This is a genomic window from Aerococcus sp. UMB7834, assembly GCF_030215145.1.
Classification (GTDB): Bacteria; Bacillota; Bacilli; order Lactobacillales; family Aerococcaceae; genus Aerococcus.
In genome coordinates this window covers 1-57,671 of the sequence record NZ_JASOLI010000010.1, presented here as the reverse complement: position 1 = coordinate 57,671, position 57,671 = coordinate 1, and the positions used below count along the sequence as shown (strand labels likewise).

Genomic DNA, 57,671 nt, shown 5'->3' with positions numbered 1-57,671 from the left:
CTTCTATTCTATCATCTTTATGACAAGTTCAAAAGTAAACATCTTACTTCTTGTAAGAAAGGCTACAATAAGTCTGGCTTGCGGATCATCAAGCTAGCACGCCTCCGAGAGCTCATTGCGCCTCCAGTATAAGAAATCTCTTTCTTGTCTTCAAATACTCTTTGGCAGGCCTTGTAAAGATTGCTCAGTTTATCGCCCATACAGGCCATGCCAAAGCGTCGGATCTGGCATGGCCTTTGAAATAAAATCCATTATAAGCAGTTTGCCCCTTCTTTTATTGATATGTAAATCTTTTCATCACAAAAAGCGATAAGAAAAATCAACTTGCTCGCTTCTTGCACTTTTAAAAGAAATAGGACTTAAAAGTCCGCTAAAAAGACAAAAAACAGGCAAAAACGCCCGGCTTAGCTGGCAAGCCTTCACCTAAGATTTACAAATCGAAAGCTTGAAAATTAAAAACATCCCCTCTCACCTCTCCCCTTCAGAAAAAAACTGTGATAGACTAAGCTTGAACCCATCAAACAAAGAAAAATTAGGAGTTAAAGATATGAAGAATCAATTGAAATTAGGGCTCTGCCTCCTCTCCCTTCTCAGCCTAGTCGCTTGCAATAAGGTGAGCCGCGAAGAAGAGCCAGCAGCTAGCCAAGAGAGCCAAGAAGTCAAATCAGGCCAAACCCAACCCATCGTCGAAGACAATGCCGATGGGGCTTCAAGCCCCGAAGCAAACCCTGAAACATCTTCTAGTCAAACAGAAAGAACCAATCAAGAAGTCCCTATCGATAGCCAGAAGCCAACGATAAACAATTAAGGGTGTGAAGGCTAGCGGGAGAAATAGACCTCTGGAGCCAAAAGCCAGAGAAGGCTGAAGGCCTTCGACGGATTTTGGTGAAGAGGAGCTATTTCTGCTAGCCTGAATCCAACTATACAAGGGTGTGAAGGCTAGCGGGAGGAATAGACCTCTGGAGCCAAAAGCTAGAGAAGACTGGAAGTCTTCGATAGATTTTGGTGAAGAGGAGCCCTTTCTGCATCCTCGAACCCGACTAGAGTGTGAAAGCCACTTCTTCTCATCACCAAACCCTGCTAATCATCTTATTAACCGTTTTAATCTCTAAGCATTTAAACTTTAACCACAAAAATCCAGCTGCCGGTCTGCTTGCAGCTGGATTTTTTGAATAGATAATGATTCTTCTATTCTCGAGGGAGCGAGGGCAAGTCATCCCTCTCTAAAGGCCCTTCCTGACCACGGCTTGCCCCTGTCCGGTAGTCAATAGCAACTTGGGGTTGCCGGTTGGGCACGAAGACATTGAATTTAATCCCCGCTCCATTATCTTCAATGGAGAAAGCTTCCATATAGACCCCCGACGCTAGCATGTTCTCGCCTTCAAAGACCGGGGTCACCCGGTAGCGGACATGGTTGTTGGTCTCTTCAATATAATTGGCCACATAGTTCTCGAAGGGCAACATACCTTCCACATTGAAGTAGCGGGTCCCCGTCATGAGGTTGCGGATATTGGCATTCTCGCCGGTTAACTGGTAGCCAATCAGATGGCTACGGTTGTAGAGCCAGCCCCCATCAACTGTCGGGTACTTGGCCTGCTTCCATCCTGTCGGCCGAATCGACGAAATATCCCCTCGGTCCTCGTCTGGCATGAGCTCCTGACCGAGAACCGCATTGGCCGCTGTTACCCGGCCATAAGTATCCAATTGCCCGTAGTCCTCATAGGCCTGGGTGGAGGAGATATCTGCGTTGCTGAAGTGGGGGATATTGCTGTTGACAGCCACATAGGTCTGGTCAGCCGGAACCTGGGGCACCACACCCCCTGCTTCCGGCTCTGGATCATTAGGTGCTGGTGGCGCCGTCCGATCCTTGCCAGGCAGGTTACCACTTTCTTCCCCTGTTTGGGCAGGCAGTTCGGGATAGCGGAGCCGGTCATCCCCCGACCGGGAGGCGGAAGACGTCTGGTTAGTACGCTCTGCCTGATCCGAGCGCTGGGCTTGAGAAGAGGAACTTTGGGGCGAATCGCTGGGCAAGTTCTGGGGCGCTGGACTAGCCGACACCACCAGGAGGATTACTGTCGACACCACCGCCAGGATAACCGCCAAATTCCGCCAGCGCTTGTTTCGCCTAATATTCAAGGCCGAGAAGATCGCGCTCAGCACAGCAAAAGTCGCTAGAGCCGCCTTGAGGTCATTGGTCGCGATTAGGCCTAAAACCCCATTGAGCGCTGTGAAGGCCGTAATCCGCCGCTTGGTCAGGCTCCGCTGCCAGTAGTAGAACATGAAGCCTAAGCTCAGTAATAATATCAAAGAAAAAATAACTTGCATTCCGCTACCCCCATCCGAAAAAAAGTCTGCCTCTATTCTAGCAAAAAAGAAGCGAACTTGCATTCGCTTTTTTATTAAGCTTTCACTTGTTTTAGGTTAGCCTAATTGTCAACTGGACCTGTCTTTGTTAGAATAAGACTTGTAATCTAGCTTAATAAAGGAGCGATTCGAATGATTAACCAAGAATTGAGACAAGTTTTTAAAGAAAAATATGAAAAAGACCCGACTAACCGGGCCATCCAGCATGCCATTCACCAGGTCGGCATCCAAGAAGCCAGCCTGAATGCGGATATCCGCCGCCACCATCCCTTCGCCTTCTCCGAAGAAACCAAACGGGGAAAAATCACTGACCAAAAATCGAGCGGCCGCTGCTGGATGTTCTCTGCCCTCAACACGGCCCGGGTCCATGTGATGGAGAAACTTAACCTGGAAAGCTTCGAATTCTCACAAAACTATACCCTCTTCTGGGACAAGCTGGAGAAAGCCAATTACTTCCTCAACAGCATCATTGAAACTGCCGACCGCGAGCTCAATGACCGACTGATCTGGCACCTCCTCCAAGCTCCCCAAGAAGACGGCGGCCAATGGGAAATGTTCGCCGGTATCCTCAATAAATATGGGAGTGTTCCTAAAGAAATTATGCCGGAAAGCTTCCATTCTTCTAACACACGCCTCCTTAACGAAACACTTAACAATAAGCTCCGGGAATTCGCCTATGGGCTCCGCCAAGCTGCTCAAGCTGGCCAAAGCCAAGACGACCTAGCCAAGAAGCGGGACGAACAACTCTACTTCGTCTACCAATTGCTGGTCAAGGCATTGGGTCCGGTGCCTGAAGTCTTCGACTACAGCTACCGCGACAAGGACGGCGACTACCACAAGCTCCAAGGGCTCACACCACAAGATTTCTTCCAACAATATGGCGGCATCGAGACCGAAGACATGGTCAGCCTCATCAATGCCCCAACCCAAGACAAACCCTATGGCAAGACCTTCACCGTCGACTATCTGGGCACCATCGCCGAAGAAAAACCGATCAAATACCTCAATGCGCCGATCGATGTGCTCAAGGAAGCAGCCATTGCAGCCATCAAGGATGGAGTTCCTGTCTGGTTCGGTTGCGATGTGGGCAAGTCCAGCTACAGCAAGTGGGGAATCATGGACACCGAGCTCTTCGACTATGAAGCCACTCTCGGCGACAGCCTAAATCTCAGCAAAGAAGCCCGCCTCGACTACGGGGTCAGCGTCCTCACCCATGCCATGGTATTGGTCGGCGTGGACCTAGATGCAGACGGCCAAGCCCTCAACTGGAAGGTTGAAAATAGCTGGGGTAAGAAGGTCGGCGACGACGGTATCTTCAGCATGTCCGACAAGTGGTTCGACGAATACAACTACCAAATCACCCTACCTAGCCGCTACCTGCCAAGCGACTGGCAAGGCAAGTACGACCAAGAGCCGATCCACCTCGCCCCATGGGATCCAATGGGGTCACTAGCTAAGCACCAATAGAAACTATTGCTTTCTATTTTTTGGGGGCTAGTCGCCACAAAAGATAATCGCTTTAAAAGCCTCCCCTCGAGCCGAATTGGTCCGAGGGGAGGCTTATTTGATTTTTTAACAAATCGTGTTGGTGAGTAATATTCGCTCCTAGCTAGATACGATCTAGTCCTCTAGCTGGTCCAGGTAATCAGACTGGTAAAGCGATTCGAGGAAAGGGATCTTAGCCTTGTCTTGGCTGGATCCCGGTCCTTGCAAGCGGTCGCGGTAGCGCATGTCTTTTTGGACCATGAGGTAGAACATGGAAGCCAGTGGAACGCCCAGGATCATGCCAAGGACGCCGGCTACGCCCCCACCGATGGTCACAGCAACGAGAACCCAGAGGCCAGGTAAGCCGATGGAGTTCCCCACGACGAAGGGATAGATCAGGTTTCCCTCCAATTGTTGGATCACCACGATGAAGATCAAGAAGATGACCATCTGGGAGAAGGAATTGGTCAGGAGGAGCAAGGCACCGATCCCGGCAGACACATAGGCCCCCAGAATAGGGATGAAGGCCAGGACTGCGGTTAGGGCCCCAATCATTCCGGCATAGGGCAATTGAAGGACCCACATCCCGGCTGCCACCAGGGAACCCAGGATCGCTGCTTCAACGGTTTCCCCTGCAATAAAGTTAGAGAAACTGTGGTGGGCCAAGCCAACCACATTCAGAATAAAGTTACTGTGGCGGGGAGTACAATAGTTGGTCACCAGGTGGCGGAATTGCTTACCCAACTTCTCCTTGGATGAGAGCAAGTAGACCGAGAACATCAAACCTAGGACCCAGTTCATCACGGCTGAAGCAGAAGTCGCCGCCATGGAAAGTAGGGACTGGAGAGTAGACTGGGCAAAGCTGGTCGCTGCCTGGCCTAAGCGTTGGGTAATGTTTTGAATATCGAAATCAATCCGGTTGATCATGGTAAGGACTTGGGGGAAGCGGTCTGCCAGGTCAAAGAAAAACCGTTCGATGTCGCGAATCAAGGCTGGTACGGCATAGATAAAAGTCGTTACCGCATTCACCGCCTGAGGCACAACCAACATCAATACAGAGATCACTACTAAGATAATCGTTAAGAAGGCTAAGACCATGGCCAGTCCCCGGCGCAAACCATCCAACCAGGCTTTCTCCGTATTGGGGAAGAGCCACTTCTCATACTTATTCATTAGGATGTTAACCACATAAGCAATAGCACAGCCCAAGATCAAGGGGTAGGCCACGCCACGCAAGGTGGCAAAGATCGATAGGGTACTCTGCCAGTTGACAATAATTAAAACGAGCAAGGCCGTCAAGAGTAAAAATTTGAGAACCATCCGCTCGATTGCTTTGATTTTCATTTCATATCCTCCAAATTAGTCGGGTTCGCAAGAGCAGACTTGAAGTGATTTCAGCTCACCGAAACGACTGACTACCGTCAGCCTTTTTCGATGCGCCTCCAATCATTCAAGTCTAAGCGCTCTTGCTCACACCCTTTCTTAGTTGGGTTCGACTTGGCAGCTTTCGTGTCACTTCACAAGTCTCCGCCGCAGTCTTGCAGACTGCTCTGGTGACTTGCTCCAGTGAACGAAAGCTAAACGCCAAGTCTCACACCCTGTGTAGTTGGGTTCGACTTGGCAGAAAGGGTGTGACTTCAGAAAAGCGTAACGACCGGCTAAAGCCGTTCTTATCCGCTTTTCTTCCAGCCAACCCTTTCTAAGCGCCAAGTCTCACACCCTGTATAAACAATTGCATTGCTTTCATTTTATCACCTCCCCAAGCGCCTAGCAAGTCAAGAAAGCGCTCGCAATCACTTCCTGCTTCTGTCATAATATAGATAAAAATAAATAAAGGAGCGATTGTAAATGACACGTGTCACATTGATTCCTGGCGATGGCATCGGCCCTGAGATTGCCGATGCCACCGTCCAAGTCCTAGAAGCAGCCGGTGCCGATATCGAATGGGAAATCCGCCAAGCTGGTCAAGCCGTCTATGAGATGACGGGCGAGCTTATCCCTGAAGCGGTCTTCCAAAGCATTGAAGCCAATGGTCTAGCCCTCAAAGGCCCCATGACAACGCCTATTGGAACTGGCTTCCGCAGTGCCAACGTGGCCTTGCGCAAGAAGTATGACCTCTACGCCAACCTCCGTCCGGTCCGCTCGCTCGGCCAAGTCCCCTCTCTCTTCGATGATCTGGACCTGGTCCTCTTCCGGGAGAATACAGAGGACCTCTATGCTGGTGTCGAAGAGAAGGTTTCTGATGACGTCATGCACAGCATCAAGATCATCAGCCGCCATGCCTCCGAACGCATTATCCGCCAGGCCTTCGACTATGCCCAAAAGCACCAGCGCCAACATGTCACAGTAGTCACTAAGGCCAACATCATGAAACTCAGCGATGGCCTCTTCCTGGATACCGCACGCCAAGTCGCTAAAGACTATCCCGATATCCCACTCAAGGAAGTCTTGGTCGATAACATGGCCATGCAGTTGGTCATCAATCCCAAGCAATTCGATGTCATCGTCACGGAAAACCTCTACGGCGATATCCTCTCCGACCTCATGGCAGGCTTGATCGGTGGCTTGGGTCTGGTTCCCGGTGCCAATATCGGTGACAACTTAGCCATCTTCGAAGCTGTCCACGGCTCTGCCCCAGACATTGCGGGCCAAGGCAAGGCCAATCCCACCGCCATGATTTTGAGCGCCTGCCTCCTCCTCGACCACATCGGCCAAGACGACTGCGCCCAAAGCATCCGCCAGAGCCTGGACCGAGTCCTCAGCCGCAAAGAGAACCTAACCGCAGACCTCGGCGGCCCAGCCAGCACTGCCGACTTCTACCAAGCCCTCCGCCAAGATCTAAGGGTGTGAGCAAGAGCGTTTAGCTTTGGATGCTTGGAGTAAGTTGGGATAAGTACAAGCCACGCTTGCACGTTCCCAACTTGCGAAAGCACTCCAAAGCTGCTCTTGCGAACCCGACTAAGGGTGTGAGCAGAGGCGCTAAGAAAGGGATGACTGGAGGCAAATAGGATAAGAGCGGCTGCAAGCCGATCGTTCCACTTTGCTGAAGTCACTCCCTTTCTGCCTCTGCGAACCCGACTAAGGGTGTGAGAGGGCGCGCGGGTAACTTCCTTTCACTGGAGCAAGTCACCAGAGCAGGCTATAAGACTGCGGCGGAGACTTGTGAAGTGACAAGGAAGCTGCGCGACCGAACCCGACTAAGGGTGTGAGGGCTGGTGACTCGGTTACAACTACTAGCTAACATACAATCAGAACTTGCGAGTGTGGCTTGGCAATGACCGACACCCAAACAATGCCCTCAAGTGTGGATTCACTCTGCTCGACACTCAATCAAATGCTCCGAGTGTGGGTTGACGGCGACCGACACACAAACAACATCCTCAAGTGTGGATTCACTCTGTTCAACATTCAATCAGGGCTTGCGAGTGTGGATTGATAGACCGAACCCGACTAAGGGTGTGAGGAAGAGCGGTAGAAGAGGAGCCACTTCTGCCAGACCGAACCCAACTAGAGGATGCGGGAGAAAGAAATAATTTTTTTACGGGCATGCTATAGAGAGGCTGGATCTTTTGTTCTAGCCTCTTAGTTTTTTTACTTCTCTATCCTTTCGTGCTAGCGACTAGTCATTAAAGAAGCTTTCTATTAGCAGCTCACTTTGAGCAGGAGCCAATAATCCCGTCCACTTCAGCCAAGCGCTCTGATGATTTATATCACCCCCAACTCTCATAATCTTAGAAATAATTAATGAAAACGATTAACACCTCTTCAAAGATTTATTGTATAATAGTGTGTAAGCGTCACCAGCTTCTGGCTAGGTGGCTCTATTTATTATGAAGGAGTGTGATTAGACATGAGAAAGCGGCGTTTACTGAGTCAATTTGCTATTATTGTGAGTATTTTAAGCGTCCTTGTCATGCTTGTTTTGCCTGAGCAAGTGCAGGCCGAACAAAAACAGCGGATTATCCGCATCGCCCATAACCAATCATCCAACCACCCCACCCATATCGGGATGGAAGCTTTCGAGAAATATATCGAGCAGGAATTGGGCGACAAGTATGATGTTCAGATCTACCCCAGTGAGCTCTTAGGAACCCAAACCAATATGGTCCAGCTCACCCAAACCGGGGCGATTGAGATAACAGTGGCATCCAACTCGATCCTGGAAACCTTCAACCAACAGTTCCAGATCTTCAACCTGCCCTATCTCTTCGAAACCCCAGAGATTTACCATGCCGTGATGAATGACCCTGAAATTGTCGGGCCCATCTTCAACGGGACAGAAGAATCAGGCTTTATCACCAAGGCCTGGCTAGATGCTGGTACCCGGAACTTCTATGTGACCAAGGGACCGATTGAGAAACCATCTGACCTCTCAGGGCTCAAGATCCGGGTCCAACAATCCCCTACCAATGTCCGCATGATGGAACTCCTCGGTGGCTCTGCTACACCAATGGGCTTCGGAGATGTTTACACCGCCATCCAATCGGGCGTTATCGATGGAGCGGAGAACAATGAGCTCGCGCTAACCGAGAACGGCCACGGAGATATTGTGAAGAATTATTCCTATACCCTCCACCAAATGATTCCAGACGAAGTGATCGTTAACAGCCGCTTCCTCGACGAATTACCAGCTGAAGACAAAAAAATCTTCGACCATGGCTTCCAGATCATGCAGGATACCCAACACCAGGCTTGGCAAGAAAAAGTAGAAGAAGCCAAGGAAAAAGCTGAAAAGGACATGGGGGTTAAGTTCAACTATCCCGATACAGCACCTTTCCGTGAAGCGGTCATGCCTCTTCACAAAGAAGTCCTTGAGGCCAATCCTTCCTTAGAAAAAATCTACAAACAAATCGAAGAAAAGGCTAAGACCGTCAAGGCTGAAGACAAGGAGGCGCAGGCAGATGCAAAAAATTAGACATATTCTAGACCAGATCATGCGTGTCTTCAACGCCCTAACTTTAGGCTTGATGACACTCTTAACCGTCTGGCAAGTCTTCACCCGCTACCTCCTCCATGCCCCATCGACCTGGTCAGAAGAGCTCGCCTCTTATATGTTCGCATGGGTGACCATGTTCGGGGCTGCCTATGTCTTCGGCAAGCGGGAACACATGAATATCCCTGTTATCCTAGAACGTTTCTCAGCCAAGACACAAAAAGCCCTCAACCTCTTCAGCGAAGCCTTGATTTTTGTCTTTGCTGTTGTGGTCTTAATCTATGGCGGAATTGAAATCACTTCCCTTACGATGGGGCAGATGTCATCCTCCCTGCCGCTGCCGATGGGTTACTTCTATGCAGTGATCCCTTTGAGTGGTCTCTTCATTGCCCTCTACAGTGTGCTTAACATTTATGACATCTACCAAAAACCCCTCGCTGCTTTTGATTCTGCTAAGAAGGAGGAAGACATCTAATGGCTATTCAATCTTTAATTATTATGATCGCCCTCTTGGCCATCCTCTTGGTCTTGGGAATTCCGATTGCCATTGCGATTGGGATTTCAGCGATTGGCGCGATCCTACCTACCATGTCCTTAGAAACTACTGTCATTACGGCGGCCCAGCGGATCTTCTCAGGAACTTCAACCTTTACCCTAGTCGCGATCCCCTTCTTCGTTCTGGCAGGAAACATCATGAACCAGGGAGGGATCGCCAAGCGCCTGGTGAACTTCGTGGAAGCCATCGTAGGTAAGATCCCTGGCTCGCTCCTGCTCACCAACGTGGGGGCCAATGCCCTCTTCGGCGCCATCTCAGGTTCAGCCGCAGCAGCCGCGGCAGCAGTTGGCGGCATGGTTCAGGATGGCGAACGCGAGCAAGGCTACGACATGAACCTAGCCGCCGCTACCAACGGGGCCTCAGCTCCTAGTGGGCTCCTAATTCCTCCATCCAATGCCCTCATCACCTACTCCCTCGTCTCTGGAGGAACTTCGGTGGCTGCCCTCTTCATGGCCGGCTACCTACCTGGTTTGATTTGGACTCTAGCCTGTATGGTCGTCGCCTTCATTATGGCCCGCAAAAAAGGCTATCTGGGCGACCAACGCCCCTTTGACTGGAAGCGTCTCGGCAAGGCAACCTTAGATGCCCTCCTCCCCCTCTCCCTCATTATCGTGGTGATTGGCGGGATCATCGCTGGCGTCTTCACTGCCACAGAAGGCTCTGCCATTGCCGTCATCTATGCCCTCTTTATTTCCGTGGTGGTTTACCGGTCCATCGGCTTGAAAGACCTCTACAAGATCTTAGTCGACAGTGCTGAAACCAGCGGGATGGTTGTTTTCCTGATTGGAGTTTCAAATATTCTCAGCTGGGTTATGGCCTTCACCGGGATTCCCCAAGCCATCGCTGGAGCCCTCCTCAGCATCACTGAGAACCCCCTTGCGATCATGTTGATCATTAATATTATCCTCTTGATCTCAGGGACCTTTATGGACGTGACCCCAGCTATCCTAATCTTCACGCCCATCTTCTTACCCATTGCCACTTCCTTTGGCATGTCCCCTGTTCATTTTGGGATTATTATGGTCTATAACCTCTGTATCGGGAATATCACCCCACCCGTTGGCAACACCCTCTTCGTCGCCATCCGCGTCGGCAAGTCGACCCTGGCAGATGTTATGCCTTACATGCTCAGCTACTATGGAGCAATCCTCACTGGTTTACTCCTCGTCACCTACATCCCAGCCATCTCACTCTGGTTACCCGGATTGGCTGGACTCCTATAAGTTTAAGACAAACGAAGTCTCGCATTGCAGACTTCGTTTTTTTAAATGTTTTTTCTAATGTATGCGTTGTCATTGCTATAAGACTAAGTTATACTTGAAGAGAAAAGATTTTTTAGCTCAGGCTTAAATAAAAAGGAGAGACCCAATATGCCAACACAATTCAAAGCCAAAATCGCCAATGTCGGCCAAGCTGTCGACCGCTTCCTCGGAGAAAAACTCCTCCTCGTATTCTCCAACGCTGATGTCATGTCCGAAGTCAAAAACTACAGTGTCCTCATCACAGACATCGACTTCCCAGGCCACATCGAAGCCGGCCAATGTCTCTGCATCTCCGGCCAGTGCTTCGAAATTACCGCAGTCGGTGACATCGCTGAGAAAAACCTCCGCACCATCAACCACGTCACCTTCAAAGCCAACGGTGCAACAGAAGCCGAAATCCCCGGCACCATCTACCTCGAAGACAAGCCCTTCCCCGAAATCAAACAAAACACCTGGATCGAAATAAAATAAGGGTGTGAGACTTGGCGTTTAGACTCAGATGATTGGAGCAAGTAAGGATAAGAGCGAAGCATTCGCTCGTTCCTTACTTGTGAAATCACTCCGAGTCTGCCAAGTCGAACCCAACTATAAGGGTGTGAGGGTGCGCGGTAGGAGTGGACCTCTGGAGCAAAGCACCAGAGAAGACTGAAAGAATTCGCAGGGATTTTGTGAAGAAGAGCCACTTCTACGCGATCGAACCCGACTATAAGGGTGTGAGCAAGAGCGTTTAGCTTTGGATGCTTGGAGTAAGTTGGAATAAGGGCAAGCCCCGCTTGCACCTTTCCAACTTGCGAAAGCGCTCCAAAGCTGCTCTTGCGAACCCGACTACAGGGTGCGGAGGATGGTGCTCAAGCCAACTCCAAGAGAAACATAGCACAATCAATGTATAAAAACATAATATAAGGATCAACAAGCTAGCAAACCCTCGCTAGCTTGTTTTCCTTATGGTGAGGCCAAGCAGCTTGCCTAGCGGGAGACCAACTTGCTAAGCAAGGGGCCATTCGCGAGTTGGTGCGAGTCTACTTGCTAATCAGAGCTCCGTTTGCGAGTTGACGCGACTCTATTTGCTAATCGAAGCCTCGTTTGCAAGTTGGAGCGATCCTACTCGCAAACGGAGGTCCCATTCGCAACTTGCCAAGATCCTACTCGCAAACAAGATCATCATTCGCAACTTGCCAACCCCTACTCACAAACAAACATCTCATTAAAAAGTTCGCGATCAACTCCCCGCTAACAACCAGAAAAAGCCAACAAAACAACCCCATTAGGGGTGTTTTGCTGGCTTTCAGCTTTTCTAGATTCTAATTAATAAGCACGAGCATACCAAACTGTATACTTGGCAGGTTTACCTGAATAGATGTCGACGGTTTTTTCAACAGGAGCATGGAAAGGAATGTTCCGGGTGGTAAAACCTGTAGCTTCCTTAACCGCAGCTTCGGATTCTTCCGTACCGTCCCAACCAGCTAGCACCCAGCCTGGGTATTGGCCTTCTTCATGGCACTTATCGAGGTGGGCTTGGAGGTCTTCCATGGTGTCGATATCATAGTGCTCGTTGGCCTTGCGGAATTGGTCAGCTTTTTCGTAAAGGCGCGTCTGCATAGCGTCTAGCTTGTCTTGGACCGTTGCGACAAGGTCGTCTAAAGCCACAGCTTCCTTGTCATCTTGGTCGCGCATCTTGATCATGCAGCTATTATTTTCCATATCACGAGGGCCGAAGTCCAGACGGAGAGGAACCCCCTTCACTTCCACTTCATTGTACTTGTAGCCAGGTGAGTTATTGGAATCATCTAAGCTCACGCGGAAGCCCGCTGCCTTCAATTCTGCTTCTATTTCGCGCAATTTTTCAAGGACTTGAGGGTTCTTCTTCAGGTTGCCGACGGGTAGGAGGGCCACTTGGACAGGAGCCATCTTAGGTGGGAAGACAACTCCTTTTTCGTCGCCGTGGGTCATGATCATGGCCCCAATCAAGCGAGTCGAAGCGCCCCAAGAGGAGGTATAAGCGTGAACGTGTTCGTTATCCTCATTTAAGAACTTGATGTCGAAAGCTTCAGCAAAGTTGGTGCCTAAAAAGTGGGAAGTTGCAGCTTGAACAGCCTTAGTATCTTTCATCATGGCTTCAAGAGAATAGGTATTATCCCCGCCAGCAAAACGTTCAGAAGGCGTCTTCTCCCCTGTATAAACCGGCATAGCCAGAAGGTTCTCCACAACATCTTGGTAGATTTTCAAGAAGTGGAGGACCCGCTCATGGGCTTCTTCAGCTGTCGCATAAGCACAGTGGCCTTCTTGCCAGAGAAATTCAGAAGTTCTCAGGAAGGGGAAGGTCCGTTTCTCCCAGCGGAAGACATTGGCCCACTGGTTAAGTTCCATCGGTAGGTCGCGGTAAGAATTAATCCAGTCGCTCATGGCATTGCCGAAGAGGGTCTCTGAGGTTGGGCGAAGGGCGAGGGGTTCTTCTAGTTCTTCGTCACCCGCCTTAGTCACCCAAGGCAGTTCAGGGGCGAAGCCTTCCACGTGGTCGGCTTCCTTCTCAAAGAAGCTTTGGGGGATCAGCATAGGGAAGTAAACCTCTTCTACCCCACTCGCTTCATATTGGTCATTCAGGGCTTTTTTAATTTGTTTCCATAAGAAATAACCATTGGGCTTGAAAATCATGGTCCCCCGAGCAGGCCCATAGGCAAATAGGTCGGCCTTCTGAATACTTTGTAAGTACCACTTGGAAAAATCAGTTTGTTGTAAGTTTGTTTCTTCTTGACTCATTTGTCTCTCCTTTTCTCTCTCCATAAAAAAACGCAGATTCCCACATCCTAAAAGGACGGAAAATCCGCGGTACCACCTTCGTTAAGTTTATCACTTCACTCATTGCGCCGTAACGGGGCGCCCCGTAGCTTGTTTCCAAGCCAGTAATATGCAGGAGGTTCATCTTGCCAGCGGGGGTGTTTTCCCAGCACCAAACACTCTCTTCACCCATAGCAACACTACTGGTCTGCAGCTTGCTTCTATTGTGACCGAATTTCGAAAGAAAGTCAACTCTAATTTCCGGACTTATAGTAGTCTTCATCCAACCAGAAGACTTGCTTGGTCAACTTCTCGTGGAGGGCTTGGTCGGCTTGGCGCTGGTTGAGTCGTTCTTGCCGGCGCTGGTCATAGCCCGAGCAAATCATTACTTCTTCCTCACTATCTGCCACGATCTCCGGCATATGGAAGTCGGGGTCATCCGTAATCGCGACAAAGGTCATAAAAGAAGTCGCCGCAATATAACGTTCACCCGTGGCTAAGTGTTCCCCGAGGACTTTGACAAACACCTCGCAGCTCTTTTTGCCCACTCCGGAGACAAAACTCTCCACGCAGACGGAATCATTTTCGGGGAGGGGCGCAAGAAAGTTCATCTTATCCATAGCTGCCGTCATGACAACTGTCCGCGACATCCTCGACGCCGAGACGGAGGCACTATTGTCAACGAGGGACAAGAGCTGGCCCCCAAACATATTGCCGAAGCTGTTGGTTTCTTGGGGCATAATTCGGTGGGTTTGGACAACACGCGTTTCCTTGCAGTGTTTCATTACAATCGCTTCCTTTTCTGAGTAAAATTTTATTTGAGTACTTTTTGAAGGGCTTGGGCGAGCAGGGGCAAGACCAGGGCAGAGGCCAGCATCTCAGCTAAGCCGTTAGTCAGGACCACTCCTAAGATGATCGATACAATGGCCGATTCGCTCACTCCCAAGGCCTGAGCATAAGCCGCCCGGGCAAAGAGGTAGATAGCCCCCATCACGAGCCCCGTATTACAAAGGGCGCCCACAGCTCCAATCAGGGCATAAACCCAGCGTCCAGAGAACTTTTTCCTCAAGTAGCTGGCTAAAACCGCCGTCAAAAAACCGGTCAAAAGCCGGGGCAGGACCGAAACTAGGGGGTTAATAAAGACCGGCGAAACCACGGTCGGTTGAACCAAATGGCGCAACCAAGCCAGGACACCCCAAATCCCCCCCAGCATGGTCCCCACCTGCTTATCAAAGAGGCTGGCACCGAGCATGACGGTAATTTGAACAATGGTAATACTAATGGGCCCTAAAGGAATATAGCCCAGCCAAGGGATAAAGGTTTGCAGCAACAAGACAGCCGTTAGGAGGCTGACAATAGCTAGGCGGTAGACTTTTTTTTCGTGCATTAGTGTCTCCTCAGTCTAATCAAAGCTTTCCAGAAAAAATATCGGCCTCGCCCGTTCGGACAATGTCCATCAAGCGTTCGGTGAGCCGGGCAGTTAAACCCCAGAGGACTTCATCATCCACATCATAGAAGGGCACCTGGTCCGTTACTTGACGGTTACGGAAGGGGTAGGCCTTGCCCCCAGGAATCTTCTCATAGGGAAAGTCCGCGTCGATCTGGAGCTCATGGCTAAAGGTATAGGTCTTGGTTTCTTGGCGGAAGAGCTTCATGAAGGGCACCAGGAAAGGATAGGCCACTTCATCCGGGTTGACCGCTAAGTCTTCCAAGCTATCAATGTTCAATTGGGCCACGAAGCAAGCAATCACTCGGTCGCGCTCCACAACATAATCCATCTCACCCAAAAGCGCAATTTTATCGGGAGTTAAGCCTAATTCTTCCACTGTTTCACGAACCGCGGCCTCCTTAAAGCTCTCACCCTCCTCGACCCGGCCACCAGGAAAAGACGTATCCCCTCCTTGGGAAATATCGGCCGCCCGACTCTCATAAAGAATATAAAGCTCTTCGTCAATGACAACTAAGGGAATTAAGACTGCGTAATACTTGTCAATCCCCAGAGGTTGGGCTTCATAAGACTGAAAAATATGATAAATTTTCTCGAGCAAGCTAAACTTCCTCCTTTATCTGCATCGTTAAGCGATTTCCTGGCATCTTGACCCCTACTGGACAGTTTCGAGGCTCCTGTTTGGGTATAGAAGGCTGCTAAGCCACACTCCTGGACCTCGTTTGTGGGTTAGAATGGGTAAACACACACTCAAAGGTCTCATTTGTGGATTGGAGCGCGCCAACACACACTCCTAGGCCTCGTTTGTGGGTTGAAACTGACCAACCCACACTCAAAAACTTCAATTGTGGATTAAAGACTGGCAATGGGCATGAATGAGCTGACCGCTAGCCCGCGCGCCCTCACACCCTTTTAGTCGGGTTCGCAAAGGCAGAAAGGAAGTGACTTCAGCAAAAGGGAACGACCGGCTAAAGACGTTCTTATCCCTTTTGCCTCCATTCATTCCTTTCTAACCGCCTTTGCTCACACCCTTTTTAGTCGGGTTCGAGGATGCAGAAAGGGCTCCTCTTCATAAAAGTCCATCGAAGGCTTTCAGCCTTCTCTGGCTTTTTACTCCAGAGGTCCCTTTCTCCCGCATCCTCTCACGCCCTTTGTAGTCGGGTTCGCAAGAGCAGCTTTGGCGTGCTTTCGCAAGTTAGAAACGTGCAAGCGGACTTGCACTTATTCCAACTTACTCCAAGCATCCAAAGCTAAGCGCTCTTGCTCACACCCTTTACTTCATCAATGTTTTGGCGGCGTGTTCGATGCCGTCGGTGTTGTTGTCGTGGGTGACGTAGTTGGCGATGTCTTTGAGGGCGGGGATGGCGTTGCCCATGGCGATGCCGCAGCCTGCCCATTCGATCATGGAGAGGTCGTTTTCTTGGTCTCCGAAGGCCATGCTTTGGGACTGGTCAACGTCTAGGATGCCGCAGAGGTGTTTGAGGGCCAGGCCCTTGCTGGATTCTTTAGGGTTGAATTCGAGATAGTAGGGTTCGCTCTTGACGATGTTGTAGCGTTGGTACCAGTCGCTCGGAATTGCTCCTTCGATTTCAAGAACGCGTTCGGCTGCTCCGGTAATCATCAACTTAGGGAAGTGGACATCATCGGCTAGGAAGTCTATCTGAGCGATCGGCATATCGAGGATACCCGATTCAACACCCACATATTGATCAACAGGGTCGCGGTGTACCAAGACCTGACTGTCGCTGTGACCGTGGACATCCATCCCGTGGTCCAAGGCAAAGCGGGTAATTTCATGGACTTGACTAACTTCTAAATAGCTCTCAAAAATAATGCGGTTTTCTTTAAGGTTGTAGATCACACTGCCATTAAAGCAGGAAGCATAGTCTACCAAGTCCTGGTCGATCTGGTCAAGGACCTTGTGGACACCTTTGAGGGGACGGCCGGTAGAAATCGCCACATGAACGCCCTGGTCTTGGAGGTGGGCTAAGCCTCTGAGGGTTGATTCGGTAACTTTTTTCTCATCATTTACCAGGGTGCCATCGATATCAAAAGCAGCAAGTTTATACATTAAGCATCTCCTTCTCTATTAGCGCGGTACTCGAATATCCCCATCATAGGAGATAATAATTGGTCCTTCTGTCACATGAATTCGTCCTTCTTTGGCTTCATAGTGCCCCTCCCCTAAGAGATTAGCATATTTACCTTCAGGAATCCCTAGTTCAACTTCAATCTCATCGTTCGTATCCCCTCTCAACTTAAAGAGGCCAAAAACGTGCTGGTTATAAAAGTGATAGCTCACCAAGAGCCAGTCATCACTCGCTGCCTGGTGGAAACAGTAGCCCGACTTGAAGACTTCCCGCTTCTTCAATTGCATGAGCTGGCGGATCATCGCTGTCAGATCATAGGGCTTATCCCAAGTAATAGCTTTCTTTTCGTGGATCGGGATCCGCTCTTTGGTCCCGTACTCTTGACCCATCATCAGCTGGGCGATGCCCTTACGGAAGAAGGAAAAGGCTGTCCAGTTCCTTAACTCGCAATAATTCTTCACTTTGGCTGCGATACGTTGGCCCACCTCTAATTCAAGTCCTCGGTTTAAGACACTGGTTGACGCAGTAACTAGAGTGCGCATATTCAACAGGAAGGCAACATTAGCTAAGTCCATCAAGCCGTCATAGTAACGTTCCAGAAGGCCAGCATGAGGGCGGATGTCTAGGACATCGAAGTTGCTGTACATCTCTCCTTCTGTTTCAAAGTCAATATTCTGCAGGCGCAGGTCAAGGAGTTCCGAACCCGACATCTGGCCGCCTAGCCAGTAGAAATAAGGGTGGACATCCCCTACCTCTGCCCGAGCTGAAGAGAAGAATTCGGAGCGAATCAATTGGGAATGAGGAATATAGAAACCATCCACATAATGGGCCCAATACTTCATTCGCTCAATCAAAGCATCCCACATCTTAGGATTGGAGAAGTTCAAGTCATAAACAGGGGCTGCTTCTGGAAGCCGGCTGTACAGGTTCCCATCCAGTCCCTGCAAGAAAAAGTCAGGGCGTTCTTGAACCAAGGGAGCATCCATAGCCAGGGCCACAATCTCCATGGTCAAAAGCAGTTTCATACCCTTGTGTCGGACAGCTTGGACCAAATCCTCAAAGTCGGCCATGCTGCCATACTCTGTCCCGATTTCATCAAAACTTTGGACGAAGAGGCTATCTCCCTCTCCTTCCGTTTCTTGCTGGCTTGGAAAAATGCTCGACAGTAAAATTAAATCGACGCCTAAGTCCTTCAAACGGTCCAAATCAGCTTCTAAAGCTTTAAAGCTAGCTTCTGGGCTGTAATTTCTTAAATAGACTTGGTAAATGAGTTGGTGTCTCAACGTCAAGTTCGTTACCTTCGCCATACCGTCCTCCTATCTCAGTAGCAGCCGCTTAAACAGCTCGTATTCATTCTATTTTATATTTTAGCATATTTTTGTCTTAAGTTAAGTGCGAGACCCAGTCTCCCAAATGCTTTGCGACCTCCTCCTGGCCCCGCCCCTTGAGGTGGATCCCATCCGGCATAAAATCTTCCGGTGTCAACCATCGATTGGGATCTACAAAGGTCAAGTGCCTGGAGGAGGCCAGCTCTCGGACAGCCTGGACCAAATCGAGCTGACGCGGCTCAGTTCGGACAGCAACAGGGGCTAAAAGTAAGATAGGAAGATCCCAACCAAGCTGTGCCCGTAATAAAGTGACCAGGCGGCCATACTGGTCTTGCCAAGATAATACAAAATTGTTCCATTCGCCGTCTGAAGTCCCCAGCTGGCGCCCCAGGTCATTGATCCCAAGCCAAAGAATGACTCCCGCCAAATTCTGGCAGCCTGCCAGTGTCTCCAACAGATAAAAGTTCACATCAGCCAAACGAGCCCCATTGTAGCCACCATTTAAAAAACGATAACTTGCCTGGTCTTTAGCCAGTGCACCTACAAAACCGTGGCCCAGGCTAGTCAAATCATCGGGATTGCGGCCACAAGCGACCAAACTATCCCCCAAAGATAAGATTTCTTTCATTGTAACCCTCCTAATGACGAACATTAATAAGTTTTATAAATGTAAATATTCGCAATTACCTTTATTTTTTCTCCTTTGTCCGCTATAATAAGGACGTTCATTAGTAAATTCGTAATAAGGAGAATCATTGTGACTAATAAAATTGCAGAATTCTTTCAACTAGAAGCCAACCACACGAGCTTGTCAACCGAGATCATGGCAGGTATTTCCACCTTCTTCGCCATGAGCTATATTATTTTCGTGAACCCGGCTATCCTGTCACAAACGGGGATGCCCTACCAAGGGGTTTTTCTGGCAACCCTTTTTGCTTCCGGTATCGCTACCCTCTTCATCGGCCTCTACGCCAATGTGCCCTACGCCCTAGCCCCCGGTATGGGACTGAATGCCTTCTTCACCTTCACCGTGGTCATGGGCCTGGGCTTCACCTGGCAGGAAGCTCTAGCTATGGTCTTCATCTGCGGCTTGGTCAACATTGCCATCACTGTGACCAATATCCGTCGGGTGATTATTAGCGCCATCCCGGAATCTATCCAACATGCTATTTCTGGAGGGATTGGGGTCTTCATCGCTTATATCGGAGTGAAGTCAGCCAACCTGATCCACTTCCAAGCCGATGCGGCTGCCATCACGCAGGTTAACGGCGCTCCTTATGATGCTGGCCAGCAAGTCTATGAGGCTGGGGTCCAAGCGGTCTCAAGCAATGGGTCAACCTTACCACAAATCGCAACTTTTACCGAGCCCTCAACCCTTCTAGCTCTCTTCGGCCTGGTACTGACCGTTATCTTGATGGCTAAGAATATCCAAGGGGCTATCCTAATCGGGATTGTGGCGACCACTGCCCTCCAACTGATTATTGACCCTTCGCTCCTCCAGCAGGTAGACTTTGCCCAAGCGGGTTTGGCCAACTCCTTTAAGGAACTCGGTATCACTTTTGGGGCTGCTTTTGGTTCAGAAGGGCTCCTCTCCCTCTTCTCTGACCCCAGTCGCCTGCCCTTGGTCCTAGTGACCATCTTCGCCTTCAGCCTATCCGATATTTTCGATACCATTGGGACCTTTATCGGCACCGGGCGGGCTACAGGCATCTTCTCCAAAGAAGATATCGATAACCTAGACACCCGATCCAATACAAAATTGGACAAGGCCCTCTTCGGTGACGTAGTAGGGACTTCCATGGGAGCCATCTTCGGGACCTCTAACACCACCGTCTTCGCAGAAAGTTCGGTCGGCATCGCAGCAGGTGGGCGGACCGGCTTAACCAGCCTAGCCACCGGTATCTGCTTCTTCCTCTGCATCTTCATCGCCCCCTTTATCGGCCTGGTGCCAGCTTCCGCTACGGCCCCTGCCCTGATCCTGGTCGGCGTCCTCATGATGTCATCCTTCCGTGAAGTCGAGTGGGGCGACTTCTCCATCGCCGTCCCAGCCTTCTTCGCCTCAGTCTTCATGGGCTACTCCTATTCCATCTCAAACGGGATTGCAGCCGGCTTTATCTTCTACTGCCTGACCATGACCGTAACCAAACGCGCTAAAGAAGTCCACCCCGTCATCTGGGGCGCCAGCCTCCTCTTTATCCTTAACTATATCATCATGTCTTATTTATAATAAGGGTGTAAGAGGATGCGGGAGAAAGGGAGCTCTGGAGTAAAAGGGATAAGAACGGCTGTAGCCGGTCGTTCCCTTTTGCGAAGAGGAGCCCTTTCTGCATCCTCGAACCCGACTAATAAGGGTGAGAGACTTGGCAGTTAAACCACCCCATCCTAGCTAATAAAGTACCCAAACAAATAAGCGCCTCCTCGATCGATTGAAGTCAATCGAGGAAGGCGCTTTGTTTTATTTTTGCTCGAGCAAGCGGTCAGCTAGGAAAAGGTAGAGGCCTAGGCAGGTCAGGGCAGCTAGGACGCGTGTAAGGAAGTCAGGCAGGCCCAGTTTCTGGCAGAGGACATAGAGGATACCCGCCAGGATCAGGGCCAGAGCTAGTATGCCCATACGTTTGATATTAATCATCTTGGTCCCTCCTTAAGTCTGACTGTCGGCTTGGTCATAGTCAATAAATTCGTCGATCTGCCACTGGCTAACAATCCAGCTGGCAACAAGTACCGCAAGGATATCCAGGGCAATCCGGATCAAAATCCCCACCGCATCCAGGTCATAACTCAAGACCAAGAAGAGATGGTAGCTAATCACTAGGGGACTAAAGAAGTTAAAGCTAAACTGGAAGGTCTTGCCCTTCTTGTCCTGCTTACTGAGATACCTCTGTAGGAAACAAAAGACGAGCCCCAGCGCAAAACCCATCAAAGAGGCCCATAGGATGGAGAAGGCCATCAGGTTGCGGGGCAATTGGTAGAGGTCGAAGGCGAGATTACCCAGGGTTCGAAAGACCGCAAAACTCGCCGTAAAGACTGCGATCCCCCGCCAATACAGGAAGGCCTTACGCTGGTAATGGTAGCGCTCGGTGGCCAAGTAGCGACGAATTAACTGATACTGGACCAAGAAAATAATAAAGCCCTTCAAGAGATTAATAGTCAGGCTGGTCAGATCCAAATGAGGCAGGGGCTCCGCTGTATACAAGAGCCAGAGCAAGAGCTCGCAGGCCACATAGACCACCGTTTTGTAGAAGGCATTCCCTGGCAGGCGGAGATCGATTAAATCATAGGCCTTGGTCATTAAGGTGAAGGCCAGTCCCATAATCAAGACAAAGTAAAGCCAATAGGGCCAACCGGTCGCAAAAGGTGCTGGCCGTCCAAAGATCAAGGCCAAAGCTGAATCCGGAAAGAGTAGCTCCAGTAGCAAGGCGACCAGAGCCATCAAACCCCCAATGCCTAAACTATAATAATTTCGTTTCATGCTTTAGTCTCCCTCCAAGTCTGTCCGGATGCCCTTAAGTAACGAAGCGAGATAGGCTTCAAGGACAAGGACATGGTTCTCCTCTTCATTCTTACTGGCATAGAGGAGGGTCACCCGGTGGTCGCGCGCACGGCGGGCCAGGTCCAAGCAGGCTTCCTGGATCTCTTCATTCGCCTCTAATTCCCCTTCATAAGCCTGGCTAAAGGTATCAAAGTCCAAGTCGCCCTGGTGGTAGACCTGGCGCAGGTCCGCAGACGGAGCGATTTCTTTGAGCCAAGCATCTAGTTGGGCCTCTTCTTTCTTAACGCCACGTGGCCAGAGTCGGTCGACCAAGACCCGGTAACCATCCGACTCTTCCATAGCTTCATAGATTCGTTTTCTTCTAAACATGAGACACCTTCTTATTTATGATAAGATAGCTCTAAAGAGGCTGGCACAAAAATCTGACCTCTTTTTAAATAACACACTTTTTGCAAAAAGCTGTTCCAAAAGTCAGGCCTAAGCGACTTTTGTCACAGTCTCACATGATTAATATTAAAGGAAAGGTCCCTATTATGCAAAGTAAAAAGCAACGCGCCCAAGCAAAAATCCAAGCTTGGCAGGGACGACTCACTTGTCCCCTCTGCCAAGAAAGCCTGAATCCAGACCTCCAGTGTTCCAACCGCCACCAGTTCAACCTAGCTAAGCAGGGCTATATCAACCTAGCCCCCAACCACCAAGAGAAGCACTATACCGCTGACCTCTTCCAAGCCCGCCAAGTCGTTATGGGCGAAAACCAGCTCTACGGGCAAGCCCTTAGTCAGGCCTACCAAAGTATCGCTGCCCAACTGCCCCAAGGCCCTATCTTCCTAGCCGACCTGGGAACAGGCGAAGGCAGCCACCTGCTAGACTTCTTGACCCAGTTCGGAGACAAGGAAGTCCACAGTCTGGGTCTGGACCTGGCCAAGGCTGGCATCCAAAGCGCAGCCAAGCAATCCAGCCAGGCACTCTGGGCTGTGGCTGACCTGGCCCAGATTCCGCTCGCCGACAAGACTTTGGACCTAGCCCTGACCATCCTCTCCCCTTCTAACTACCAAGAAGTAAAACGGGTCTTAAAGGCCGGCGCCCCCTTTATCAAGATCATCCCGGGGCCAAGATATCTCATCGAGCTCCGCCGCTTGGTTCTCGACCAAGAAGACGTTGCCCAAGATCCCAGCCAGAGCCGCCAACGTTTCCAAGACAGCTTCTCAGAGATGGAGAGCTTCCACTACCATGACCAAGTCGCCATGACACCTGATCTCATAGCTGAGCTCATCCAGATGACCCCGCTCATGTGGCACGCCTCAGACCAAGAGCGGCAGGCAGCCCTTGAGCTCACAGAAATGACTATTGATTTAGAGATTTTGATTGGCTACAAAGCCTAGCTAGTCCCGATTTTTCCTAAGATAAAAACAGAAAGGAGCCCTCAGATGTCACATCATATCCTGCCTTCATTCGACCCCAGTCAAGGCCTGGAATTCGGTCTCTACAGCCTAGGTGAACATATGCCCAACCCCTTCACCGGCCAGCAGACCAGCGTCCAGGAACGGATCAAAGAAATTATCGAGATGGCGGTCCTAGCTGAAGAAGCTGGTTTGGACTGCTTTATGTTGGGCGAGTCCCACCAGGATTATTTCATCTCCCAGGCCCACTTCGTTATTCTCAGCGCTATTGCGGCTAAAACGCAAAAGATAAAACTTGGATCAGCCGCCAGCATCTTATCAACGGCAGATCCTGTCCGTGTCTTTGAAGAAGCAGCGACGATCGACTTAATTTCCGATGGTCGGATGGAAATCGTTGGCGGTCGGGCATCACGCCTGGGAATTTTTGACCTTTTTGGCTACGATTTCGCCGATTACGAGGACCTCTTCGATGAAAAATTCGACCTCCTACTAGCAATCAACGAAAATAACCCCATCACTTGGCAAGGCCGTTTCCGCCCTGAATTGAAGGAACAAAAGATCATCCCCCGGCCCCAAAATCCTGACCAGGGCCTTCCCATCTGGCAAGCTGTCGGTGGGAGTTTAGGATCTGCTGAACGCGCTGGACAACGCGGCGTCCCCCTTCAACTAGCTCACCTGGCGGGCACTATCGATTCCTATGAAATCCATATCGACGTCTACCGCCGCCAAGCTAAGGAAGCGGGCTACCGAGCAGAAAACCTGCCCGTCTCAACCGGCGGCTTCTTCTTCCCCCGCGAAGATATGAAGGAAGCCTACCGCCTCTACTACCCCTGCGTCGACCAGGGTCTGCGCCTAGCTAACGGACGCGGCATCTCCAAACGCCTCTTCGCCCAAGGCCAAGACCAACGCAGCGTCATCAACGTCGGCGAACCCAACTTCATCATCGATAAAGTCCTAGCCCAACACGAAGCCTACCAAAACCAACGCTACATTGCCCAAATCGACAACGGCGGCATGCCCTTCGACGAAATCAAAAAAACCATCATCCTCATTGGCGAAAAAATCCTCCCCAAAATCAAACAGTATACCAGGGTGTGAGACTTAGCGCTTAAACTTGGATGATTGGAGCAAATAAGAAAAAGAGCGAAGCATTCGCTCGTTTCTTATTTGTGAAATCACTCCAAGTTTGCCAAGTCGAACCCGACTACAGGGTGTGAGCAGTTGCGCTCAGACTGGAATGACTGGAGCCCAAACGGAAAAGAGCGGCTTTAGCCGATCGTTCCGATTGGGTGAAGTCACTTCAAGTCTGCAACTGCGAACCCGACTATACCAGGGTGCGAGGGAGCGCGGTTAGAAGAGGAGGCCTTTCTGCATCCTCGAACCCGACTAGGGTGTGAGGAAGCTTGCAGTTTTCCAATTTGCACTGAGCAGCTCTATATGCAAATAGCAGCATTCTTTGGCACTCGATGGCTCTGTATACAGATAGCCGAATTCTATTTGCCTTCACCTGCTCTATATACAAATAACAAGTCTCTATTTACACCCGGAAGCCCTGTGTACAAATAAGAGTGCTCTATTAGCGCTCAAGTACTTTGCATGCAAATAGAATCGGCAACAGTCCCACAAGACAAAATATTTTAAAGCTCAGTATTTTTTCTAGCGCCATTCTTTGTTATGATTAAACTATAGAAAGCACTTACAAATAGAAAAGGAGATGGCCTCATGATTAGCACAACCACTGCCCAAATTGAAGGCAAAAACATCCAAGCCTACCACGGCATTGTCTTTGGTGAAGTGATTACTGGGATTAACATGTTTAGAGATATCGGTGCCGGCTTACGCAATATCTTCGGCGGTCGGTCACAAGGCTACGAGGAGGAGCTCAATCAAGCCCGCGAAGAAGCCCTTAACGAAATGAAGGGGCGGGCCGAGGAATTAGGTGCCAATGCTGTTGTTGGCGTTAAGATGGACTATGAGGTTCTTGGCGCAGATAACGGCATGCTCATGGTAACCTGTAGCGGGACCGCTGTTTCTATTGATTAGGCCAAAAGCATGTGACAAAAATCCTTTCGTTTCGAATCATTGAGGCAAATCAGTAAAGCTGCTCTTGTAAGCTAGCATATGATAGACTTCCCCACGGACTAACAATCTAGCAAGGCCCCTTTGGCCTTGCTAGATTGTTTTCATTATTGAGAATAAATCGTTTGGTTAGCGGACTAGTGACTAACATCGGGCTCACTTGAAAGTTCCTCCACTTCTACCCGCGCGCCCTCACACCCTTATAGTCGGGTTCGGTCGCGCAGCTTTCTTGTCACTTCACAAGTCTCCGCCGCAGTCTTGCAGACTGCTCTGGTGACTTGCTCCAGTGAAAGGAGGCTAACCGCGCGCCCTCACACCCTTCTTTTTTAATTTTTTCTTAACCTTCTCTTGAATAAGGGATTTTTATGCGGTATAATTTCAAAAGTTTGGCCAGTTTTAGGCTGGCTCTTAATCAATGATTGGATATTGACTTATGGAGGGATGAAGTCATGGAAATGAACACCAAACAGTTACGCATGAATTTTGATATTGAGGACACCCCGCCCTTTGCGGAGGGTTTACTGCTCAGCTTCCAGCACGTCTTCGCCATGTTTGGAGCAACGATTCTGGTGCCGCTCATCTTGGGTTTACCCGTCTCAGTGGCCCTCTTCTGTAGTGGTTTAGGCACCTTGATTTACCACTTCGCAACCAAGCACCAAGTTCCTGTTTACTTGGGATCGTCTTTCGCCTTTATCGGGGCCATGTCCTATGCCATTAAACAACTAGGCGGCGACATTTCAGCTGCCCAGACCGGGGTTATTCTGACTGGTGTGATCTATGTGTTGGTCGCCCTCCTTGTCAAAGCTCTGGGCACCGGCTGGATCGACCGGCTCTTGCCCCCTATCGTGATTGGGCCAATGATTATTGTGATTGGTCTAAGCCTGTCTTCTTCCGCCGTCAGCAATGCGGGTTTTACTGCAGATGGGACCTGGCAGCAGATGTTGGTCGCTGTCGTAACTTTCCTAATCTGTGCCTTCGTTAACGTCTACGGACGTGGCTTTATCCGGGTCATTCCTTTTCTAATTGGCCTGATTGGCGGTTACATTACTGCTGCTTGCCTGGGCCTCGTGGATTTCACTCCTGTCCATGAAGCGGCCTGGTTCCAATTCCCCGAATTCCAACTCCCTTTCCAGACCCCCTTCTTCGATAACTATCACTTCTACTTCGGTCCTGAAGCCATTGCCATCCTGCCCGTCGCCCTAGTTACCATCTCTGAGCATATCGGCGACCACACTGTCCTTAGCGAAATTTGTGGCCGTGAATTCTTGAAAAAACCCGGCCTCCACCGTACGCTGATCGGGGACGGGGTGGCAACGGCCGTCTCTGCTTTTCTAGGTGGGCCTGCTAACACCACTTACGGGGAAAATACAGGCGTTATCGGTCTGACCCGGGTATCTTCTGTTAGCGTCATCCGCAATGCCGCTATCATCGCCATTATCCTGAGCTGCCTGGGCAAGTTTACTGCCCTCATCTCAACCATCCCCGCCTCCGTACTAGGTGGGATGTCCATCCTCCTCTATGGGGTCATCGCCAGCAACGGCTTGAAGGTTCTCATCGAAGCCCGGGTGAACTTCAACCAAGTCCGCAACTTAGTTATTGCCAGCGCCATGCTCGTCCTAGGTCTGGGCGGCGCCATCCTCCAAGTCGGCGTCTTCTCCCTCTCTGGGACCGCCCTAGCCGCCATCGTCGGTGTCTGCCTTAACCTGGCCCTGCCTGAATTCAAGGACCTCAAGATTAATTCGGACCGGTAAAAAATTACATAAATTAAGAGAAGCTACAAAGCCAAGACTGGAATTGTAGCTTCTCTTTTATTTACTTCTAAACCAATTCGCATGAGTGAGCATCCGTTCCGTTTTGGATGTGATCGTTAAATTTTAAGGGATCGAGAACGGCTAATGCCGTCTCGTACTTTATCCGTACGTCGCTTTGCTCCTACAGCTAAAGCAGCACCGGCTCGAGCCAAGGTCTCTCGCCTAGCGAGCTTCAAACGGCTAGTAACGGCTTACGCCGACTATCCGTAATTCACATCTAGTCGGGTTCAGGCTAGCAGAAATAGCTCCTCTTCACAAAGAGCCGTCGAAGACTTTTAGTCTTCTCTGTCTCTTTGCTCCAGAGGTCTATTTCTCCCGCTATCCTTTACACCCTGGCCTTGCTTTTTCATGGCTAACGATCACATCCAAAACTCCACTACTGCTCAAAATTAACCAGCTATTAATACCGACAACCTAAATTAAAAACACTGTTTAAACGACTTCATCTTATAATTCAAAAATCTAATTTTATTCAACTAAATAGCAATTAAGCTAAATTTTATCACCAAATACTATCAATGACCCCATCACGCTTCATTTTGATTAAACAAAACAGATAGGTCGCTAGACCCAGTAAATACATGAAATTTTCAAAGGACCAGACTACTTCACTTAATGATTGCCCCAAAGCGAAATCCAAGAGGCGTCCTAGGAAGTAAATCATACACACTAGAATAACAACATAGCCATTCATAATTTTTTCGATCCGCTTCATTACCGATCTCCCTCGCTTTCACTTTCAAACTAACAAAAAGACAAAGTGAGATCAAATCATCACACCCCATATAAGGCAATGGCCGTGATAGGGATCAGGATGGCCCAGGCTGTGGTTAAGAGAAGAAGGATACAGAAAATGGTCAAAAACCAACTGAAGCTAAATCGTCTCTCCTTGTTTTGAAACAAATTTTTCACCATCTGCCAGACAAAGACTAGTTGAGGGATAAAGACAATTAGATAGGTAGTCCCCGCGACATAGAGGTCTTCTAAAGTCCGGGAGTAGCTTTTAAGAAATTGAGAAAGGACACAGCAGAAGAAAGCAAGCGGCAAGACATAGACTTCCAGGATGATCAGTCCAAGCATACTAACTAAAAAAATCAGATAAATTTTCAGACAGCGTTTATTTGCTTGGGCATCCAGGAAAGCCTTCCCAAAAGATAAACGGAGCCCGGTAAGATTTATCAGTAGCTGAATCCCCCATAAAAGGGCTAAGATCATTAGGATTCTCATAGGAGCTTCCCCTTCCCTTTTTTATTCAATTATAAAGCTTTTTGTGCTAGTAAAGAAGGGGATATCATTTTTAAATTTAGTAAAAACTCACACCCGGCTCCCCTCTAAACTCTGACGAAGAACTTCCATCGCCTGGGGCAGGTCAGCTAGGGGAACGCCGCCCAGGCCGAGGAGATAGTCTGCCCAGGGCCAGATCAGCTGGCGGCAATAGCTAGCCACACTGTCGATCTTCAACCCCTCTGTTTGCCAGGTCTGGGTCAGCTGGTTCAGATTATAGCAGTCAGGGTCTAAGCGAAAGACCAGGTAGAGGCCGGTATCCGCCTGGGTGAAAGATAGCCCCGGCAGCTCTTGGAGGGCGTCGATGATCAGCCCCTGCTTCTTCCGGTAATGGGTATTCATCCGGTTGACATGTTTGGTGAAGGCTCCTTCCGCCATCCACTGGCTGAGGGTCAACTGGCTAGCAATCGAGGGGGTCAAGCCGAGATCTGCACAAGTTGCGTAAGTGTCCAAGAGAGCGTCTGGCAGGACCATATAGGCTAAGCCCATAAAAGGCCCAATCGACTTGGAGAAGGATCCCGATAAGATGACCCGGTCGTCCCGGTCGATAGCCTTCATGGCAGGAATCCGCCGCCCCGCATATTTGAAGACGGAGTCATAGTCATCCTCAATAATATAGCGGTCGGGTCGCTCAGACGCCCAGTTCAACAAGCGCTGGCGACGGCGGACCCCCATCACTTGCCCGGTGGGAAACTGGTGGTTGGGAGAGACCACCGCAATATTGGCTGGGGTCTGCTCCAGGTCCTTAACCGAGAAACCATAGCGGTCAATGGGGATCTTCTCCCTCTGCTCAAAATTCGCGTGCAGGCTAGCTAGGTTCAGCGCATAGCCAGGATCTTCCAGGCCATAACAAGCATGGCCGAAGACCTGGTTTAAGGCCAGTAAGTTATGGGAAAAGCCCCGGGTGATCACGATATTTTCAGCCGAAGTGGCCAGGCCCCGGAATTCATAGAGATAGTGGGCTAAGGCATTGCGGAGGGGCACTTCGCCCAAGGGATTGGCCTGCTGGTAGCGACTAGCCTGGGCCATTCCCAGACTGGCCGCTTGTTGGAGACCGGTCCGAGCCAGGCCTTCTAGGTCAACCGCTGAGGGCGAGAAGTCATAACGCCAAGCAGACGCCTCTTTTACCTCCGCAAGATACTGGGGATAGACCGCCTCTCTCGGTCCCAGATGATCCAGTTCGATCTTATCCACGAAGAAACCACAGCGTTCTTTAGAAATAATATAACCCTCTTCCAAGAGCTGGAAGTAGGCCGTCTTGACCGTGTTCAAGCTAACGCCCAAGTGGTCGGCATAGGCCCGGAAGGAAGGCAGCTTGTCCCCACTCTGATAGTAGCCAGCCAAAATAGCCGCCTTCAAACGGTCATAAATCTGTTCATAAAGTTTCTCGCCTGGCTTAAAGTCAATCGATAACATCACATCTGTACCCCTTTTTTTAATAGCTTTTGTACCTTTAGAAGGTTACAGACTTATTTTATAATAAATGCATTAGAAAAAGGAGGCCCAATCATGACAAAATTCCAAGAAGTTAACGATCAATTACTGGGTGGGGTCATCATGGATGTGATCAACCCTGAACAAGCCAAAATTGCCGAAGCAGCAGGTGCCGTAGCAGTCATGGCGCTCGAACGCGTACCCGCCGATATCCGCAAGGCAGGCGGGGTGAGTCGGATGAGCGATCCAGCCATTATCCAAAAGATCCAAGAAGCGGTGAGCATCCCTGTAATGGCTAAGGCGCGGATTGGCCACTTCGTTGAAGCCCAAGTTCTCGAAGCCCTAAAGATCGACTATATCGATGAATCGGAAGTGCTCTCTCCCGCCGACAATGCCAACCATATCAACAAGCACGACTTCAAGACGCCCTTCGTTTGCGGTTGCCGCAACCTAGGAGAAGCCCTCCGTCGCATCAGCGAAGGGGCAGCCATGATCCGAACCAAGGGGGAAGCCGGGACGGGTGACGTGGTCCAAGCCGTCCAACACCTCCGCACCCTCAACCAAGAAATCGCCAGTGTCCGCGCCATCCAGGAAGACGAGCTCTACACCAAGGCCAAAGAGCTCCAGGTGCCAATCGAGCTTCTGCGCTTCGTCCACCAAGAAGGTCGGCTCCCTGTTCCTAACTTCTCTGCCGGTGGCGTAGCAACGCCAGCAGACGCAGCCCTCATGCGCCAACTCGGAGCAGAAGGCGTCTTCGTCGGCAGCGGGATCTTCAAGAGCGGCAACCCTGAAAAACGGGCCCAGGCCATCGTCAAGGCCGTTGCTCACTACGACCAGCCCGAGGTCATCGCTGAAGTCTCCTATGACCTAGGCGAAGCCATGGTCGGCCTCAACGAAGACGAAATTGACGTTCTCATGTCCCTCCGCTAAATATCAAGCTATACCTCATTAAGATAAAAAGCGACCTCCTTGACAGGGTCGCTTTTTCTTATGCATTCAAATCAATCAAGAGCTCCTGGACCAGGATGTCACCCATAAAACTGGTAAAATGCTGGATCCCCTGAGCCTCACTCAGGCGCTGAACATTAACCAAGCCATAGCCCCGGTCTTGGCCCGGACTAGCCTTGGTCGACTGGCCCGTCTTCTGGAGAACCGCCCTCACTTGGTCGGGATCCTGGCAGCGGTTGGCCACACTAATGGAGAGATAGCCTTCCACCGCTTCCACCGCAAAGGTCAGGTCTGCCTGGTCAAAGCCTTCAGACTCCTCAATGGCATTGTCCAGGAGAATACCAACGATCCGAACCAGGCCCGCCACGCCATCCTGGATCTGGGGCAGGTCCTCGGCCACTTCGACATGGACCGGGATATCGTAGGCCAAGGCTAAGCTCAGCTTGGTTTGGACCAGTTCCCTCAAGGCATCATTCGGCAAGTCTACCAAATCAAAGATGGGGTGGTCTTCCGCTAGGTCCAAACTGGTCCCGCTTGCTTTCAGCGCCTGGTAATAGCTCGCCAAGCCCTCCCAATTCCGGGACTCAATATAACCTCCGAAGCCCACTAAGAGGTTCTTCAGGTCATGGCGAAAGCGTCGCATCTCCTTGTATTGTTGGCGGATTAAGCGCCCATACTCCGCATCCAAGCGTTGCTCAGCTTGTTGGCGCTCCGCCTGGCGGATCCTCTCCGTGCCCTGATAGAAGAGGGCCGCCGCAAAAATCAGGAAAATCAATAAGAGAAGGTTGGTCAGGGCCAAATAAATCCAGGTCGCCGAATTAATGTCTGAAACCTTCTGGAAGTCGCGGACAAAAGCAGGAAAATAAATCAGGAAGGCCAGGCCCACCGTCAGGAGCAGGAAAGTAATGTGGCGGCGGATTGAACCCGAGAAATATGTCCGCCAAAGCCAATCTTCCAAGCGACTGAGCCCCCAGATCAAGGGAATCGATCCCAGGAGCCAAAGTATAAAATGTCCCAGTGTGCCGTATGGGAGGCTTTCGTAAACAATATTAAAGTAATAAAAATCCTGGCAAGAAATATTAACAAAGATCAAGGCCGTCATCGCCATCACCTGGGTCAGCTCTCGCCACTGCCAGTAGAGCCAGGCTGCTACTAGGAGGAAGTTAAAGGTCATATAGAAATTTAAGCTCACAATTAGCGGATTCAGAGCTGTTGATAATAAGAGCCCGTACAAGACCAGGTAGCTGGTCAGAGACCGCTTCCCCTTAGCCCAGAACTGACAGCTGTAGACCACCAGGGCCTGAAAAACAAAATCATAGAGGGTCAAGTGGCTCATTAGATAAGCAAACATGGCCCACCTCCTTAGTTCAAACTAGTTAAAAATTTAATAAAATGTTATATTAATATCACTAAGATATTACCATTATAAGGAGAAACCATATGCAAAGACAATTAAAACAAGACATTCTTAAAATTCTTGCCTGCAGCGCCAGCCTCTGCTTCTTCCTTAGCCAAGAGGTCCAAGCTGCTCCCATTGAAACGACTCCAGACGTCCAGGCCAAGGAAAGTCAACCGGAAGCCTCTAGCCCAGCTGAGCTGTCAACCGATCGCCCGACAGAAGCAGAGACCCCAGCTGCCGAAAAGAAAGGCGAAAGACCAGCGGCAACTATTAACACAAGTGTCAGCCTGGAAAAGCAAACTGACACGAAGACTGAAGCTCAAGAGGGGAATCCAAGCACGGAAGCACCTAAGCCAAGTTCTGTCCAAGACACCCCTAAGGCAAGCGAGGAAAGCAAGGCAAGTGCTCCTCAAGAAAGCAAAGCAGATTCAAAGTCAGCGCCTAAGCCCGCTTCAAAGCACCGTCAAGCCTACAAACCAGTCATCAGCCGGTCTCACTACTCCCCGCTAATCGACCCCTCCTCAACACCAACCGACCAGCTTCCCTTCCCCTTCCAAGCCCTGATCAAAAAAGGCTTGCCCAATGATAAACTCATCAACTACCCTTATGCTTGGACTAATCACAATAATGATAAGCCCGGCACCTTCCCCGCAAACCTAGCCAGCCAACAGCGGCTCGCCAACATCACACCACCCAGCGAGTGGTTGCGCAAAATCGAACTCTCAGCTGACCAAAAACAGCTCCTAGTCAGCTACAGCAACCCCAATTTCCAGCAAGACCACAAGTGGATCATCTCTTACGAAGTCAATGACCAACCACAAGATCCTGAGCAGGCGTCAAGCCTCATCTTCCACTATAATTTGGACCGCCAGCTGGAACGAATCGTTGACCACAGCCAAGACCAGGGCCAGGCTGACCTGCCTCCCTACCAAAAGTTTAGCCAGGAGGGCCTAAGCGGCCAAGAGGCGGAGAAGCAAGTCGTTACTCACTGGGATCTCATGGGCTTACCTAGAGAGTCCTGGGACCGCTACTTTAGCTTCCCCGTGCGTTCTCTCTCTAAATCGCCCAAAGGCAAGCACCAGATTATCCCCGAAAAGGCCAACTCGGATAACCACTACCGCTTCACCATCCTGGGCCCCCTCCCCAGTGCCAATGACCGCGACCTCCTCTACGGGATCCAGAACTGGACCCCCAATCCCCAGGACTTCGGTAAGTTACGGGTCTGGCGGCGGATCGACAAGGAGACCGTTCAAGAGCCCCTCTCCCCTCGTCCTGGCATCTTAGAAGATGACCGCTACTACTTCATCGTTGAAGACAAGGAGAATCCTTTCTCTGAATTCATCTACCAAGACCTCCCCCATAGTCCTGAAGGGCCCTCAGATGAAGAGCTGCTCAGCTTCAATCCCTACTGGCTGGGGGTCAATTGGAAGCAAATTGAAAATGGCTAGGACCCGATCCTCAACCTCCCTTCTAAACAACTGACCTATCATAGGCTAGATAGTCAAGGCAGACTTACCAATCAAATTAAATGGTCGAAGTTTGTCATCCCCCAAGAGAACAAGGACCAAGTCGACCTCATCTACCAATATACGGACCGACCCATGTTGGATACGAAGACTTTCAAAGTCCACTGGCGGGTGTCCAAAGAAGCACTCGATGACAAGCAAACCCGCTACCACTACCAACAGCTCCTCAACTTTACTGACGAATGGGTCCAAAAGCAAAGCCAGCCCGCATCACAAGCTAATGTGCTAAGCGACCTCGACCTCATCCTGACCAAGGACACGGACGACCCTGCCCACTACTATGCCAAAGAAACCCAGCGGGAAAAGATTGATGATAAGACAGAGCTCATCCATCTCACCCACTACCGGTATGGCGATAAGTTGGTCGGTAAGCTCTACCTGCCTCGGGTGACCTTCCGGAAAGAAGTTTGGCGCAAGGAGATTCTCACTGAAGACGATAGTTCCTACCAGGTCAAATTCAGCCTGGTCAACTCAGATCCAGAGAGCAACAGCGAAAGCGTGGAAAAAGTCTTTAGCCTACCGAAATCCGACCAGGCAAGCGGAGCCCGGCCCTTCTTCACTCAGGCGGAGAAAATTCGTAGCCAGGAGGAAGGCAAAGGCCCTGTCGATATCTCCAACATCTTCAATATCCTGCCAACTTCCAGCACATTTGAAGGGTCCTATGCTTATCCCATTCTTTTTGCGGATAATTTTTACATCTTCAAATCCCCTAGCCAGCCATCCGGCTTCGAGGCTTTCTACTATCAGACTGAGCCTGTCGAAGGGACTTCCGACTATATCCTAACCTTGACCAATATCAGTGGGGCAGACAATCCCTATAATAGGAGCCAACGCCGCTACCGGGTCCAACAATTCGGCCTCGAAAGCCCTGTCCCATTCATAAGCTATACCATGAAGTTCTATACCGATTTAGACCATCCAGACCGGGTCTACCGCTATATCGGCGATGACTTCGGCCAGGGTGGCCAGGGAACAGGCGGCCGCCAAGTCCTCACCAAGGAAAAACCTTATGAAGGCAACCAGGTCAAGCTGCCTGATCAAGACCACAAGCCGGACCCATCAGAAGAAGCATCGGAAGCTGGAGCGAGTCAAGGAATAGAGGACCATGATGACATCACTAAGGACAAGCCTTATGAAGAAAGTCAGGTAACCCTACCTGCTAATAAAGAAGAAACTGCCCGACCAGGAAACGAAGCAGGAGGTCAAGCTAAAGAAGCTGACCAGCCTGAAGCGACAAGCCCAGCCCCTTCTAACCCAAGTTCCACTTCTCCAGACCAGCCAGCAGAAGAGAAGCCAGCTAGCCAAACTTCGCCAGACATCTCTTGGCTTGAACGACTCAGCCAAAGTCTTAAAGATTGGATCAACCGTCCGAGCCAGCGTATCGTCAGACGGCAGACCCAGCTGGCTAAGCAAGATGACCGGCCTGAAGCAGGCGGATTAGCCCAGCTCATCCAAAACTTCCAGGATCGCTTCCTCCGTCCAAATCCTAACCAGGAGGCAGATACCGCGCGTGACCTATCGCCAGAAGATCGTCCCCTGCGCACCAGACAAGGTCTCAACTTTAAGGAAGCCATCGCCCAGATCTTCCAAAGCCCTGTCCAAGCAGCCGTAGATGATGATAGGCTTGACCCTAACCGCCCAGCTGGCCAAGACCAGAAAGAAGTGGCGAAAGCAGCTCCCGCTGAAGCTAGCCAAGAGTCCGAAAGCCTTCATTCCAGCAAAGAAAAAGAAGACAAGGAAAACCAGCAAGCGAGCAAGTGGCCATTTGCAGGCCTCCTTGCCCTCTTACTCCTCCCCCTCGCCTATTGGTTGAAGAAACGCCAATAAGCGATCCCTCAGCCTAAGAAAAAACGACCAGCCCAATTTAGTCTAGCAGACTAAGTGGGACGGTCGTTTTTTTGCTTTAACGCGGACACTGGTTGGAATAATTGGCCATGGCTTCCACCAGCTGGTCGTAACGTTCCCTAGAGAAGGGGATGGCACTGCCATCGATAAAGGTCAGCTGGCGCTCCTTGCTGTCTAACTCCTGAATATTCTCAACATTAGCTAGGTAGGACCGGTGGCAGCGAACGAATTGCGGATAGTCCGCTTCGATATTTTTGAGGGAATCATAGAATTCAACGAGAGCATCCGGACCCACGAGGCGGATACGGTGGGCAGGCAGGGTCTCAAAGAAATTAATCGCTGCGCTCCGGATCACCTGGGTTTGAGCCCCCTTGCGGATGACAAAAGGGGGAAAGCTCTGCGCTTGAACCAGGCTCCGCTCATAAGCTGTCTGGATACAGGCAATTATTTTGTCCCGCATCTTGTGCGAATCATCCTTCAAGATATAATCCAAGGCCTCTAGATGATAGGTCATGGTGAAGGGCAGGTATTCTTCATAAGCTGTGACAAAGACCAGCTTGGCCTGGGGCTGGTAGCGACGAAGCTTACGAGCCAAGTCTAGGCCGCTCATTTGCTCACCCAAGCGCACATCAATAAAGTAAAGGCTGTCCTGCCTAGCGCTCGTCTGCCTAGCATAAGCGACTACTTCTGCAGCCTCCGGCGTCGCAAGAGCCAGGCGAATGGGAAGATCTTCTTCCATTACAAGATAGTTCTTCACATAAGTCACCATTGCTTCCAAATGCGCCGGATTATCTTCACAAATAATAATTTCAAACATTCGCAAGCCTCCTAACTTCCCTTAATTATAACATGTTGGCCTCTAAGATTCCCAGTCTCAAGCGTTTAGGAGCGATATTTAACGGTTCAGGAGTGATTGTGGGAAGGAATCGAACTTTGCCTCTTCTTACAACTTTCATTGGACAGCCTCCTTTGAAACTAGAGGCATTCAACTTGCGCTCAGAGCCCTTAGTTCAAAGTTAGAAGGATGTTACTTGCTTTGGAATCCCTCGTTCTCAAGTTGCTCCCCACTTGTTTTTAAAGATTATCATAAAGAAAATCGTCTTAAACAATGAAAAAAGCTAGCACGGTGCAGTTTTGCCGTGCTAGCTTTTCATTGTTATATTCAATAGTTTTGAGTGGTGTTTAACGTACAAGGAAACGCATTCTGGATTGCGCCCGAGTTCGATCGGTCTGTCTATCCACACTTGCTGGCTCTGTCTGTGGGTTGAATGGTAACAAGCCACACTCGAACCTTCTGTCTGTGGATTGAACAGCATCAACCCACACTCGGATCTTCTGTTTGTGGATTGAACAGCATCAACCCACATTCGGACCTTCTGTTTGTGGATTGAACAGCATCAACCCACATTCGGACCTTCTGTTTGTGGATTGAACAGCATCAACCCACACTCGATAGCTCTGTATGAATGTTAGAGGATTGTTTGAACCTAACCGTGCGCCCTCACGTCCTAGTTGGGTTCGACTTGGCAGACTCGGAGTGATTTCACAAGTCAGAAATGAGCGAATGCTTCGCTCTTATTCTGACTTGCTCCAATCATCCGAGTCTAAGCGCCAAGTCTCACACCCTTTTTTTAATACCAGCCGTTGTTGTTCCAGAAGGCTAGGGCGTTGTCCCATGAGCCGTAGCGGTTGGCTACGTATTGGTCAGCGACGCGTTCTTGATTGGCTGGGGAGTGGTCGCCACCGAGGTAGCTAGCTGATAATTGGTAACGTCCGATGTATTGGCCGTTAGTTGCTGTGTAAGAACCGCCTGATTCGCGTTGGGCGATGATTTCTTTAGCGGATGAAGATGAGCCGGTGTAGTTTGAAGCGGCTGGTGCTGCTTGAGCAGGTGCTTCGTAGCTGTATGCTTGTTGTGAAGGTTGGGCAGCTGGTGCGTTAGCGTATGAACTTGCTTGGGCTTGTGGTTGAGCTGCAACTTGGTCATTGTTTTCAGCTTTTTGGCCTTCAGCTTTGACATTGTGGGCCTTACCGTCTTTGTCCACTTCGAAGGTTAATTTTTGGCCGGGTTCGATGAGGTTAGCGTTTTCGATGTCGTTGAGGTCAGCGATCGCATCAACATCAGCGTTTACGGCTGCTGCGATTACGTTTAAGGTGTCACCCCATTGAACAGTGTATTCTTTAGCATCGCCGTCAACAGCTTTAACGTCTGCTTGAACTTGTTCAACTGTACGGGCTACCCATTCAGCCGCTTGAACGTCTTGACCTTGAACCGCTTGGAAAGCGAAACCTGCGATTGCAACACTTGCTCCGAAAAGTACCTTGTTAAATTTCATTTGAATAAATTCTCCTTTTTCATCTCTTTTTTATCTATATTCTTTCACTTCAGGCGAAGGCGTCAGGGCCTTGCCTCGTCGACAAGAAATATCTTAGCACGGCCCCCAAAACAAAAAAAGCCCTCCGACCGACTTGTTAATCAGCCTTAACGCCTCTGTTAACAAGTCTGGAGCTTTTGAAATTTAGCTGAAAAAATGTAAAAATCCTGTAATAAAAAGCGACTTGAATTGCCTTTTATCAAAAATTACATACCACATTATGACAAAAAATCCTAAGAATCCTTAAAAGAAAAGCCAAGTTAGAGAAAATTTCCCATCAGAACAGGCTTCCCTTGACTTGGCTGCTTGTAAGAATTGTTATATTTCACCACTAAAGAGCCTTGTTAAAACAATAAACTGGCCGTTCCATGAAGTCGACCAGGTCTTCCTTGAACTGATAACCCACCTTACTATAAAGGTTTTTGTGTTGAGAGATCACATAGAGCTGGCTCTGACCTTGGCTCTTGGCTTCGAGTTCGATCAAGGAGACGAGATGATAGAAGATCCCTTGGCCACGGTAGTTCGGGTCAACATAGACGGCCGCTAGGAAGGGGCCATAGTCGAGGTCTGGCACAATATCCTCCCCTAAGAGCGAAGCAAAGGCCATCAAGCCTCCACTGACATCCGTCACCACTAAGACCATTTCATCCGCCTGGAGCTTCTGGTCCTCTAATTTCTCCGCCAGATAGCCTCCTCCTGGAAAGTCCACACCCTCCATGGCCTCCAGTAAAGACTCCGGCACCTGGTCGCCTGAACGATAGATCGCTAACATGGTGATAACCCCTCTCTACATATTATAGTTTGACTCTAACACGCCTGGAAGCAAAAACAAAGCCTGCCAGCTTGGCGAAGAAATCATCCAAACTAACAGGCTGAAACAAAGACGGGGAATAAGGACTAAACCGCGCCCTGGTCCGCCAACTTCTTATAGGTATAGAAACAAATGCCGAAAAGAATCAGGTTTAAGACAATCACAATCGCGGCACCAATCCATCCCGCCATAGCGGAGAAGGCACCCAGACCCGCTAAGTGGGTCAGTAAGGCATTGACCAAGGGGATGGCCAGGCTAATAACACAGGCAATGATGAAATTGGTCTTAGTCTGAGGGTCAATCTGGAAGTCGCGTAACTTCTGCCATTCCTTATAGAAGAGATAAACCAAAACCACATATAATAGAAGATAGACCACATTCATGAGCCGGACAGGCATGGAATGAGAATAAGCGAAGGTCTGCCGCATCTGGTCCACCATCTCAGGGCCCAACATTTCAAATTGGCTGGCATCGAAAGCCTTAGACTGGAAGGATGAAATCGTGGTAATCAATTGAGAAATTGCATTAAAAATATTAATGACTAAGAAAAAGATAGCAAAACGTTTCAAGCGCCGGATCAGCACTTGGTCTTGGGATAATTCCATAAGGGACCACTCCTTTCTCGAGCTAACCTAAGTATAACAATTCTATTTAATAGAAACAATATTCTTTAAGACAAAAAAAGACCAGCTCAGAGCTGGTCATCTCAACTGGGGTAGCTGGATTCGAACCAACGCATAACAGAGTCAAAGTCTGTTGCCTTACCACTTGGCGATACCCCAATAATAATTGAAATGGTGGGAATAGGATTCGAACCTATGAACCCGAAGGAGCGGATTTACAGTCCGCCGCGTTTAGCCACTTCGCTATCCCACCCGACGAATCAATTTGATTTATCGTACTCAATTATAATAACATCTTAGCCTGGGCTTGGCAAGAGCTTTTTGATATTTTTTTCGGATTAATTTATAAAATAAGCATTATATTCACTGGCTCGCTTGATACAATTTTTGATAAAGCTTAGACGTATTCATCAATTCTGAGTGTCCCCCTTGAGCCAATAATTGGCCGTTATCCAGTACAACTATTTGATCGCACTCATTAATAATTGAAAGTTGATGGCTAATAAAAATTATTGTCTTATCAAGCTCCATCAATTTGTTAATAATTCTTTCTTCCAATATTGGATCCATAGCACTCGTTGCTTCATCCAAAATATAAATACTACTTTGTCGTAGGAGTGCACGTGCTAGAGCTATTCGCTGCTTCTGCCCTCCAGATAAATTAGCACCATTTTCTTCAATTATTAGATTCAAACCTCGGTAATCTTTTAAAACAAATTCTTTAAAATCAACAAAGTCCAGTATTGACCATAATGTTTCGTCACTAGGTTCTTCTTCAAGTCCGAAACATAAATTAGCCCGTAAAGAATCATTAATTAAAAATGTTTCTTGGGGCAGATAAGTAACTAAGCTTCTCAACTGATCCAAAGATAAATCATCAATTGACTGATTACCATAGAATATATTCCCTCGATCATGCTGATAAAATTTAACCAAAAGCTTCGCCAAACTAGATTTACCAGAGCCACTAGCTCCTACAAGCGCTAATTTGGACGCATAAGGTATACGTAAGCTAACATTAGATAATTGTTCCTCTCCCAATTGGTAAGAAAATGATACCTTTTCTAAGTTAATATCAGGCTTAGCTGCTGTATCTCTCGGTTTTTCATTCTTACTATCTTCAGGCTTTAATAACAAAATCTCATTCAACCGCTTATTAGCAACGACGGCCGATTGAAAATTCACTTGAAGATTAATTATATTTTGTAAAGGTGTCGTGAAATAAGTAACCAGGGCATGATAAGTTAGTAACTGTCCTAAGCTTAGCGTTCCTCGCATCACAAAGTATGCCCCTGCCCATAGGATTACTGTTAAATTAACCAAAGATATAAATTTTTTTAGCGTCTTTTGTGTATTTTCTAGTTGCAAGCGACGATAACTCTTACAACGATAATCATTAAAATGGCTAAAGACTTGCTCCATTAGCTGCCCTTCACCACCATGCGATTTAATCGTTTCCACGCCTTCTAAACTCTCAATAATATCTGAATTAAGTAAAGCACTAGCTGCAAACTCTTCTTCACGAGCTGTACGATGACTTTTGACAAAGGCCCAAATAACTATCGCATAGAAGGGAAGACTGGCTAAAGTCACTAAGAACAGTTTGGGCTGTTGAAAATATAAGACGGCACCAATAATCATAACCATCAAGCCATCTAATGATAGACTAACGCTCGTACTAATTAATGTCTCCACAATTTGTCCCGCGTCCATAAATCGACTTAAAATATCTCCAGATTGACGACTCGAAAAAAATTTTAGCGGTAGATGGAGGACGTGCTTATAATAGTCTAACATAAGCGTCTGACTTAAGCTCTGACTCATTCTGACGAGAGCGCGATTACGCCACCATTCAAAAATCGAAAGTATCAAATACGCTGTGATAACGGCTAAAGAAACCATCATTAAATAATGTGTGGCTTGATTTGGAATGATATCATCAATTAATCTTTGAAAGTAAAAACTACTCCCGATACTAAGTCCCAGTACTAAAATAGACAAAATAATAATCATGATAAGCTTCCATCTATGCTTCCACAATAAAGGTAAGAATTGCATAATGCTTCTCGTCTTCTCACGTATTGGTTTATAGTCAGAACGTTGACGAGGTAAGAGTAGAATGCCAGACCAATACTTTGAAAATTCTTCTACTGATTCTTTGCGTTTACCCTTAGCCGGATCGGCTAAATAAATAAATCCCTTATGGTAATTATAAACAATAACATAATGCATCAAACTATTTTCTAAGACAAGATGAGCAACCGCAGGGTATGTCATTTCGCTATCTAACCATACATCTGATCCTGCTTCTACTGCTAAACAATCTATATTATACTGATCTAAACACTTAACAATTCCATAAGCTGATGTTCCGTTACGGTCTGTTGCAGAATATTCCCGTAGCTTATAGAAAGGCACTAAACTCCCAAAATGATTTAATACCATCGCTATGCATGCTACGCCACAGTCTTTTTGTTCTTCTTGCTTAATACATTTAAAAGGCTTAGGCATATGTTCCCCCCTGCACTAAATCAAGTAAAAAGAGGCTAGAGCTTGCTAGCCTCTTCATTTGCACTAATTCATTGATTAAGGTATATGGCTAGAGCTAAATCCTTCCTTCTCAGAAGATTAGCCGCCTAACCACCAGCCAATAGCTCCACCTGCTAGTCCACCGCCAACTGTACAACCCGCTTTTACCCAAACACCCGGGCAATATTTTGCACCAAGTTCTGCGCCAGTTAGTGCTCCCCCTAAAGCAGATACCTCTTGACTTCCACCTGCCATTACTTGTTTTAAGGCCTTTTCACTAATTTTTTTCATTAGATTCTTTCTTCCTTTCGTATAATTCATAAAGTATATTAGTCCCTACAATTACTACCGTGAATCCTATACCTACTAAAATATGAGCTATAAAACTCGTTTGATCTATAGGCTTTCCTCTCTCAGCTCCTGTAAACAAATGAAATAAAAATATATTCCCAGTCAAGGGTAATGTTAACGACATGATGCCGAAGAACAGACTATAATATTTCTTTGCTGTCAATAGATTTTGCTCATATTTTAGTTTTAGCTTATCCAAGTTTATTACCATTAAAACTAAAGTGATTATACTCATTAAAGCCAAATACCAAGTAATAGGCATTTCTTTATACATCGATATAATATAAGTAATCCATGTAAGAACTAAGCTAATACACCAAGTAAACAAAGTCATTAGTCTACATTGCTCCAGCTCCTCCGCCTAAACCTAGGCCATAAAGACCGAACAAAACACCACAACCAGGGCCACATATAGTGGTACCTAAGGCTGCTCCGCCTGCAGCACCTGTCACCAAACCACTAATCATAGTTTTTTCGTTTCCGCCACCTCTAATGGTCAGAAGTGTTTGTAGATTAATCTTTTTCATAATAAAACTCCTTTTCTTATATTTATGAAAGCTTCCATGCTTCTACATTAACACTACATATCTTCTATCTATTTTTTGTTTTAAATGCACGACTAAGTGACGGATTCGATAGCTTAATTCAAATCATTTATAGAAAAAGACAGAATTCTGCTAAGAATTATAATAAAGGTTTAATTTTATATATAAAAAAAGAACCTTTCTGCACTAAGTCAATTCAAAAGCAAGAAAAGTTCTCCTAAATCCAAACAAGGAAGGTATATCATTCTTTAAATACCTTAATCTTATTCAAATTGCGAAATCAAATGTTTTTTAAACCAAATTTATTTGTGAATAATCTTGTATCCTGTTCTTAACTTCCGGTAAACGCCTTTGAGCAATCATACAAACACCACCATCAGTCATCTGTACCCATCTTTCTTTTAGGCTGATCGAATAAATATTACGAATATTAACGACATAAGATTGATGAGTTTGCATAAAGGAATCACAGTAATTCGATATATCAACTAGGTTCCCTCTAAATTTAAGATGACCTCCTAAATGGTGAAGAATAATATAATGATCTTCGCATGAAGTTTCAAAATATAATATATCATCGATATCAATAAAGCGCATTATTTCTTTATCTTTTACTGGAAATGATATATTTTCATGTGATTTATGATAAGTTTTATATTCATCATATACCCATTCGATATTTTCAATGATTTTATCAGCGACATACTTCAATTTATCTTTTACAATATAATCTAAGATCTCTAATTTATAAGTAAACGTAAAAGACATATGAGTTACATGTGATGTTATAAAGACGATTCTCGCATAAGGGCATATATTTCTTATAGATTCTGCTAATTTGAATCCATTCATATTCTGTTTTCCTAAATCAATTGCTATAAAAAACAAAGAATAATCAGGCTCGCTAGCACTTAAGTAATCTAAAAGATGTTTAGGATTATCTGAACTCAATTCTAATTGACAATCTAAATCTGACATTTTGAGATAATTAGCTATAACATTTTCATGTTTGATCCTATGATCTTCATTGGATTCACAAATAAAAATCTTAAGCAAGCTTTTGGCCTCCTATCTATAGGTTTATTATATAACGAAAAAATATATTTATTATATTTTATCATAAGTTAGATTTCATTTGTCATCCAATGAGTAAAAATTAGTTAATATATATATTAGTATTAATTAATGAAAGATCCTTCATTTTAAATCCTTTCAAATAACACTTTCTTATCTCCGATTGGTCGGCTTCCCCCACTTGGCCTGGTATTTAGCCTTCTGATAAGCTTTAATCCGAGGCCCAATAATAGCTATTACCGAAAAGAAAAGCCCCCAAGTTAGGTCTGTCCAAATAAAGGGCCATCCCGTCTCTTTAAAAATTCGAATGAAATAGACCGCAACAATCATCGTCAGAGTAAGTTTTAGGAAATCTGTCACTTTCGTCTTCATTTTTCATGCCACTCCATTCATAAATAAACTTTCGACTCACACATAGGTCTGCCTCTGCATTATATAAGCAAACTATACTCCCTTTTCATTTTTTGCTAAAATGGACCTAAATTGGCAGAATTCGTTTTTCCTAGCCTTTATAAATAGCCAATTCGTCATTAGATTGGAATTATTCGTTTTCTCAACAAAGTAGAGGTTTTGTCATGTTGTTTGCTATACTTCTTAATTGTCTTACTATCGCTCTCTGCAGTATCATTTTCTCCCATTCGACTGTCAAGAGAGATCTACTATATATATTATTTGCCATAGGGCTTATCTTGTTCAGCCACCAAGTTCTTCACTTACATATTATTATTTTCGATGTTTTTATTCTATTCATTTTCCGCTTTTTATTAACGCGGAATTTTTGGAATAGTCTCATTTCTTTAAGCTATTCCTTTACCTTGTTTTCCATTAATTGGCATCTTTTCAATCAATTAGATCCTATTTCCTTAACGAGCTTGCAAGGCTATCTCCCAGATTTTCTCAGCGTCACTTGCTGCAGTCTTTCTCAAGCCGTCCTATTGCGTACCCTTTACCAAGCTCTAAAAACAAAAATTAACCAGCGACTATTGCAACCTTTTCTGATATTGACTGCCCTGTTCTTTATCCTCCTTCACCCTTTTATCATCGAAGGAAGATTTACTCAGTTAAGATTCTCATCGTTGACTTTCTTTATCTTCTTTAATGGCTTTATCTTATTCATTAGTTTCTGTACGGTCATTTTCAATTATCTCGTCAATCGTGAAGAACTGCATCGTAAGGACAGGGAGCGCGAACTGATTGCTACATATACGGCTGCTATCGAGGAGAGCTATACTTCCCTGCGCTATTTGCGCCACGACTATAATAATTTATGCCTAGCCCTCCAACAATACATCGTCGATGAAGATTATAAAGGCTTAGAACACTATCTTAGGGAAAACCTCTCAGAACAAGCTGATCGTCCGAGCATTACTTCTGCAACTTTTGACCAGCTGGCAATGATTAAGAATCCCGCTATTAAAGGCTTGCTTATGGCAAAAGTCAACAGTTTAGAGAGCTTGTCTTACAAGTATCAGCTTGAAGTCCAATCCCCTATTACAGAAATCCCAATGTCGACAGTCGACCTTGTTCGTATACTAGGCATTTTTATTGATAATGCTATCGAGGAGAGACAAGAGTTAGCTTCTGGTACGATAAGAATTTTGACTTATCGCTTATCCCGCTCGATTCACTTCATCATAGAAAACCCTTGCCGGTCAAAGGATAAAAGCTATAGACAATTAAAGCAGCAAGGCGTCAGCTCAAAGGGTAGCGAGCGAGGTTTAGGCCTAACAATTATTCATCGGATTCTCGAAAAATACGAAAACGTCTCTCTTGAAACATTAAATAAAGACGCTAGCTTCGTCCAACACCTCATGATTGTAGAGAATTGAAAGGTCGGTTAACATGCTCTCTATCTATATCTGTGAAGATAATGACATCTATAGAGAAAAATTAGAAGAAAAAATTGCAAATTATCTGATGATTAATGACTATGATCTGAAGATTGCCCAATCCACAGCACAAGGCACAGATATTCTAAAAGAAATCCAAGCCTCACCTAAGCAGGAAGCCTTATATATCTTAGATATCGATCTGGGTGACCAAAAAATGAACGGTCTGGCCTTAGGAGGCGAAATTCGTCAGTATGATCCCTACGCTTGTATTGTCTTCTTAACCAGTCATAGTGAAATGATGCCTTATACCTTTACTTATGCTGTCGAAGCCCTCGACTATATCATCAAAGATTCCGGTCAGCTCAGCCTGACGCGGCTCCAAAAGGCTATCGACACATACTATAAGCGTTATACCAAAACTCAAAAGGCAGAAAAACGGCACTTTGTCGTCAGGGTTGCCGATACCAGTCGCATCTTCCCCATAGATGATATCTTATATTTCGAAAATTCCGAGAAATCGCATAAAGTGCGTTTGGTCCATAAGCAAGGCGAAATTGAATTCCGTTCCCAGTTAAGTGAAATTGAAGCGGTCCAAGAAGTTTTCTTTCGCTGCCACCAATCCTATGTCGTCAACTTAGAACAAATTGAGAGCGTTGACCATAAATTGGCCGTCCTTCATATGGTAGATGGTAGCCAGTGTCTAGTTGCCCATCGCAAGAAGAAGGCCTTAATGAACAAACTCAAGTCTCTTTCCTAGACCGCAAGCATTTAAAATCTTCTTATCTTCAAAATGACGAGGCTAGGACAGAAACTCTGGCCTCTTTTTCAATAAGGAAGGCTTTTCAAAAACTGTTCCAGGCCTAACCGACTGTTGTCACACCCTCTTCATTTTAAAGATTTCCTAAGCTTTATCCCAGAGCTCAAGGCGGGTTTAGGGGGCCGGGTATGCTATACTTAATAGGTAAGAATGCTTAGGGCATTCGTGAATTAGCTGATAAGGAGGCTCCGCCATGTCCTTTGACTGGTCATCTATTTTTACTTTCCAACACCTCTTCAATCTGATTGATATCCTGATTGTCTGGTTCCTCTGCTACCAATTGCTGAAGGTGATCCGACATACCAAGGCCATCAATATTTTGAATGGGATTTTTGTCTTTATTGTGATTAAGATCCTGAGTTCGGTCTTTCGTCTGGAGACGGTTGATTGGATCATGAACAGTATTATCCAGTGGTCCGTCGTTGGGGTCCTCATTATCTTCCAACCTGAGATCCGGCGCGGTCTGGAACATTTGGGCCAGCGCCTCTTTACAGCTAAGAGGCAGCAGATGTATACCAACCCCATGGAGGAGATGGTGGAAGAGATTATTGACGCTTCCAAGTACATGGCCAAGCGGCGGATTGGGGCCCTGATCTCGATCGAGCAGGAACAGTCCCTAACCGAATTCGCCAAGACCGGAATCAGCCTGAACGCTGCAATCAGCTCCCAGCTCCTCATTAATATTTTTATCCCCAATACCCCCCTCCACGATGGGGCGGTCATTATCCAAGACGGAGAAATTACTTCAGCCGCCAGCTTCCTCCCCCTCTCGGAGAACCCCGATATCCCCAAGGAACTGGGGACCCGGCACCGGGCAGCAGTCGGCTTGAGCGAGCAGACCGATGCCATTACCGTTGTCGTCTCTGAAGAAACCGGGGGCATTTCCCTGACCTACCACGGCCGGATTATCCGCGACCTCTCCGAAGACGAACTCCGCCAAAGCCTCCAAGACCACTTCATTGTGGCTGAAGAACAATCCGAAAGCAATATCCTGAGCCGCCTCTTCGCTAAAGAAGAGAAGGAAAGCGAGGCGCATGACGATGAATAAAATTTATGACAACAAGTGGTTGACTCTCCTGGTCGCCCTCTTCCTCGCCTTGACCATGTTTGTCTTCGTTAAGGCTGAGCGCTACAATGATAATCCTATTTCTTTCTTCCAGAATGTGAGTGAGAATTCGACGGAAACTATCTCCAATGTTCCCGTCCATATCAAAGGCAATGTCCAAAACTACTATATTACAGGCCTACCCGAAACCGTGGACGTGGAACTGTCGGGTCCAGCCAATCTCATCCAACAAACCCTGGAGGCTGAGAACTTCAAGGTAGTGACGGAAGATCTGGAACAGCTCGGGCCTGGCCAGCACTATATCAAGCTCCGCCTGGAAGGAATCTCTAAGGAATTGCATTACAAGCTATCCCCTTCCAGCGTCAACATCACCATTGCGGAGCTCCAGACCCAGAATTATCCGATCGAGGTCCGGGTCAATAGTGATAAGCTCTCCCCCGACTATGCGGTCGGTAATGTGAGTGTCAACCCCCAAACCGTTACCCTGTCAGGCTCTGGCGACAAGCTCCAACAGATCAGCCAGGTTTATGTCAATGTGGATATCCCGAGCGACGCTAGCGACTCCTATACTACATCAGCCACGGTCCTGATCGCGGATAGCCAGGGGCAGGTGCTAGATATCAGTGCCGATCCCAAGCAGGTGGAAGTCCAAGTCGATATCCAATCCAATACCAATACCGTCCCCATCCAATTCGAAGCCGTCAATGGCCGACCTGACACCGACTATGAGATTGAGCCCCTGACCACCCACAATACGGTCCTCTCGGGTGACCCCGCCAGCATCCACCAGCTCAACCGGGTGATGGGCTATGTCGATGTCAGCCAGATTACCAAGGAAGAAGAAACCCAGGTGGACCTGGAATTACCAGCAGGCGTATCCTCCATGGAACCGACACAAGTCCGGGTCAAGGTTACGCCCCACCGGCAAAACGCTGCCAACCGTCAAGAAGAAGCTGAAAGGAATTCTAGTTCAGCTAGCAGCCAGCGGTCCCAGGAGACCCGGTCGGCAGCTGGCCGCCAAAACGCCCCCAGCCAGGAGCAAGACCCCTCTACTTAGACCTTTAAGTTATAACTTCACAGGCTGAAGCTTTCATGTTAAGATGACTTGTACAAAAGAAAAAATCCTCGAATAAACCAATATTAAGGAGATTATTCATTATGCGTAAATATTTTGGAACGGATGGTGTTCGCGGCGAAGCAAACCGCGAATTAACTCCAGAACTCGCCTTCAAATTAGGGCGTTGTGGGGGCTATGTCCTCCTCCAGCATGCCGGTGAACAGAGTGAAAATCCCCGTGTCCTCGTGGCGCGCGATCCACGAATCTCAGGGCAATTACTTGAACATGCCCTCATTTCCGGCCTCTTATCCGTTGGCATTGAAGTCTTCCAATTAGGCGTCATTTCAACCCCTGGGGTGGCCTACTTGACCCGGACAACCGGTGCCACAGCCGGCGTGATGATTTCAGCCAGCCACAACCCAGCAGCTGATAACGGCATTAAGTTCTTCGGCAGTGACGGCTTCAAGCTTTCTGACGACCAAGAATTGGAAATCGAAGCCCTCTTAGACCAGGAAGAAGATACACTCCCACGGCCAAGTTCTGAAGGCCTGGGTACGGTGAGCGAGTACTTAGAGGGAGCGTCCAAGTACTTGGAATTCCTTGAATCAACAATTACCTCCTCGCTCGAAGGCATGAACGTTTGCATCGATGCGGCCAATGGAGCAACCTCGCCCCTAGTCAACCGTTTGTTTGCCGATCTTGAAACTAATTTTCAAACTATGGCCTCTTCGCCTAATGGTCTGAACATCAATGACGGCGTAGGTTCTACCCACCCTGAAGCTTTAGCCCAAATGGTTCGCGATAACCAAGCTGATGTTGGGATTGCCTTCGACGGTGACGGCGACCGCTGCCTAGCTGTAGACGAGAATGGTCGACTGATTGATGGCGACCATATCATGTTCATCTGCGGCAAGTACTTGAACGAGCGCGGGCGTTTGAAGGATAACACCATTGTTGCTACCGTCATGTCCAATCTCGGCTTCCACAAGGCGACAGAAGCTGCCGGCATCCAGGTTGAAACTACCAAGGTCGGCGACCGCTATGTGGTAGAAGCCATGCGCGAACACGGCTACAACCTGGGTGGCGAACAATCCGGCCATATTATCTTCATGGACCACAATACAACTGGAGATGGCCTCCTAACCGCTGTCCAACTACTCTTCGTCATGAAGCAAACCGGAAAGAAACTCTCCGAACTCGCTGACGAGATGCAGTCTTACCCACAAATCCTGGTCAATGTCCGCGTCACCCGCCAAGGCCGTGAGGATGCCATGAAGTCCGAGACCGTTCAAGAAGTTATCCAAGCGGTTGAAGCCGACATGGGCGGCGATGGCCGGATCCTCGTCCGCCCAAGCGGTACCGAGAACCTCCTCCGCGTCATGGTCGAAGCCCAAACCGACGAACTCGCTGCCGACTATGCCAACCGGATCGCCGACCAAGTCCGCCAAGAATTTGGCGTTGAATAAGCAGAGTGTGACAAAAGTCGGGAGACTTGAATCACTGGAACAGGTTTTCGAAAGAATAGCTGTTTTTAAAGAGAAGCAAGACTTAAAGACTAGCTTTTCCAATAATAAAGCGAAATTCGTAAATTTTCACTCAAAGTAAACACTTCCCTTAGCAAGCGGCATCTTCTGATTGCTTATCTGGGGAAGTGTTTTTGTTTTATCTCAGCAAGCCACAGTCCAAAGCCCCAAGTGAGGATTAGCATGGCTCAAGCCACACTTGAAAGACCCAATTGTGGGTTAAACGTCAGCAAACCACAGTCTAGCTCTCCGATTGTGGCTTGTAGCTGGAGTAGCCACAATTGCGTCATGGGAGTGTGGCTTGACAGCGTCCAAACCACATTAGGGTCCCCCGAATGTGGTTTGCTAGGCCTCAGCTTTCAAACAGAAATAATATTTTTTATAATTTAAAAAAATAATTTACCAGCCCTTGCTAGCTTATTTCATGTGAAGAAGATTTTTAATAATGGACCCGTTGAGGAATAGCCAGGCTTAAGTAATTTCAAAAACACAAGGGAGACTCTCTCGCACACATTTAATTAAAAAAATTACGAAAAAATCTTGACAAGCTTTCGATAGGGGGATATAATATTTGACAATTTGAGCAAAATTTTATTCGCATCCTTTATGCTTGGCGCCAAGCAGGGGTTGGCACTTTGATTTTAATCAACGTGCTTTTTTTTGGGAAAAAATAGTTATTTTTGGAGGCTAAAAATGCAAAAAGACAAACCGATTATTGCCCTAGACTTCGATACGGTCGATAAGATGGAGGCTTTTATCCAACAATTCGAAGGGCAAGCCTTAAATGTCAAGATTGGGATGGAGATGTACTATGCCAACGGTCCGGCCCTAGTGAAGCAACTCAAAGCGGCTGGCCACCACATCTTCCTTGACCTCAAGCTTCACGATATTCCAAACACGGTCCACCGCAGTATCCATGCCCTGACGGAACTGGGCGTTGATATGCTGAATGTCCACGCTGCGGGTGGGGAAGAAATGATGCGCTGGGCTATGGATGCCATTGTGGAAGCCCAACCGGATCCCAAGAAGCGCCCTCTCCTGATTGCGGTCACCCAATTGACTTCAACTTCAGAAGCTGCCATGCAGGCCGAACAACTGACCCAGGCGACCATCGAAGAGAGCGTGGTTCACTATGCCCAACTCAGCCAAAAAGCAGGCCTCGATGGGGTTGTCTGCTCGCCCCTGGAATCCCGCCTGATTAAAGACCAAGTGGGTACTGACTTCATCACGGTCACCCCTGGCATCCGACCCAGTAACTACCAGAGTCAACGGGAAGACCAAGAGCGGATCACTACGCCAGCCAAGGCTAAGGCGCTCGGCAGCGACTATATTGTTGTCGGCCGTCCTATCACCCAGGCTGCTGATCCAGTCCAAGCCTACCGCGACATCACTGCCGAATGGCAAGCCTAAACCGTCACCAGAATAGAAAAGGAGAATCTACCATGTCACAAGCCGAAAAAATTGCCCAAGCCCTCTTAGATATCCATGCCATCTCCCTTCGTCCCAACCAGCCCTTTACTTGGACTAGTGGCCTCAAGTCTCCTATTTATTGCGATAACCGCCTGACGATTTCCCATCCTGAGGTCCGCCAGCTCCTCATCGACGGCTTCCTGGCGACGATTAAAGACAAGTGTCCGGATATCGAAGTGGTTGCCGGAACCGCAACTGCTGGTATCCCCCATGCCGCCTTTATCGCCCAAGCTCTCGGCCTACCCATGATCTATGTCCGCGATAAAGCCAAGGGTCACGGTAAGCAAAATGCTATCGAAGGCGAATTCGAAAAAGGGACCAAGGTTCTTATGGTTGAAGACTTGATTTCAACCGGCGGGTCAGTGATCCATGCAGCCCACCAGGTCCAAGAAGCAGGTGGCGAAGTCGTTGCTGCCCTAGCCATCTTCAACTACCTCCTCCCAGCCAGCCGCGAAGCTTTTGCCAAGGAAGACTTCCCCCTCTACACCCTATCGGACTTCAAGACTTTGATCCCAATCGCGGCCAAAGAAGATCCTGAAGTGGAAGCGGCCCGTGACGTGCTGGAGCAATGGTACCAAGACCCCCAAGCTTGGACCGCCAGCCACAGTGACTAGTCAGCCAGTGCTTTAACGAAGGAGGTCATCTCGTGAATCATCCCAATACCAACAGTCAACGCGCCCTCATCGCTGCTATCCTAGCTTCAGGAACCGACGACCTCAATGTCATGTTCCTAGCTTTCTCCATGTCGGCAATTATCGCCCAGCTCGGCATCAACGGCGCCCAAGCTGGACTCATTGCCACCATCACCAACCTCGGTATGCTGGTCGGAGGCCTAGTCTTCGGCGTCCTTGCTGACCGTTATAACCGCTTTAAGGTCTTCAAGTGGACCATCCTCCTCTTCTCTCTGGCTACGGGGCTCATCTTCTTCACTCCTAACCTCGGCTACCTCTACCTCATGCGCTTCCTAGCAGGTATGGGAGTTGGGGGCGAATACGGTGTCGCCATTGCTATTATGGCCAGCATCGTGCCCGCCCAGAAGATGGGACGGGTCAGTTCCCTCAACGGGATCGCCGGTCAGATTGGTTCCATCCTTTCTGCCCTGCTCGCCGGTTTCATCGCTCCTCTCTTCGGCTGGCGCGGCCTCTTCCTCTTTGGCCTCCTGCCAGTCGCACTTGTGATTTGGATGATCTTTGCTATCAATGACCAGCAAGTCTTTGCGGACACCCAGGCCCGCCAACAAAAGCAAGCGGCAGCCCAACAGCCTTCGATCAAGGAACTCTTCCAGACAGTTGAACTCAGCCGGCAGACCCTGGGACTCATGCTGATGACCACCGTTCAAATCGCTGGCTACTTCGGGATGATGAACTGGCTGCCGACCATTATGCAAGAAGCCAGCGGTGTCAGCGTGAAGGATTCTTCAACTTGGATGATTGCGACCATTATTGGGATGTGCCTAGGCATGTTCACCTTCGGCCGCTTGCTTGACGCTCGGGGACCCCGCCTGGCCTATACTACTTTCCTCAGCCTGTCTGCCCTGTCCGTCTACCTCTTCACCTTTGCCCGGACACCGCTCACTATGATTCTCGGCGGCGCCATCGTCGGTTTCTTCGTCAACGGCATGTTCGCCGGCTACGGGGCCATGATTACCCGCCTCTATCCCGACCACATTGCTTCGATTGCTAACAACGTCATCCTCAATGTGGGCCGGGCAATAGGCGGCTTCTCCTCGGTAGTTATCGGTTGGCTGCTCGACGTCTCCTCCGTCCCCATGGTCATGCTCTTCCTAGCCAGCCTCTACTTAATCAGCTTGGCCACCATGCTCAGCCTCCCTAATCTCAAGGCCAAAAACTACCAGCACCAGCTCCAACAACTGGCTCACAACCATTAATGGGAAATTAAACAAGTTTCACTCTCTCCTTAACAAATACAAGCAAAAAAGTCCTAGACAACTTTTAGCCAAGTCGTCCAGGACTTTTTTACTTCTCGATTCTATTAAGGCTCAAATTCAAAAGCGGAAGGGATGCTTCTAGTACCGTATTATAAGCCGTCTCGTTTTTTTCATAACCATTACCCTCTAAAATTGGCTTGCTCACTAAGATTCCCCCAACTTTTTCGGAAAAGCCTAGACTTTTATTGCTTTTGAACTTACAATGTAGAAATGTGTACTATAATGAAGAAAGAGGGAAAGAAACGAATGATTAAATTGATTGCGACAGCTGAATCCTTGAGCCAAGGCCAGGCCCTGCTGGAAGCCGGCGTCGACTATCTGGTCATTGGCGAAAGCAGCTACGGCCTCCGCTTGCCGGGATATTTTGACCGGGAAGAAATGGCTGAAATGATCCGCATCACGCACCAAGCAGGCAAAGAGGTGATTGTCGCAGCCAATGCTATCCTCCACAATGACAAGATTGACCGGGCCCGCGACTATCTGAGCCAGGTCAAGGCCATGGATGCTGATTTACTCATGGTTGGCGACACCGGTCTGATCCAAATCCTCAAAGAAGAGGCCTACCGCATGCCTTATATCTACGATGCCTCTGTCCTTGTGACCAGCCCAGGCCAGGTTAACTTCTGGGCCCAGTACGGTGCGGTCGGCGCCCTGGTTGCCCGGGAAGTTCCCTATGTCGAACTGACTGAGATGGCCCGGGATGCCAAGATTCCACTTATGGTCCAAACCTACGGCGCCTCCTGTATCCACCAGAGCGGGCGCATGCTCCTGGACAACTACTTTAACTTTGTCGGCAAGGACAAGACCGAAGTTGCCGAACACGAGCTCTTCCTCTCCGAACCTAAGAAGGATGAGACCCATTATTCCATCTATGAAGATGACCACGGCACCCATATCTTCGCCAACAACGACTTGGACCTTATGATGTACCTAAACGACCTCCAAAAAGCTGGCATCCAGCGTTGGTATGCGGACGGCATCTACTGCCCCGGCCAAGCCTTCGTTGAGATTAACCGACTTTTCGCCCAGGCCCGCGATGCCATTGAAGCGGGCCAATGGAACGATGCCTACGCCCTCCAACTCGACCAAAAAGTGCGCGAACTTCATCCAGATAACCGCGAGCTTTCGACCGGCTTCTTCCTCTTCGACAAGGATACCGTCCAATAAGCACCTAACTAGAAAGGAAATCAGTGTGACACAAAGTGAATTAAAACGTCCAGAGCTCTTAGCACCAGCCGGGACCCTTGAAAAATTAAAGATTGCTATCCACTATGGCGCCGATGCCTGCTATATCGGTGGCGAGGCTTACGGCTTGAGAAGCCGGGCCGGCAACTTCGACTTCGATGAGATGCAAGAAGCCGTGGATTATGCCCACAAGCATAATGCCAAGGTTTATGTGGCCTCTAACATGGTCACCCATGTCGGCGATGAAGAGGGGGCTGGCGAATTCTTCCGCACCATCCGCGATATCGGAATTGACGCGGTGATTATCTCCGACCCTGCCCTCATGCAGATTTGCGCCAGCGACGCGCCAGGCCTGGAAATGCACCTGTCAACCCAGCAATCTGCCGTCAATTATGAAACCTTGAACTTCTGGGAAGATGCCGGTCTCACCCGCTGTGTACTGGGCCGGGAAGTCTCCATGGCCGAAGTGGCTGAAATTCGCCAAAAAACCAATGTCGAAATTGAAGCCTTCGTCCACGGCGCCATGTGTATCTCTTATTCGGGCCGCTGTACCCTCTCCAACCACATGGCCCACCGCGACGCTAACCGGGGCGGCTGCTGCCAATCCTGTCGTTGGCAGTATGGCCTCTATGACATGCCCAAGCTCGGTGACCGCTACATGGTCGGCAAGGGCGAAGAAGGCACGGATATCGATGAACCTTTTGCCATGTCAGCCGTTGACCTATCCATGATCAACCATATTCCTGACATCATCCAGAACGGCATCGACTCCTTAAAGGTTGAAGGCCGGATGAAGTCCATCCACTATGTCTCAACCGTCATCAATGTCTACCGCAAGGCCATCGATTCTTATCTGGAAGACCCCGATAACTACCAGGTCCAACAAGAATGGATCGACGAACTCTGGAAGTCTGCCCAACGTGAACTAGCCACCGGTTTCTACTATGGCCGCCCAACCGAGAACGAACAACTCTTCGGCAAGCGCCGCCGGATCCCCCGCTACCAATTCGTGGGCGAAGTCCTAGACTATGACCCAGACAGCCAAATCGCCACCATCCAACAGCGGAACAACTTTGGCGTTGGCGACCTCATCGAATTCTACGGCCCCGGCATGCGCCACTTCCAACAAGAACTCACCGCCATGCGCGACGAAGACGGCCAAGCCATCGACCGCGCCCCCCACGCCATGCAAATCATCAGCATGAAAGTCAACCAGCCCGTCAAAGCTCACGACATGATCCGAAAAGAAAGATAAGGGTGTGAGCAAAGGCGCTTAGAAAGGGATGACTGGAGGCAAAAGGAATAAGAGCGGCTCTCAGCCGATCGTTTCCTTTTGCTGAAGTCACGCCCTTTCTGCCTTTGCGAACCCGACTAAACAGGGTGTGAGGGCTGGCGGGAGAAATAGACCTCTGGAGCCAAAAACCAGAGAAGACTGTAAGTCTTCGGCGGATTTTGGTGAAGAGGAGCTATTTCTGCCAGACCGAACCCGACTAGATAAGGGTGTGAGCAAGAGCGGTTAGCTTTGGATGCTTGGAGTAAGTTGGGATAAGGGCAAGCCACGCTTGCACGTTTCCAACTTGCGAAAGCACTCCAAATCTGCTCTTGCGAACCCGACTAGATAAGGATGCGAGGGCACACCTTTAGTTTTCTTTTATCTAATTTTTATTGATTATGTAAAATATTGATTCATTTTCTTATCCCCTGCACTATCTTAATAAGCTATCCTATGCTTTAATAATAGTGTGCTCCATTAATCACTGAAGCACATCTTACCTAGCATAACTATGCCAGTTTCCTTCTTTTTTGCTGGCATAGTCTTTCAAAAGGGAGCATGAAGTAACCTTCATGCTCTTTTTTTATTTATCACATAATATACAATGACTAAAAACGCCACCCCAATTTTTTGGAGTGGCGTTTTCTATTAGCTATCGATTAAGCCATATAGTGGTTAATCGCGCTGCTTTACTTGCACTAATCTTCACTTCTCTTCTTCGCTTGACTAAGGAAGCCTAGACCAAAGATTAAGCCGAGAACACCTTGTAATAAGGTGAGTTGGGCAGTAGCACCAGTCTGAGGTAATGTGTTCTCAGTCTTCTTATCAGATAAGTCTTGACCTGTCTTGACTGCAGCATGTGCCGTTGTTGTAACGACAATGTTTTGAACTTTGCCTGGTTTGGCAGCTGGGGTCAGAGCAGGTAGGTTTGGTTGCTCTGGTACAGCTGGCTGACTTGGCAAGTTTGGTACAACTGGCTTATCAGGAGCTGCTGGAAGTTCTGGTACTTCTGGCTGGCTTGGTAGGGCCTGGACTTTAGGTAACTTAGGCATTACCAGTTTATCCAAACGACCTTGTAAAGCTGCCTTGAAAGTCCCCGCTTCGGTAGGAAGAGCATCCACAGCGGCTTGGGCTTTCGCCTTAGCGGTTTCAAATGCTAGGGCTAGCTTAATTAACTTGTCATAGCTTGCCTTGTCGACTGTGTCAGATAAACCAACTAGTGCACTTGTCAATTCAGCATGGGCTTTCTCTGCTGCAACCACCAGATCTTCTGCTACTTTCAATTTTGCAGCAAGCTCTTGGTCGAACTCTGGGAGTTCGGGTTGAGTGTTGCCTGGACCGTTGACCGCAACTTCTGGCAACTTAGGTGTAACGAGCTTATCTAAGCGACCTTGATATTGGTCTTTGTAGGTCTTGCTGATTTCAACATCTGCTGGTAGGGCGTCCACTGCCGTTTGAGCAGCTGCTTTGGCTTGTTCGGCAGCTTTCGCTTGTTTAGCGAGAGTAGCATGAACTTCTGGGATCACCGTTTGACCGGCTGCTTGAATGGCATCAGTTAAGTCCTTGTAGGCCTTTTCTGCAGCATTCACCAGATCATCGGCCTTGGCTAATTTAGCCGCGAGATCCATGTCGAACTCTGGGAGTTCGGGTTGGATATTACCTGGACCGTTGACCGCAACTTCTGGCAACTTAGGTGTAACGAGCTTATCTAAGCGACCTTGATATTGGTCTTTGTA

At 48.4% G+C, this 57,671-nt stretch carries 51 protein-coding genes and 2 tRNA genes; 25 read left to right on the top strand and 28 right to left on the bottom strand.

Features of this window, described 5'->3' with window-relative positions; all coding sequences use genetic code 11:
• Positions 1-547 precede the first annotated feature (547 nt).
• The gene (locus tag QP339_RS08425; protein WP_284911137.1) at positions 548-808 is read left to right on the top strand and encodes a hypothetical protein; all 261 of its coding nucleotides are present in this window, start codon (positions 548-550) and stop codon (positions 806-808) included.
• A gap of 380 nt (positions 809-1,188) precedes the next feature.
• On the opposite strand, the gene QP339_RS08420 is transcribed toward QP339_RS08425, so the two are convergent.
• The gene (locus tag QP339_RS08420; protein ID WP_284911136.1) at positions 1,189-2,325 is read right to left on the bottom strand and encodes a DNA/RNA non-specific endonuclease; all 1,137 of its coding nucleotides are present in this window, start codon (positions 2,323-2,325) and stop codon (positions 1,189-1,191) included.
• A 171-nt stretch (positions 2,326-2,496) separates the two neighbouring features.
• Between QP339_RS08420 and QP339_RS08415 the strand changes: the two genes are divergently transcribed.
• Complete coding sequence (locus tag QP339_RS08415) at positions 2,497-3,831, top strand: C1 family peptidase (protein WP_284911135.1); 1,335 nt, start codon at positions 2,497-2,499, stop codon at positions 3,829-3,831.
• 153 nt (positions 3,832-3,984) lie between these two features.
• Here the strand turns inward: QP339_RS08415 and QP339_RS08410 are convergent, their stop codons facing one another.
• A complete protein-coding gene (locus QP339_RS08410) occupies positions 3,985-5,193 on the bottom strand; it encodes an AI-2E family transporter (RefSeq protein WP_070817357.1) in 1,209 nt (402 codons plus the stop codon).
• 504 nt (positions 5,194-5,697) lie between these two features.
• On the opposite strand from QP339_RS08410, the gene QP339_RS08405 reads away from it, so the two are divergent.
• From QP339_RS08405 to QP339_RS08385, 5 genes are all read left to right on the top strand, one after another.
• Positions 5,698-6,699: an isocitrate/isopropylmalate dehydrogenase family protein gene (locus tag QP339_RS08405; protein ID WP_284911134.1), complete on the top strand. Its 1,002-nt coding sequence runs from the start codon at positions 5,698-5,700 to the stop codon at positions 6,697-6,699.
• 1,000 nt (positions 6,700-7,699) lie between these two features.
• Positions 7,700-8,764, top strand: coding sequence for a TRAP transporter substrate-binding protein (locus QP339_RS08400; protein WP_284911133.1), 1,065 nt, complete (start codon positions 7,700-7,702; stop codon positions 8,762-8,764).
• Complete coding sequence (locus QP339_RS08395; RefSeq protein WP_070619347.1) at positions 8,751-9,257, top strand: TRAP transporter small permease; 507 nt, start codon at positions 8,751-8,753, stop codon at positions 9,255-9,257. The genes QP339_RS08400 and QP339_RS08395 overlap by 14 nt, the downstream gene beginning before the upstream one ends.
• Positions 9,257-10,561, top strand: coding sequence for a TRAP transporter large permease (locus QP339_RS08390; RefSeq protein WP_284911132.1), 1,305 nt, complete (start codon positions 9,257-9,259; stop codon positions 10,559-10,561). Before QP339_RS08395 ends, QP339_RS08390 begins: the two co-directional genes overlap by 1 nt.
• Before the next feature lie 147 nt (positions 10,562-10,708).
• Positions 10,709-11,071, top strand: coding sequence for a PTS glucitol/sorbitol transporter subunit IIA (locus QP339_RS08385; RefSeq protein WP_070619342.1), 363 nt, complete (start codon positions 10,709-10,711; stop codon positions 11,069-11,071).
• A gap of 834 nt (positions 11,072-11,905) precedes the next feature.
• Here QP339_RS08385 and proS read toward each other — a convergent pair.
• From proS to QP339_RS08350, 7 genes are all read right to left on the bottom strand, one after another.
• Entirely contained in the window at positions 11,906-13,357 is a 1,452-nt protein-coding gene (gene proS / locus QP339_RS08380) for a proline--tRNA ligase (protein ID WP_284911131.1), read from the bottom strand.
• Positions 13,358-13,629: 272 nt separating this feature from the next.
• Positions 13,630-14,160 (bottom strand): acyl-CoA thioesterase, encoded by a 531-nt coding sequence (locus tag QP339_RS08375; RefSeq protein WP_284911130.1) that lies wholly within the window; start codon positions 14,158-14,160, stop codon positions 13,630-13,632.
• A gap of 29 nt (positions 14,161-14,189) precedes the next feature.
• Positions 14,190-14,762, bottom strand: coding sequence for an ECF transporter S component (locus tag QP339_RS08370; protein ID WP_284911129.1), 573 nt, complete (start codon positions 14,760-14,762; stop codon positions 14,190-14,192).
• A 19-nt stretch (positions 14,763-14,781) separates the two neighbouring features.
• Complete coding sequence (locus QP339_RS08365) at positions 14,782-15,423, bottom strand: NUDIX hydrolase (protein ID WP_284911128.1); 642 nt, start codon at positions 15,421-15,423, stop codon at positions 14,782-14,784.
• Between the two features lie 672 nt (positions 15,424-16,095).
• Positions 16,096-16,893 (bottom strand): Cof-type HAD-IIB family hydrolase, encoded by a 798-nt coding sequence (locus QP339_RS08360; protein WP_284911127.1) that lies wholly within the window; start codon positions 16,891-16,893, stop codon positions 16,096-16,098.
• 18 nt (positions 16,894-16,911) lie between these two features.
• On the bottom strand, positions 16,912-18,219 hold the full coding sequence (locus QP339_RS08355; RefSeq protein WP_284911126.1) for an alpha-amylase family glycosyl hydrolase: 1,308 nt from the start codon (positions 18,217-18,219) through the stop codon (positions 16,912-16,914).
• A gap of 76 nt (positions 18,220-18,295) precedes the next feature.
• Positions 18,296-18,868, bottom strand: a complete 573-nt coding sequence (locus QP339_RS08350; protein WP_284911125.1) for an SGNH/GDSL hydrolase family protein — start codon at positions 18,866-18,868, stop codon at positions 18,296-18,298.
• A gap of 141 nt (positions 18,869-19,009) precedes the next feature.
• Here QP339_RS08350 and QP339_RS08345 point away from each other — a divergent pair, with 141 nt between their 5' ends.
• Entirely contained in the window at positions 19,010-20,467 is a 1,458-nt protein-coding gene (locus tag QP339_RS08345; RefSeq protein WP_284911152.1) for an NCS2 family permease, read from the top strand.
• Between the two features lie 228 nt (positions 20,468-20,695).
• On the opposite strand, the gene QP339_RS08340 is transcribed toward QP339_RS08345, so the two are convergent.
• The 3 genes from QP339_RS08340 to QP339_RS08330 are packed head-to-tail and all read right to left on the bottom strand — an operon-like array spanning position 20,696 to position 22,099.
• A complete protein-coding gene (locus tag QP339_RS08340) occupies positions 20,696-20,869 on the bottom strand; it encodes a hypothetical protein (protein WP_168162709.1) in 174 nt (57 codons plus the stop codon).
• 12 nt (positions 20,870-20,881) lie between these two features.
• Positions 20,882-21,709 (bottom strand): hypothetical protein, encoded by an 828-nt coding sequence (locus QP339_RS08335; RefSeq protein WP_284911124.1) that lies wholly within the window; start codon positions 21,707-21,709, stop codon positions 20,882-20,884.
• Positions 21,710-21,712: 3 nt separating this feature from the next.
• A complete protein-coding gene (locus QP339_RS08330; RefSeq protein ID WP_284911123.1) occupies positions 21,713-22,099 on the bottom strand; it encodes a DUF488 domain-containing protein in 387 nt (128 codons plus the stop codon).
• A 164-nt stretch (positions 22,100-22,263) separates the two neighbouring features.
• Between QP339_RS08330 and QP339_RS08325 the strand changes: the two genes are divergently transcribed.
• The 4 genes from QP339_RS08325 to QP339_RS08310 all read left to right on the top strand — a co-directional run bounded on the left by QP339_RS08325 (position 22,264) and on the right by QP339_RS08310 (position 26,960).
• Positions 22,264-23,112, top strand: a complete 849-nt coding sequence (locus tag QP339_RS08325; RefSeq protein ID WP_284911122.1) for a putative RNA methyltransferase — start codon at positions 22,264-22,266, stop codon at positions 23,110-23,112.
• 45 nt (positions 23,113-23,157) lie between these two features.
• Positions 23,158-24,228: an LLM class flavin-dependent oxidoreductase gene (locus tag QP339_RS08320; protein WP_284911121.1), complete on the top strand. Its 1,071-nt coding sequence runs from the start codon at positions 23,158-23,160 to the stop codon at positions 24,226-24,228.
• A gap of 624 nt (positions 24,229-24,852) precedes the next feature.
• On the top strand, positions 24,853-25,173 hold the full coding sequence (locus tag QP339_RS08315) for a putative heavy metal-binding protein (protein WP_067973897.1): 321 nt from the start codon (positions 24,853-24,855) through the stop codon (positions 25,171-25,173).
• A gap of 491 nt (positions 25,174-25,664) precedes the next feature.
• Positions 25,665-26,960, top strand: coding sequence for a uracil-xanthine permease family protein (locus tag QP339_RS08310; protein ID WP_284911151.1), 1,296 nt, complete (start codon positions 25,665-25,667; stop codon positions 26,958-26,960).
• An 834-nt stretch (positions 26,961-27,794) separates the two neighbouring features.
• On the opposite strand, the gene QP339_RS08305 is transcribed toward QP339_RS08310, so the two are convergent.
• Together QP339_RS08305 and pdxR are read right to left on the bottom strand one after the other, a co-directional pair.
• A complete protein-coding gene (locus QP339_RS08305) occupies positions 27,795-28,247 on the bottom strand; it encodes a hypothetical protein (protein WP_284911120.1) in 453 nt (150 codons plus the stop codon).
• An 87-nt stretch (positions 28,248-28,334) separates the two neighbouring features.
• Positions 28,335-29,720 (bottom strand): MocR-like pyridoxine biosynthesis transcription factor PdxR, encoded by a 1,386-nt coding sequence (gene pdxR / locus QP339_RS08300; protein ID WP_284911119.1) that lies wholly within the window; start codon positions 29,718-29,720, stop codon positions 28,335-28,337.
• Between the two features lie 93 nt (positions 29,721-29,813).
• On the opposite strand from pdxR, the gene pdxS reads away from it, so the two are divergent.
• Positions 29,814-30,668, top strand: coding sequence for a pyridoxal 5'-phosphate synthase lyase subunit PdxS (gene pdxS, locus QP339_RS08295; RefSeq protein ID WP_284911118.1), 855 nt, complete (start codon positions 29,814-29,816; stop codon positions 30,666-30,668).
• Between the two features lie 58 nt (positions 30,669-30,726).
• Here the strand turns inward: pdxS and QP339_RS08290 are convergent, their stop codons facing one another.
• Positions 30,727-32,037 carry a sensor histidine kinase gene (locus QP339_RS08290; RefSeq protein WP_284911117.1) on the bottom strand — a complete coding sequence of 437 codons (1,311 nt, stop codon included), beginning with the start codon at positions 32,035-32,037 and terminating at the stop codon, positions 30,727-30,729.
• Between the two features lie 89 nt (positions 32,038-32,126).
• Here QP339_RS08290 and QP339_RS08285 point away from each other — a divergent pair, with 89 nt between their 5' ends.
• Positions 32,127-33,533, top strand: coding sequence for a hypothetical protein (locus QP339_RS08285; RefSeq protein WP_284911116.1), 1,407 nt, complete (start codon positions 32,127-32,129; stop codon positions 33,531-33,533).
• Positions 33,534-33,686: 153 nt separating this feature from the next.
• Positions 33,687-35,438 (top strand): hypothetical protein, encoded by a 1,752-nt coding sequence (locus QP339_RS08280; RefSeq protein ID WP_284911115.1) that lies wholly within the window; start codon positions 33,687-33,689, stop codon positions 35,436-35,438.
• Positions 35,439-35,514: 76 nt separating this feature from the next.
• On the opposite strand, the gene QP339_RS08275 is transcribed toward QP339_RS08280, so the two are convergent.
• The 12 genes from QP339_RS08275 to QP339_RS08220 form a co-directional block, all read right to left on the bottom strand.
• Complete coding sequence (locus QP339_RS08275; protein ID WP_070618072.1) at positions 35,515-36,273, bottom strand: LytR/AlgR family response regulator transcription factor; 759 nt, start codon at positions 36,271-36,273, stop codon at positions 35,515-35,517.
• Between the two features lie 814 nt (positions 36,274-37,087).
• Positions 37,088-37,792 (bottom strand): aggregation-promoting factor, encoded by a 705-nt coding sequence (gene apf / locus QP339_RS08270; RefSeq protein WP_070618075.1) that lies wholly within the window; start codon positions 37,790-37,792, stop codon positions 37,088-37,090.
• A gap of 370 nt (positions 37,793-38,162) precedes the next feature.
• Complete coding sequence (locus tag QP339_RS08265) at positions 38,163-38,603, bottom strand: GNAT family N-acetyltransferase (RefSeq protein ID WP_284911114.1); 441 nt, start codon at positions 38,601-38,603, stop codon at positions 38,163-38,165.
• A gap of 125 nt (positions 38,604-38,728) precedes the next feature.
• Positions 38,729-39,247, bottom strand: coding sequence for a hypothetical protein (locus tag QP339_RS08260; protein WP_284911113.1), 519 nt, complete (start codon positions 39,245-39,247; stop codon positions 38,729-38,731).
• A gap of 105 nt (positions 39,248-39,352) precedes the next feature.
• A tRNA-Gln gene (locus QP339_RS08255) sits at positions 39,353-39,424 on the bottom strand.
• Positions 39,425-39,437: 13 nt separating this feature from the next.
• Positions 39,438-39,518 (bottom strand) — tRNA-Tyr (locus tag QP339_RS08250).
• Positions 39,519-39,628: 110 nt separating this feature from the next.
• Entirely contained in the window at positions 39,629-41,776 is a 2,148-nt protein-coding gene (locus QP339_RS08245; protein ID WP_284911112.1) for a peptidase domain-containing ABC transporter, read from the bottom strand.
• Between the two features lie 117 nt (positions 41,777-41,893).
• Complete coding sequence (locus QP339_RS08240) at positions 41,894-42,085, bottom strand: hypothetical protein (protein WP_284911111.1); 192 nt, start codon at positions 42,083-42,085, stop codon at positions 41,894-41,896.
• Positions 42,072-42,479, bottom strand: a complete 408-nt coding sequence (locus QP339_RS08235; RefSeq protein ID WP_284911110.1) for a hypothetical protein — start codon at positions 42,477-42,479, stop codon at positions 42,072-42,074. Before QP339_RS08235 ends, QP339_RS08240 begins: the two co-directional genes overlap by 14 nt.
• Before the next feature lie 4 nt (positions 42,480-42,483).
• Entirely contained in the window at positions 42,484-42,672 is a 189-nt protein-coding gene (locus tag QP339_RS08230; RefSeq protein ID WP_284911109.1) for a bacteriocin, read from the bottom strand.
• Between the two features lie 309 nt (positions 42,673-42,981).
• Complete coding sequence (locus QP339_RS08225; RefSeq protein WP_284911108.1) at positions 42,982-43,746, bottom strand: LytR/AlgR family response regulator transcription factor; 765 nt, start codon at positions 43,744-43,746, stop codon at positions 42,982-42,984.
• Positions 43,747-43,917: 171 nt separating this feature from the next.
• Positions 43,918-44,136, bottom strand: a complete 219-nt coding sequence (locus QP339_RS08220; RefSeq protein ID WP_284911107.1) for a hypothetical protein — start codon at positions 44,134-44,136, stop codon at positions 43,918-43,920.
• 317 nt (positions 44,137-44,453) lie between these two features.
• Between QP339_RS08220 and QP339_RS08215 the strand changes: the two genes are divergently transcribed.
• From QP339_RS08215 to QP339_RS08170, 10 genes are all read left to right on the top strand, one after another.
• Entirely contained in the window at positions 44,454-45,593 is a 1,140-nt protein-coding gene (locus QP339_RS08215; RefSeq protein ID WP_284911106.1) for a sensor histidine kinase, read from the top strand.
• A gap of 13 nt (positions 45,594-45,606) precedes the next feature.
• Entirely contained in the window at positions 45,607-46,353 is a 747-nt protein-coding gene (locus QP339_RS08210; protein WP_284911105.1) for a LytR/AlgR family response regulator transcription factor, read from the top strand.
• Positions 46,354-46,606: 253 nt separating this feature from the next.
• Entirely contained in the window at positions 46,607-47,461 is an 855-nt protein-coding gene (gene cdaA / locus QP339_RS08205; RefSeq protein ID WP_284911104.1) for a diadenylate cyclase CdaA, read from the top strand.
• The gene (locus QP339_RS08200; protein ID WP_284911103.1) at positions 47,448-48,536 is read left to right on the top strand and encodes a CdaR family protein; all 1,089 of its coding nucleotides are present in this window, start codon (positions 47,448-47,450) and stop codon (positions 48,534-48,536) included. The genes cdaA and QP339_RS08200 overlap by 14 nt, the downstream gene beginning before the upstream one ends.
• 101 nt (positions 48,537-48,637) lie before the next feature.
• On the top strand, positions 48,638-50,002 hold the full coding sequence (gene glmM / locus QP339_RS08195) for a phosphoglucosamine mutase (RefSeq protein WP_284911102.1): 1,365 nt from the start codon (positions 48,638-48,640) through the stop codon (positions 50,000-50,002).
• Positions 50,003-50,752: 750 nt separating this feature from the next.
• A complete protein-coding gene (pyrF, locus tag QP339_RS08190) occupies positions 50,753-51,469 on the top strand; it encodes an orotidine-5'-phosphate decarboxylase (protein WP_284911101.1) in 717 nt (238 codons plus the stop codon).
• A gap of 32 nt (positions 51,470-51,501) precedes the next feature.
• Positions 51,502-52,143 carry an orotate phosphoribosyltransferase gene (pyrE, locus tag QP339_RS08185; RefSeq protein ID WP_284911100.1) on the top strand — a complete coding sequence of 214 codons (642 nt, stop codon included), beginning with the start codon at positions 51,502-51,504 and terminating at the stop codon, positions 52,141-52,143.
• A 32-nt stretch (positions 52,144-52,175) separates the two neighbouring features.
• On the top strand, positions 52,176-53,417 hold the full coding sequence (locus QP339_RS08180) for an MFS transporter (protein ID WP_284911099.1): 1,242 nt from the start codon (positions 52,176-52,178) through the stop codon (positions 53,415-53,417).
• 306 nt (positions 53,418-53,723) lie between these two features.
• Complete coding sequence (locus tag QP339_RS08175) at positions 53,724-54,644, top strand: peptidase U32 family protein (RefSeq protein ID WP_284911098.1); 921 nt, start codon at positions 53,724-53,726, stop codon at positions 54,642-54,644.
• 19 nt (positions 54,645-54,663) lie between these two features.
• The gene (locus QP339_RS08170) at positions 54,664-55,917 is read left to right on the top strand and encodes a peptidase U32 family protein (RefSeq protein WP_502869663.1); all 1,254 of its coding nucleotides are present in this window, start codon (positions 54,664-54,666) and stop codon (positions 55,915-55,917) included.
• Positions 55,918-56,633: 716 nt separating this feature from the next.
• On the opposite strand, the gene QP339_RS08165 is transcribed toward QP339_RS08170, so the two are convergent.
• On the bottom strand, positions 56,634-57,671 hold a 1,038-nt coding region (locus QP339_RS08165), incomplete at its 5' end, for a GA-like domain-containing protein (RefSeq protein WP_502869662.1).

Bases quoted from the DNA above. Each gene is read 5' to 3' on its own strand.
- QP339_RS08425 (WP_284911137.1), top strand. From the start codon at position 548: ATGAAGAATCAATTGAAATTAGGGCTCTGCCTCCTCTCCCTTCTCAGC.
- QP339_RS08420 (WP_284911136.1), bottom strand. From the start codon at position 2,325: ATGCAAGTTATTTTTTCTTTGATATTATTACTGAGCTTAGGCTTCATG.
- QP339_RS08415 (WP_284911135.1), top strand. From the start codon at position 2,497: ATGATTAACCAAGAATTGAGACAAGTTTTTAAAGAAAAATATGAAAAA.
- QP339_RS08410 (WP_070817357.1), bottom strand. From the start codon at position 5,193: ATGAAAATCAAAGCAATCGAGCGGATGGTTCTCAAATTTTTACTCTTG.
- QP339_RS08405 (WP_284911134.1), top strand. From the start codon at position 5,698: ATGACACGTGTCACATTGATTCCTGGCGATGGCATCGGCCCTGAGATT.
- QP339_RS08400 (WP_284911133.1), top strand. From the start codon at position 7,700: ATGAGAAAGCGGCGTTTACTGAGTCAATTTGCTATTATTGTGAGTATT.
- QP339_RS08395 (WP_070619347.1), top strand. From the start codon at position 8,751: ATGCAAAAAATTAGACATATTCTAGACCAGATCATGCGTGTCTTCAAC.
- QP339_RS08390 (WP_284911132.1), top strand. From the start codon at position 9,257: ATGGCTATTCAATCTTTAATTATTATGATCGCCCTCTTGGCCATCCTC.
- QP339_RS08385 (WP_070619342.1), top strand. From the start codon at position 10,709: ATGCCAACACAATTCAAAGCCAAAATCGCCAATGTCGGCCAAGCTGTC.
- proS (WP_284911131.1), bottom strand. From the start codon at position 13,357: ATGAGTCAAGAAGAAACAAACTTACAACAAACTGATTTTTCCAAGTGG.
- QP339_RS08375 (WP_284911130.1), bottom strand. From the start codon at position 14,160: ATGAAACACTGCAAGGAAACGCGTGTTGTCCAAACCCACCGAATTATG.
- QP339_RS08370 (WP_284911129.1), bottom strand. From the start codon at position 14,762: ATGCACGAAAAAAAAGTCTACCGCCTAGCTATTGTCAGCCTCCTAACG.
- QP339_RS08360 (WP_284911127.1), bottom strand. From the start codon at position 16,893: ATGTATAAACTTGCTGCTTTTGATATCGATGGCACCCTGGTAAATGAT.
- QP339_RS08355 (WP_284911126.1), bottom strand. From the start codon at position 18,219: ATGGCGAAGGTAACGAACTTGACGTTGAGACACCAACTCATTTACCAA.
- QP339_RS08350 (WP_284911125.1), bottom strand. From the start codon at position 18,868: ATGAAAGAAATCTTATCTTTGGGGGATAGTTTGGTCGCTTGTGGCCGC.
- QP339_RS08340 (WP_168162709.1), bottom strand. From the start codon at position 20,869: ATGATTAATATCAAACGTATGGGCATACTAGCTCTGGCCCTGATCCTG.
- QP339_RS08335 (WP_284911124.1), bottom strand. From the start codon at position 21,709: ATGAAACGAAATTATTATAGTTTAGGCATTGGGGGTTTGATGGCTCTG.
- QP339_RS08330 (WP_284911123.1), bottom strand. From the start codon at position 22,099: ATGTTTAGAAGAAAACGAATCTATGAAGCTATGGAAGAGTCGGATGGT.
- QP339_RS08325 (WP_284911122.1), top strand. From the start codon at position 22,264: ATGCAAAGTAAAAAGCAACGCGCCCAAGCAAAAATCCAAGCTTGGCAG.
- QP339_RS08320 (WP_284911121.1), top strand. From the start codon at position 23,158: ATGTCACATCATATCCTGCCTTCATTCGACCCCAGTCAAGGCCTGGAA.
- QP339_RS08315 (WP_067973897.1), top strand. From the start codon at position 24,853: ATGATTAGCACAACCACTGCCCAAATTGAAGGCAAAAACATCCAAGCC.
- QP339_RS08310 (WP_284911151.1), top strand. From the start codon at position 25,665: ATGAACACCAAACAGTTACGCATGAATTTTGATATTGAGGACACCCCG.
- QP339_RS08305 (WP_284911120.1), bottom strand. From the start codon at position 28,247: ATGAGAATCCTAATGATCTTAGCCCTTTTATGGGGGATTCAGCTACTG.
- pdxR (WP_284911119.1), bottom strand. From the start codon at position 29,720: ATGTTATCGATTGACTTTAAGCCAGGCGAGAAACTTTATGAACAGATT.
- pdxS (WP_284911118.1), top strand. From the start codon at position 29,814: ATGACAAAATTCCAAGAAGTTAACGATCAATTACTGGGTGGGGTCATC.
- QP339_RS08290 (WP_284911117.1), bottom strand. From the start codon at position 32,037: ATGTTTGCTTATCTAATGAGCCACTTGACCCTCTATGATTTTGTTTTT.
- QP339_RS08285 (WP_284911116.1), top strand. From the start codon at position 32,127: ATGCAAAGACAATTAAAACAAGACATTCTTAAAATTCTTGCCTGCAGC.
- QP339_RS08280 (WP_284911115.1), top strand. From the start codon at position 33,687: ATGTTGGATACGAAGACTTTCAAAGTCCACTGGCGGGTGTCCAAAGAA.
- QP339_RS08275 (WP_070618072.1), bottom strand. From the start codon at position 36,273: ATGTTTGAAATTATTATTTGTGAAGATAATCCGGCGCATTTGGAAGCA.
- apf (WP_070618075.1), bottom strand. From the start codon at position 37,792: ATGAAATTTAACAAGGTACTTTTCGGAGCAAGTGTTGCAATCGCAGGT.
- QP339_RS08265 (WP_284911114.1), bottom strand. From the start codon at position 38,603: ATGTTAGCGATCTATCGTTCAGGCGACCAGGTGCCGGAGTCTTTACTG.
- QP339_RS08260 (WP_284911113.1), bottom strand. From the start codon at position 39,247: ATGGAATTATCCCAAGACCAAGTGCTGATCCGGCGCTTGAAACGTTTT.
- QP339_RS08245 (WP_284911112.1), bottom strand. From the start codon at position 41,776: ATGCCTAAGCCTTTTAAATGTATTAAGCAAGAAGAACAAAAAGACTGT.
- QP339_RS08240 (WP_284911111.1), bottom strand. From the start codon at position 42,085: ATGAAAAAAATTAGTGAAAAGGCCTTAAAACAAGTAATGGCAGGTGGA.
- QP339_RS08235 (WP_284911110.1), bottom strand. From the start codon at position 42,479: ATGACTTTGTTTACTTGGTGTATTAGCTTAGTTCTTACATGGATTACT.
- QP339_RS08230 (WP_284911109.1), bottom strand. From the start codon at position 42,672: ATGAAAAAGATTAATCTACAAACACTTCTGACCATTAGAGGTGGCGGA.
- QP339_RS08220 (WP_284911107.1), bottom strand. From the start codon at position 44,136: ATGAAGACGAAAGTGACAGATTTCCTAAAACTTACTCTGACGATGATT.
- QP339_RS08210 (WP_284911105.1), top strand. From the start codon at position 45,607: ATGCTCTCTATCTATATCTGTGAAGATAATGACATCTATAGAGAAAAA.
- cdaA (WP_284911104.1), top strand. From the start codon at position 46,607: ATGTCCTTTGACTGGTCATCTATTTTTACTTTCCAACACCTCTTCAAT.
- QP339_RS08200 (WP_284911103.1), top strand. From the start codon at position 47,448: ATGACGATGAATAAAATTTATGACAACAAGTGGTTGACTCTCCTGGTC.
- glmM (WP_284911102.1), top strand. From the start codon at position 48,638: ATGCGTAAATATTTTGGAACGGATGGTGTTCGCGGCGAAGCAAACCGC.
- pyrF (WP_284911101.1), top strand. From the start codon at position 50,753: ATGCAAAAAGACAAACCGATTATTGCCCTAGACTTCGATACGGTCGAT.
- pyrE (WP_284911100.1), top strand. From the start codon at position 51,502: ATGTCACAAGCCGAAAAAATTGCCCAAGCCCTCTTAGATATCCATGCC.
- QP339_RS08175 (WP_284911098.1), top strand. From the start codon at position 53,724: ATGATTAAATTGATTGCGACAGCTGAATCCTTGAGCCAAGGCCAGGCC.